Below are 57,475 nucleotides of genomic sequence, written 5' to 3'. Positions count from 1 at the left end.
ACAGCACCAGCGGCTTCGCCGAGGAAAAATCGATCTGGACGCTCTCGCCGCGCCATATGCCGGTCGCCGTGAGCGTGGCGTCGCTGTTCATCGCCGCCCAGTTCACCTGGCCGCTGAGGCTGCTCAGGATCTCGGTATCCTTGCCGCCAACCGAGGTTACGACGCGGCCGTCGCGGAACTCGACGATGCCGAACGGATCGGAAGGCAGTCTGCCGAGGTCGGGCTTCTGCGGGTTCGCGGTGACCACGCCGCGAGCGGTGTCGATCGAGCGCGTGATGCGGCCGCCGGTCGGCAGCGGCGGCAGATAGAGGCCGCTCGCCTTGCGCTCCACCCTGATCGTCGGCCGCACCAGCCGTGCCGTCGAGAATTGGACCTCGCCCTGCACGGCGGCCATGGCCGAGAGATCGACTTCGACGCGCTCGGCTTCGATCACCGGCGGCGCGTCGGTCTCCGTCCATTGCGACAGCGTCACATCGCTGAGGATGGCTCGGAACTTAGGCCACACCTCGATGCGCGGCGAGCCGTCGATCGTCACGCGAAAACCGCTCCAGGCGCTCAATTCCCAAGCGATGCGGTCGCGTACGATGCGCGTCGAGGCAATCAGCGGCAAGGCGGCGACGGCGAGCGCGATGACCAGCACCGCAACGCCGATTACCCATACCCCGCGCCGGATCAAAGATGATCTCATCTCGCCCCGTGAGTTTCCATTGCCGACAAATCGCCCGACGGGTGTAGCCGAGCGCCGACGCTTTTCAAGTCTTTATGGCCCTCCGATGGCGTTTGCGCCGTGTCCTTGCCGGCCATTTCAACAAAATCTTGCTCTGCTGCGCTGCGGTATGCATAAGCGATAAACCCGTCCGGTCCGCCAACGCCACGCCGGTTTTGGGACAACGACGCAGGCGACATCAGGCTTAATTGCCGCAATCGCGACGCGCTTTGGGAGGAACGATATGGCTGCCGACACCCCCTTGTGGACGCCGACGCAGGACCGGATCGCCTCCGCGCCGATGACTGCCTTCATGAAAGCTGCGGTTGCGAAGTCTGGCCAAGCTTTCTCCAGCTATGCCGAGCTCCACCGCTGGTCGATCGACAACCGCGAGTCGTTCTGGGACCTCGTCTGGGACTTTTGCGGACTTGTCGGCGACAAGGGCGAGCGGGCTCTGGTCGATGGCGAGAAGATGCCTGGCGGCGCCTTCTTTCCCGACGCGAAACTCAATTTCGCCGAGAACCTTATGAAAAAAACCGGCGGCAGCCTGGCTATCGTCTTCCGCGGCGAGGACAAGGTCGATCGCCGGCTGTCCTGGAACGAGCTCCATGCGCTCACTTCGCGCCTGCAGCAGCTCTTCCTGTCGATCGGCGTCAGAGAGGGCGATCGCATCGCCGCCATGATGCCGAACATGCCGGAGACGGTCGCTGCCATGCTGGCTGCCGCCTCGATTGGCGCGGTCTGGTCTTCCTGCTCACCTGATTTCGGCGAACAGGGCGTGCTCGACCGTTTCGGCCAGATCGAGCCGGTCGTCTTCATCGCGCCTGACGGCTATTGGTACAACGGCAAAGCCATCGAGGTCGCCGACAAGATCCGCGCGGTGGCCGAGAAGCTCGCGACCGTGCGCAAGGTGCTGATCGTCGACTATCTCGGCACGTCGGCCGATGTCGCCGCTACCATCGACCAGGCCGAGGCGCTGGAAGGAGCGCTCTCGCCCTTTGCCGCCAGGCCGCTCGCCTTCGAGCAACTGCCTTTTTCGCACCCGCTCTACATTCTGTTCTCCTCCGGCACCACCGGAATCCCGAAATGCATCGTGCACTCGGCCGGCGGCACGCTGATCCAGCATGTCAAGGAACAGCGGCTGCATGCCGGCCTGCTCGACGGCGATCGCTTTTTCTACTTCACCACCTGCGGCTGGATGATGTGGAACTGGCTGGTCTCGGGCCTTGCCTCGGGGGCGACGTTGCTGCTCTATGACGGTTCGCCCTTCTACCCCGACGGCAATGCGCTGTTCGATTTCGCCGATGCCGAGAAGATGACCTATTTCGGCACTTCGGCGAAATTCATCGATTCCCTACGCAAGGCAGGGCTGAAGCCGATCGACAGCCACGACCTTGCAAGCGTGCGGACCATCTCTTCCACCGGCTCGCCGCTGTCGCCGGAGGATTTCCGCTTCGTCTATGACGGCATCAAGAAGGACGTGCATCTCGCCTCGATATCCGGCGGCACCGACATCGTTTCCTGCTTCGTGCTGGGTGTCCCGACCGAGCCGGTCTGGACCGGCGAGATCCAGGGGCCGGGCCTCGGCCTGGCGGTGGACGTGTGGGACGACGACGGCAAGCCGGTCCGGCAGGAGAAGGGCGAACTCGTCTGCACCAAGGCATTCCCGTCGATGCCGATCGGCTTCTGGAACGATCCGGACGGCAAGAAGTACCACGCGGCCTATTTCGAGCGCTTCGACAACATCTGGTGCCATGGCGATTTCGCCGAATGGACCGCGCATGGCGGCATGGTCATCCATGGCCGCTCCGACGCCACGCTCAATCCAGGCGGGGTGAGAATAGGCACGGCCGAGATCTACAACCAGGTCGAGCAGATGCCGGAAATCCTGGAGGCGCTCTGCATCGGCCAGGATTTCGACAACGACGTGCGCGTCGTGCTGTTCGTGCGGCTGGCCGCCGGCGTGAGCCTCGATGAGGATCTGGAAAAGCGCATCCGCGCCAGAATCCGCTCGGGCGCCAGCCCCCGCCATGTGCCGGCGAAGATCGTTGCCGTCACCGACATCCCGCGCACCAAGTCGGGCAAGATCACCGAGCTTGCCGTGCGCGACGTGGTGCATGGTCGCGCCATCAAGAACAAGGAAGCGCTCGCCAATCCCGAAGCGCTGGAGCTGTTCAGGAACCTGCCGCAGCTTGCCGATTAGGTCTTCCCGGCACGGTTAAGAAATAGTGTCGGTCCAATTTACCTAGATTTCACGAGTGGTACACATTCGTAAATTTTTTTGGCTCCCGGTAAGGACTTGTTAAGGGACGGCGCCGATAGTCGCGTGTAACTTGAGGGAGAAATCCCGTTCCTCGTCCCCTGAGGTTCAGCTCAAGCCCCGTTGTGACAGCATCCCATTTTCCAAGGCGTCCTCCAGGCGCCTTTTTCTTTGGCCGAAGCTCGGTCTTGCGGATCGTTATTCGGCCAGCACGCGCGTCGATGGGAAGACGACCTCGACCAGCGTGCCTTCGCCAGGTGTCGATGTGATGGTGAAGCGGGCACGGTTGGCCTCCACCATCGCCTTGGTCAGAGGCAGCCCGAGGCCGGTGCCGTCGCCGCGGCCGCGTTTGAGCGCATTGATCTGCTTGAAGGGCTTCAATGCCTGCTCGATCTCGGCCGGCGTCATGCCGATGCCGGTATCGCGCACGCGCATGACGACGTCGCCGGAGGTCTCGTAGGCGGTGGACACGATAACCTGGCCGCCGGCCTGGGTATAGCGGATGGCGTTCGACAGTATGTTTAACGCAATCTGGCGCACACTCCTCAAATCCGCCACCACTTCCGGCAGCCGCGAGGCGAAGCTCGAGCGGATGATGACGCGCTCGCGGTTGGCCTGCGGCTGCATCATCGCCACCGTTTCGGCCAGCGTGTCGTTGAGCGACACCGCCTCATAGGCCATCTCCTGCTGGCCGGCCTCGATCTTGGAGATGTCGAGCAGGTCGTTGACGAGGTCGAGCACATGGTTGCCCGAACGGTTTATGTCGCGCAGATAGTCTCGGTAGCGGTCGTTGGCCACCGGTCCGAACTTCTCGTCCACCATCAGTTCGGAAAAGCCGATGATGGCGTTGAGCGGCGTGCGGATCTCATGGCTGATGCGGGCCAGGAAATCCGTCTTCTGCGAGGAGGCGCGCTCGGCCACGGCGCGCGCCTGGGTGAGGTCTTCCTCGGCCCGCTTCCACTGCGTGATATCGCGTACGACGGCGCAGAAGCCGCTGTCGTTGGGCAGTCTGCCGATGGTCATGAACAGCGGGATGAAGCGCCCTTGCGCCTCGCGGCCGATCACCTCGCGCCCGTCGTTCAGCAAGCTCGCCACGCCAGGTTCGGAGAGGCCGACGAGATAGTCGCGCGCCGCGCGCTGGCTCTCGATGGCGAACAGCGAGGCAAAGGGCTTGCCGGCGATCTCGTCGCTGTCGAAGCCGAACAGGGCTTCAGCCGGGCGGCTGATCGAGCGGATGTTGCCGTCGCGGCCGATCAGCACCACGCCGTCGGTGGCGGTGTCGATGATGGTGCGCATTTCGGCGATTCGCGACTTCAGCTCGGACACGTCCGGCTGCTGGTTCGGCTCGTCATTGGCCGCGCTGAGATGGGCGGAGGGCGCCTCGTCCTCGCCCGAGCGACGAACCACCAGCATCAGCGCCTTGCCGCCGCGCCACGGCACCGAGCGCAGGAGCGCATCGATCGGGAATTCCTGGCCCTGGCGGGTTGTGAGCTTCAGTGAACGATCGCTTTCGTCGGTCTCGCCATCATCGGCGTAATGGTCGGCGAACAGCGCGCCGAGCCCGCCGGCATCGGCAAGGTCTTCCAGCGCGTCGTAGCCGGTGAGCTCGAGAAACGCCTCATTGGCATAGTGCAGCACGTCGCCGGAATGGATGAGCAGCGGCACAGGCAGCCTGGCGAGGATGGACGTGTCGGGAGCCCTGCCTCCTTCCCCGGTTGAGAAAGCCGAGGGCACGAAGCCCTCGAGCTTGAGCGGCCGCACCCTGAGGCGCGGCCTTTCCGGCCGCGCTTTCGCTTCGCCAGGCTGTTCAGCCGCGGGCAGGGCGCCATCCCGGTCGGAACCCGCCCAGTCCTCGCTGTCTTCCGCGTCGCGAAAATCGTCGGCGGTCATACCGTCGTCGCCAGCGCCTGCCTCAGGGGTAGGGGCTTCGGCTGCCGGCCGCTCGGCCGTCGGTTCGGCTGCCCTGTCCGCCGCTGCGGTTTGGCGCCTGTCGGAATCCGCCGCTTCCTGCGCCTCGTCGGCAGCTTTCTCGCGCCCGGCATAGTTGAGCAACGAGCCGGAGACAGCGGGCGTTTCGTCTTTTCCAGCGGCTGCCTCGGGAACATCGGGGCCGTCGAGCCGAGCCAGATCCTTTTGATCTTCCGCCTCGGTCTCCGCTTCGGCCGTATCAATGGCCTCGTTGCCTTCCGGCATGGCCGGCTCAGCCGAGGTGGCGTCAATCGCGTTCAGTTCGGAGTGGTCGGTCTTCCTCTCACCGGTCGTCGGTTGTTCGGCCGTGGGAGCAGCCTTGTCGGCGGTTGCAGCCGCATCTGGTTGCTTTTGAGCACCCGCGGTTGCGCCGCTTGGCGGCTCGGCCGGGCCGGAACTGTCCTTCCGCAGCCGCTCGCCGATTTCGCGAAAGGCGCTGCGCTCGAGGATCGACAGCCCTTTCTCACTCGTCGGCCTGTCATTTCCCGGCTGCTTGTCGTTGGCCGGCTGCCTGTGCTCGGCCAGCCGGATCACCTTGTCGGCATAGCGGCGCTCCGGCTTGGGCACGATGGTCAGCGCCGGCACTTCGCCCAGGAACGGGTCGGCAGGTTTCGCCGGCTCGGCCGCGGGTTGCCCGGCGGCAGGTTCGGGTTCTGTCGGAGCGGCGCCATTGGGCACCAGCGCCATGCCGAGCGCTTCCGGGTCGACAACGGCGTCGGCGCTGCGCGCGACGCCGAAGCCGCGGAAACCTTCGAAGGCGCGGCTGCGGCCATAGACCGGCAGCGCCGCAAGATCGACGGGGATCTTCAGGTCCGTGCCCGCCACCGGCCACAGCACCGAGCGTCCCGACCAGGTATCGCGCCGCTCGAGCAGAGTGGCGATCTCGCCCGATGCGTCGAGGCCGAAAGTCGTGGCGACATCCCTGAAGCGGCGACCGATCACATCGGCGGCGGGTTTGCCGACGATGTCGGCGAATTCCGGCGACAGCGCGCTGAACTTGCCTTCGGCGTCGGTCCGCCAGACGAAACGCAGCGGCGGCGCCGAACGGTCGATGTTGCGCGCCGCGCTCGGCTCGGCCGCCGCCGTTCCGGCGGTGTGCTGCCGGCTTCCGGCCGCGACCTCCGCCGGTCCGATCTGTGGCGGCCTCTCCGGCCCCTTCACGTCGTCGCCGCCGGCATTGAAATACCAATGGTCATGCTGCGCCGGGCCGGCACCGCCTACCAGCGCAGCATCCGGCGCGCGGTCGGCCGTGGCCGCGGTCCTTTGCGTTGGCTGGGCCTCATCCGCGGCCGCCGGCGGGACCGCGTCTGCCTTTTCGCCCGTTGCCGCGGCCGGAGACTGGGTATTGTTCTCTCGGCTCGGCTCGGCGCTGACTGTGGTGTTTTTGTCTTCGGAGACGGCGGGCGCGCTTTCCGGCACTGCCGACTTACCGGCGTCGGGCTGGTCGTTCCGCTCGCCGTCGAGCTGGTCTTCGTCGATCACCACCAGGAGATGGCGCGTGTCGGTCAAGCGCGCAAAGCCGGCCGGGTAGGAGGTGCTTGCGCCGGGAACAAGCCGCTTGACGATGCGGTCTCCAACGCTTGCCACGTCCGCGACCAGGGCAGCGAGCGTCTCCGGCCTGATGCCGAGCGCGGCAAATCCCTCCGAAGCCGCCTCGACATGGCCTTGGGCATCGACGAAGGCGATGAAATGTCCGGCCTCGGTGAAGCCGCCAATGGCGCGGCTGGCGATTTCGGCGGCGCCGCGCGAGCCGGTCTGCGCCGCGGGCATCGCCAGCATGATCGCCTTTTCGCCGTCCGGCATCGTTACCGCGCTGGCGAGCAAGCCGACGGCGCGGCTGACCATGCCGGTCGCCAGCCGCACGGTGACGGCGCGGTCGCTGCCGATATCCGGAAAGCCGCTGGTCGCCATGATCTGCCGCCTGGCAATTAGCGGCAGCCGCGCGGAAGCGCCGATGATCGCTTCGATTTCCGGATAGCCGAAAACCGCGGCACCTGGCCCGTTGGCCCAGATCACCTGCTCAAGATCGGCCGACAGTATGGCCAGCGCGTCGCCGGCGGCGAAGCGCTGGCGCACCGCGTCGAGCACGGCGACGTCGAGGAAGGAGTAGTTTTCAGGCGGCATGCGCTGGCAGACCTTCCAGGCGGGCTTTTTGAGTTAACGCTTTGTTAATAAAAGCGTACGGGACCAAGGTCCACAAGCCATGCCGTGTATCGGCCGAAATCTCTGGGCTCTTGGTTAATGGCGGGGCGATTTTTTTTATGGTGCAGTGCAACAAAGATATTGCAATGCACAAAACTTGCCTTTATATTGCCATCATACATGAACGAGACGGCTTTCCGTCAAAGCCGCTGCCCTTGAAAGGTTGGAAAATGTCCAAGACTGCCAAGACCGAGACCATCGAGAACGTTGAATTCCCGAGCTTTGACGCTTCCAAGGCCACCGACCAGATCCGCGCCTTCGCCGAGAAGGGCGTCGAGCAGTCGAAAGAGGCCTACACCAAACTGAAGAACGGCGCCGAGGAGACCCAGAAGGTTCTGGAGTCGACCTACGAGACCGCCAAGACCGTTTCCGGCGATGTCTCGCTGAAGACCATCGCCATCCTTCGCGCCAATGCCGAGGCCAGCTTCTCGCACCTTGAAGCCCTGGTCGGCGCCAAGACGCTGTCGGAAGTCGTCGAGCTGCAGACTGCCTTCCTGCGCAAGCGCGCCGAGATGGCCGTCGAGCAGGCCAAGGACTTTCAGGCCGTCGCCTCCAAGGCTGTCGAGGACGTCTCGAAGCCGGTGAAGACCGCTTTCGAGAAGGCGTTCAAGGACATCAAGGCGGCCTGATTTCAGGCGCAACTCAACGATGCATCAAAACGTCGCATTTCGTCAGACAAATAGATGTGCGATGAATTGATGAGATGAATACCCGGAGTGTGAAACCTCCTCCCTTTGCTCTCCGGGGTGACCAGCCAGCTCCTCCTCCCGCTGGCTCGTAACAGGAAAAGGCCGGCACCTCCTCCCGCCGGCCTTTTCTTTTGCCCAATCAGGACTGTGCGGGTTCGTTCATCGGATCTTTGCCTCATCAAAGGCCTTGAATTAGACTCCGATAATCCGTATTGGACGCATCGCCGACGACGGAGCGGACGCGGGGAATGATTTCTCCTCGGATTGCGCTCAGGCGGATGTGCCGTTGTAGCTCAGTTGGTTAGAGCACCAGATTGTGGATCTGGGGGTCGCTGGTTCGAGCCCAGCCAACGGTACCATCGATTTCCTGGCGTTCACGTCGTTTTGCCGGCCGCCGCGTCCCATTCCTCTATTGGGTGACGAAGCATCGCCGGGCGACGAAGGGCAGCTCAGGCTGAGCAGCCCGCGCACCTCGCAGAAGGCCCAGGCGCAGCTCATAGCCGGTCTGATGGCCGATGGCCTCGTTCTGCCCCATCGTGAAAAGACCGCGCAGGACGCTGACGACCAGCAGTGTCAGGGCCGTGGTCTACAGCGCCTGCTCGGCAGCCGTCCCGCCGCCCGCAACCATCACGCCCTGCGCCTGGTCGATGGCGCGCCGCAACGAATGTGGAATGAGAAGCTGCAGCGTCGCGGCAACGAACGGCGAGACGATGGTGATCGCCACCTCCCAAGTATGGCGCAGCGTCATGCCAAGATGCGCAGCAGGGTGCCGAGACCTTCCCCGAAAGGCTGTCCGCCGCCCGCCTGACGCGGCGGAAAGAAGCAGGCACGACGATCAGAGTCGACATTGTATGGGGATATCACTATATAGCGGCGGCTTTCGGTTTCTCGCCCCTTGGCTGCGCCTGCGAGATCGCCGTAAATGCGTGGTGTTGTGACGGAAATCGGTCTGAAAAACCGGAAGAAAACAAGCAAAAACAACAGAGCGGATCTTTGACGATCCTGGCCAAAGCATCATCCTCAACAATCTGAACGTGTCCCTCGAACCTTTCCAGTCCTTCGGCTCCGCGGACCCTGAGCAAGACATCTTGTCCCATTGGCAAGGCATCTTGTCCCATTGGCAAGAAGTCTTGCCGGCAGAGGCCGACTCGGCTCGAATGGGCCTGCGTCCCGTGGCGGGACGCGAGCGTTCATGACTACCAACCGGCATTGCCGCTAGGGAAAAGCAGTATGAGTGAACATGCGATCGAGTTCTTGCGCGGATGGATCGGCGAAAAGGTCCAATGCCAGCATTCGCCGGTGAAGATCGACGAGCAGGCCGAAACTCTCGCCAAGGAGTGCTGCGCCAAGGCCGCCGAGGAAGGCATTCTCCTTGAGGATATCCAGGAAGAGGTCGGCGACATCCAGGAACTGATCGCTTCGCGCCTCGAGGAAGTCGCCGAAGAGAGCGAGCAACAGACGACGTCGGACAAGCCGTCCTATTAAGATACCGTGCGCGCGGTTTGTCTGACCTCAGCCGAGCGACCGGCTTAGCTGAAATTGTCCTTCAGCCACACCTTTGGCAGCGCCGGCACGAAGTTGCCGTCGCGCCCGGTCATGTCCTCATTGGCGACGAGCGCGTTGAGGATCGCCTCCTCCACCCCTTGCACCACAGCATCGAAGAACGGGTCGATATCGACATCGGGAATGAACTCCGCGCGGGCGACGCGGCCTGAAGCCGCCAGCGCGGCCTCGGGATTGGCGGTCGAGAAGGCAAGAAAGATATCGCCCGAGCTGTGGTAGCCGTAGCCGCCGGTCAGGGCGATGCCGAGCGGCACGCGCCTGGCGAGGCGCTTCATCTGGTGCGGCAGGAATGGCGCATCGGTGGCGACGACGGCGATGATCGAGCCCTTTTCGGCGCGCGGCGTGCCTTCGCGGATCGCCGGCTCGGCGAGTTCCGGCCCGACATGCCGGCCGCGAATGGTGAAGTTGCGCCGCTTGCCGAAATTCGCCTGCACGAACACGCCGAGCGTGTAGCTTCTGTCCTGCCATTCGACGATGCGCGAGGCGGTGCCTGACCCGGCCTTGAAGCCGAACGAGATCATGCCGGTGCCGCCGCCGACGCTGCCTTCCTCAATCGCGCCGTCCGTCGCGCCGTCGAGCGCCGAGGCGACATGCTCGAAGCTCACATGGTGGCCGTTGATGTCGTTGAGGAAGCCGTCATAGGTCTCCGCCGCCACCGGCAGGCCCCAGGCGCTGTCGAGCGCCGCCGGCAGCCCCCGGCTCATCCAGCGCAGCGTTCCGTCGCGGGTAAGGCCGCAGGAATGGGTGTTGGTGATGGTAACCGGCAGGTCGAAGGCGCCGGTCTCCTCGATGATATGCGTGCCGGTCAGCTCGCCATTGCCGTTCTGGCTGAACACGCCGGCAAACACCGGCGTCGCCAGTTGGCCGACAGGTCTCGGCAGGATCGCAGTCACGCCGGTGCGCACCGGTCCTATCCCGACTTGCAGCGGGCCCCCGCCGGCAATCAGCGTCGTATAGCCGACCGCGACGCCCGGCACGTCGGTGATGGCGTTGAAGCGGCCGGGCGTGCCGTCCAGTGCGACGTTGAACGAGCGCAGGCGCGGCTTGCCCGACGGCGTGCGCAGATGCGGGTCGCTCCTGCTCATTTCAGAACAACGAGCCCTGGTTGCCCGGCTCCTTGGCCTTGCCCGAGGGCTTGGCGGCCAACTTCGGCCGCGCGCCGCCGCTGGTGGCGATGGCCTCTGCATTGCCGTCGGCGAACTCCAGCTGCAGCGCCGCACCCGGCGCCAGCTCCGCGACGCGCTTGACGACGGTCCCATCGGCGTCCTTGACCAGCGCGAAGCCGCGCGCCAGCACGGCCTTGTGCGACAGCGTGGTGAGCAGCCGGTCGGCCTGGGTAAGAGCGGCACGCAGGCGGTCAAGCCGCCGCGCCGTCGCCTGCTCCTGGCGGCGGGTCAGTCCGGCCAGCGTGTCGGCCTGCAGCTTCTGGCGCCTGACGACCGGCGCCGGCGACAGCCTTGCCGAGTTGCGCTGAAAGCGCGCCCGGCTTTGCCGCACGATTGCGAAGAACGCGGCCCGCGCGCGGGCGATGTCGCGGCCTGTCAGCCTGCGCGTCTCATTGAGGCGACGCGACAAGGTGGCCGGCGTCAGCCGCTGCCGCTCCAGCCTTGCGCGCTTGCGTTCGATGCTCACCGTCAGCCCGCGGCCGAGCCGGCTCGTTGCCTCGTCGAAGCGCCTGCGCGGCAACGCCAGCAGCTGGTCGGGTGAGGGGAGCGCCCGCGCCGCGGCGCGCACCGCCTGGCGCTTGCGATCCAGGTGCCGCGAGGTGCAGGCACTAAGCCGCGCGCCGAGATTTGCCAGTGTCGCTTCGAGCTCCGCCTTGACCGGCACTGCCATCTCGGCGGCGCCCGTCGGCGTCGGCGCCCGCATGTCGGCGACGAAATCGACCAACGTCCAATCGGTCTCGTGTCCGACGGCCGAGATGATCGGAATGCGCGAGGCGGCGACGGCGCGCGCCAGCCCTTCGTCGTTGAAACCCCAAAGGTCCTCGAGGCTGCCGCCGCCGCGCGCCACGATCAGGAGATCGGGCTGGCGGATTGCGCCGTCCCAGGTCAGTGCGTTGAAGCCGTTGACGGCTGCGGTCACTTCCTTTGCGGTCGTGTCGCCCTGGACCCGGACCGGCCACACCAGCACAGTGAGCGGAAAACGGTCCTTGATGCGATGGATGATGTCGCGGATCACCGAGCCCGTGGGCGAGGTGATGACGCCGATGGCGCGCGGCATGAATGGCAGCCGCCGCTTGCGGCCGGCATCGAACAGGCCTTCGGCCTGCAAGCGCCGCTTGCGCTCTTCCAGCAGCGCCATCAGCGCGCCTGCGCCGGCCGGCTCCAGATTGTCGATGACGATCTGGTAGTTGGATTTTCCGGGATAGGTCGTCAGCCTGCCGCTGGCGATCACTTCCATCCCTTCCTCGGGGCGGAATTTCAGCCGCGCCATCGTGGTCTTCCAGACCACGGCCTCGATCCGCGCACGGTCGTCCTTCAGCGCGAAATAGGCGTGTCCGGAGGAATGCGGGCCGCGGTAGCCGGAAATCTCGCCGCGCACCCGCACATTGCCGAAAGCATCCTCGACCGTGCGCTTCAACGCGCCGGAAATCTCGCTCACCGTATATTCGGTGGCATTGCTGCGTGATTCGGTTGCTGCTTCGCTCATGCTCTGATTGGGGAACGCTTATCGGGCGGCGTCAAGGCAGAGCTGAAATCTCGCTAACATTATAACGCGATCTTAAGCCCGATTTGCTTTGACTGGCGGTAGCAAGAGCCAGCCGGAAACACATGAGCGCAACCGCCAACACCAGACCTTTGACGCATCAGGTGACGCTGGCCGTGCTGACGTTGGCCGTCTTCGCGCTGGCCACGGTCGTCGGTTTCGGCTTCTACGCGGCGGCCCAGGCTGACAACGCCTCGCTCGAACGGCAGAAGATATTCATCGACGAGGGTTTGAAGGACCAGATTGCGTCTGTTCAGCGTGAGCAGGAAAGCGTTGCGGTCTGGGATGACGCGGTCGCCAATGTCAGGGCCGGCAATTGGACCTGGATCGAGGAGAACCTCAGCGTCTGGATGTATACCTATTACGGTCACAACCGGGTCTACATTCTCGATGCCGTTGATCGTCCCGTCCATGCCATGCAGGAAGGTAAGGTGGTCGACGCATCCGCCTATGGCGATGACGAGCCTGCCTTGCAACCATCCATCGAGAAGCTGCGCCGCATGCTGGCTGAGCCACAGAAGGCGGGCGCTTCCGGCCAGCCGGCCAAAATGGTCGCGGAGGACCTTGTGTCGCTCCAGGGAAAACCGGCGATCCTGAGCGTCATGGCGCTGGTGCCGAGTACGGACCGGGTCACGCAGGCGCCCGGCACCGAATATCTGCATGTTTCGGTGGAGTTCATCAACGAGGCGGTCATCGGCAAGATCGCCAAAAAATATCTGCTCGACGGCGCGCGTCTCGTGCCGCTGTCGCAATCGGTCGGAGCCGCTGCGGTGCCTCTGGTCGATTCCCGCGGTATCATCCTCGGTTATGTCGGCTGGGACCAGGAACGGCCGGGTCTCACGCTGGTGCGCAAGATGGCCCCGGCGCTGGCCTTGGCGCTGCTTGTGGCGGCCGGCGTTCTGGCGTTTCTGCTGCGCAGGCTCCGCCGCGCCTCGTCCGCGCTGCAGACAAGCCAGGACGAGGCGCAATATCTCGCTTTCCACGACACGCTCACCGGCCTGCCCAACCGGGCTTTGTTCGAGGACCGCTTGCGTCGGGCCCTGCTCAGGGCCAGCCAGGATATGGCGGTTCACGAGATGGGAAGGGTGGCGTTGCTTTATCTCGATCTCGACCGTTTCAAGCACATCAATGACACGCTCGGCCATCCGGCGGGCGATGAGCTTGTGCGTCAGACGGCGGCCAGGCTCCAGCACACCGTTCGCGAGGTGGACACCGTGGCGCGGCTGGGCGGCGACGAGTTCGCGCTGATCCTCGTCGACATCCGCGATATCCGTGCCGCCGAGGATATCGCCGAGCGGCTGCTGCAGAAGTTGCAGGAACCGTTCAAGCTCATGGAAGATCAGGTCTTCGTCAGCGCCTCGATCGGCATCGCGCTATCGGACGGCGGCGAAACGGATGCCGACGATCTGCTGCGCAAGGCCGACATCGCGCTTTACGAAGCCAAGAAGAACGGCCGGGGCCGGCACCAGGTCTTCGCCGGCGACATGGACGACCTGCTCTTGCGCAAGCGCACAGTCGAGACCGAGCTTCGCAAGGCTCTCGACGGCGGCTCCGGCATCAGGCTCGCCTACCAGCCGGTGTTCGCGGCGAACGGCAAGACGATCCTCGGCGCGGAGGCGCTGATCCGCTGGGGGCATGACGTGCATGGCGCATTGCCGGCGGCGCAATTCATCGCCATCGCCGAAGAGCGCGGCATGATCGGCCAACTCGGCGCGTGGGTGCTGCAGGAGGCCTGCCGTTTCGCCGTGCGAACCGACCTGCCGTGGCTCGCCGTCAACGTATCACCGCTGCAGTTGCGCGACGCCGGCTTTCCCGAACAGGTCGCGTCGATCCTTGCCGACACCGGGCTGGCGCCGCAGCGCCTGCAGTTCGAGATCACCGAAAGCGTGCTTCTGGACAACAGCGATGCTTCGAGGGCGGCTCTGACCACCTTGCGGCAGTTGGGCGTCGGCATCGTTCTGGACGATTTCGGGACCGGCTATTCATCGCTCAGCTACTTGCGTCGCCACGCCATCGATAAGCTCAAGATAGACCGCTCCTTCGTGCGGCTTCTCGATGGCGACGGCAACTCGGCCGCGATCGTCAAGGCCCTGATCGATCTTGCCATGGCGCTCGGGGTCGACGTCACCGCCGAGGGCGTGGAGACCGAGGCGCAGAAGATGCTGCTGGTCGCAATGGGCTGCCGGCAACTCCAGGGCTATTTCTTGTCGCCGCCGCTTGAGCCGGTCCAACTGCTCGGCCTTTCTGGTCTAGCTTCGCCGGACGAGATTCAGCCCGCCGCCGCTCGCGCCTGAACCCCTACCATCCAGGCAGGATCTGGTTTGCCTTGGTCCGCTTCATCTTGGCGAAGGCGAGTGCCGCGAAGTCGAAGCTTCCCGTCTCTTCGCTGACCGGCACGGAAATATTGTCCAGGCTTTCCGCGATATGGCGGGCCAGAGCATCGACGATCTCCGGCTGCGAGGTCTGGCCGCGCATGATGCCGATGCGGCAATCCGGCAGCGCGTCGAACCCGTCGGCCTCGCCGAGCACGCGCATGCCGGGCCTGAGGGCGCATTCCGGCAGCACCGAGATGGCGAGGCCGGAAAGCACCGCGGCGGTGATCACGGTCGCCGAGAAGCTGGAGAAGAGGACGCGGTATTCCCGGTTCTGCCGGTCGAGCACGTCGACCGCCGCGCGCCGCCAGATGCAGTTCGGCCGGCCGAACGCCATCGGCAGGATTTCCTGCTCATGCGTGGCGTGGTTGGCCGAGGTGACCCACAGAAGCGGCTCGCGCCGCACCACCTCCGACTGGCCGCGCGTGTCGTTGTGCGTCACCAGCGCGAGGTCGAGATTGCCGCGCTTGATGTGCTCGACCAGGCCCGGCGTCGGCTCGCAGATGACGGTGAGCTCCACACGCGGGTTGGAGCGCGAGAAGCGCGCCATGATCTCGGGCAGGAAGCGGTCGGCATAGTCATCCGGCGTGCCGATGCGTATCGTGCCTTCGAGCCGCTGGTCGTCGAAGGCCGCCAAAGTCTCGCGGTTGAGGTAGATCAGCCGCCTTGCATATGAAAGCAGCCTGTCGCCCTCCTCAGTCAGTTTGTTGGTGCGACCATCCTTTTCGAACAGCGGCTTGCCGATCCGCTCCTCAAGACGGCGCATCTGCATCGACACCGCAGACTGTGTCCGGTGCACCTCCTCGGCAGCCCGCGTGAAGCTGCCGGTGTCGGCAATCGAGATGAAGGTCTGCAACTGATCGAGATCGAGCGGCGCTTTCATCGGTCCAATCCATCATTCGTGTTGATGCTAAAGATTAGAAACATTCGTTGGATTAATCAATCGCGGCGTGGCAAATTGCCATTGTCCACATGAAGGCACAGCATGTCGCCCAAAAGTGGCCTCCGGTGTTGGGGGGCAACGACATGCGTCACGTTAACTGTATCGAGACCGCAACGGCGCTCCTCCCAGGCGCCGATTGCATGGTTTCGTCCGCTCGACTCCGAAGGAGAGACTGACATGACCACGATCGAATTCGCCTCCGAGACCCCGCGCATCACCACGCGTCCGGCCGTTGCGACCCGCGTGCTCAATGCGGTCGCCGATGCGTTTCGCGCCTGGAAAAACCGCCGCGCCTTTTATCGCCTTGGCGAGATGTCCGATGCCGAGCTTGCCGATATCGGACTGACCCGCGCCGACCTCCACGTCGCCGTCAGCGTGCCTTTCGGCCGCGATCCGACGGTGAAGCTGCGCGCAATCGCAGAAGAGCGCGCCGATATGATCGAGGATCTTGCCCGCAAGGTCGCCTGAGCGGCTTCGCCGGCTGCGTTTGCGCTCGCGCTTAACCTTTCGAGGGCTCGGCGCGACCAAGTTTCATGCAGGCTCCCACACTCCCTGCCGGTTCCCGCCGGCCTGCCTGCACATTGCCCGGTTCCCCTCCAGGACCGGGCATTTTTCTTTTGAGTGGAGCGCCCTACCGTCGGTCCATCCCGCGCTTGAACTGGTCGAAGATCGTCTCCATGCCCTTCTGATATTCCTCGCGCTGCTGCGCGCCGGTCTCGAACATCCTGCCGAAGATGTCGTCGAATGGATTTCTCGGCCGGCCGCTCGGATTGGTTTGCGGCTGCGGCTGGGATTGCTGCGGCGCCTGCTGTCCGTCTGGCGTGCCGAAACCGCCGCCTTGCCGCAGCATTTCTTCGAACATCTTGCCCAGCGGATTGTCGCCGTAAGGGTTCGGCGCCTGCTGCGGTTGGCTTTGCGGCTGTTGGGCGCCGCCACCGAACATGTCTTGCAGCACCTTGCCGAGCGGATTGTCGCCATAGGGATTTGGCGCTGGCTGCGGGGCCTGTGCGCCGCCTCCCGCCTGCCGCATCATCTCCTCGATGATCTCGCCGAAAGGATTGCCGCCGCCACCGAAGCCGCCGGCGGCCTGCATCTGGCTGTTGGTCTGCTTGAACAATCCGCCCATCATCATCGACGCCATCGCCGGCAGCATCTGCTGCAGCACCTGCTGGCTAAGGCCGGTCGCCTGAGCGGCCTGGGCTGCAACAGCGCGTGACAGGTCCTTCGAGCCGAACAGATGGCCGAGAATGCCGTTGCCTTCATCGATGCCTTGCGGCGTGAAGGCCCGGGTTGCGTCCTCGAAATACTTGGCGTGCTGGCCGCTCGCCATCGCCGTCATGAAAGCACCCATTCCATAGGGATCGGCGGTGTTGCGCTGAAGCCCCTGTGAGAAGGCCGGCAGCAGCGCCTGCACCGCGGCCTGCGCCTGCTGCATCGAAAGGCCAAACTGCTGGGCCAGCGCCTGCATGCCGGCGCCGTTCTGGGCTTGCAAAAAAATATCGAACAGGGAAGGCATCAGATCTCCTCCGCAATATCCTCACGGGGGAGCCTAGTTCGTTTCCATCACCGAATGAAGCAGCTTTTGCCGAGCCACGGCTCAGGTGGCCGGCGAACGGTCAGTAGGCATATTCCATGAACACCGGCTCGATCGAGCCGCCCCAGCGCGTGTGATATGCCGAAAGCATCTCCTCGGCGCTGGTGGTGCCGCGCGCCACGACCTCGTCGAGCGTGTTGAGGAACGAGGTCTCGTCATAGCCGTCGCGGTTCTTCTTGGCGCGGTTCTTCAGACCCGTGCGGGCGATGGCCAGCACGTCGCGGGCAACCTCGCGCAAGGTGGCGTTGCGGAATGGCGCCGAAATGCCGTGCTCCGGCACGGCGTTGCGCATCGCCAGCGCTTCTTCGTAGGTCCAGCTCGAGGTCAGCGTCTCCGCGGCGTCGAGTGCCTGCTCGTCATAGAGCAGGCCGACCCAGAAAGCCGGCAGCGCGCAGATGCGCCGCCACGGTCCGCCGTCGGCGCCCCGCATCTCGAGGAAGCGCTTCAGCCGCACATCGGGGAAGAGGGTGGAGAGGTGGTTCGCCCAGTCGCCCATCGTCGGCAGGCCGTCGGGCACTTGCGTGCGCGCGGCACCCGCCATGAACTGGCGGAAGGTGTAGCGCGTCATGTCGTGATACTGCCCGTCGCGGATGACGAAATACATCGGCACGTCGAGCGCCCATTCGACATAGTCGGCAAAGCCGAAATCCGGCGCGAAGCAGAATTCGAGCATGCCGGAGCGCTGGTTGTCGGTGTCGCGCCAAATGTCGCCGCGCCAGCTCTGCAGCCCGTTCGGCCGGCTCTCGGTGAAGGGCGAATTGGCGAACAGCGCCGTCGACAGCGGCTGCAGCTTCAGCGACACCTGCATCTTGCGGCGCATGTCAAATTCGCTTTCGAAGTCGAGATTCACCTGGATCGTGCAGGTGCGATACATCATGTCGAGGCCCTTGGAGCCGACCTTCGGCATGTAGCGAGTCATGATCTCGTAGCGCGACTTCGGCATTTTCGGCGTTTCGGCAAGCGACCATTTTGGGCTGCCGCCGAGGCCGAGGAAGCGGATGCCGAGCGGCTCGGCGATCTCGCGCACCTGCGCCAAATGCGCGTTGCCCTCGCGGCAGGTCTGGTGGATCGTCTCCAGCGGCGCGCCGGAGAGCTCGAACTGCCCGCCCGGCTCCAGCGAGATCGCGCCCTGGCCGGTCGGCTCGACCAGGCCGATGATGCGGCCGGCATCCATGATCGGATCCCAGCCGAGCTTTTCCTGCATGCCTTCCAGGATGGCGCGGATGCCGCGCTCGCCGCCATAGGGCACCGGCGCGTTGCCATCGACATAGAAGGGGAACTTCTCGTGCTCGGTGCCGATCCGCCATTTGTCGCGCGGCTTGTTGCCGGCCGCCAGATAGCCGACGAGTTCGTCGATGCCTTCGATGGGCTGGATATCGGTTGTGTCGCGCGCCATAAGAAAGCCCTCCGCAGCCGTCAGCTAGCCGCCGGGCGCTAGATGGACGAAATGTCAGTAGCCGATCAAGCGAAAAATCCTGAGCCACGCCTCAACTGGATTTGATCACCAGTCGCCGATCGTCGCCTGCATCACCGCGAGCGCCGCGACCGCCGCGGTGTCGGCGCGCAGGATGCGCGGCCCGAGCGGAATGGCGCTGACGAAGGGCAGCGCCCGCAGCATCCTGCGCTCGTCATCGGAAAAGCCGCCCTCCGGCCCCACCAGCAGCGCGAGTTTTTTCTCGCTCACCTTCTGCAAGGCTGGCAGTGGATTGTTGGTCGAGGCATCCTCGTCGCAGAAGATCAGCCGCCGTTCCTTGTCCCAGCCGCCGAGCAGCCGCTCCAGCTTCTCTGCTTCGCACACCTTTGGCACCGCCAGGATGCCGCATTGCTCGGCCGCTTCGACGACATTGGCGCGCAGCCGATCGATGCCAGGCTTGGCCACTTGTGTGTGCTGGGTGATGACCGGTTGCAGGATGCCGGCGCCCATTTCGACCGCTTTCTGCACCAGATAGTCGAGGCGGCCCTGCTTCAGCGGGGCGAAGCAATAGACGAGATCGGGCAGCGGCGGCTGCGGCCGCTGCAGGGTAAGCACCTTGAGCCGCACGGCTTTCTTGGTCTTGGCGGCGATCGAAGCCGACCACTCGCCGTCGCGGCCGTTGAAGAGCAGGACCTCCGCGCCTTCGCTGAGCCGCATCACGTGCGCGAGATAGTGGCTCTGCTGCTGTCCAGCATCTAACTCGAAGCCCGGTCCGAGATCGTCCGGCACGAACAGCCGCTGCATTTTGTAGTTGGCGCGCATGGCCGAGCAATGGGCGAGGCGCAGGTTGTCGTCAAGTATCGGCAGACGGATGCCAGACCGGCGCGTAGCCATGTCTCAGCACCGAAACGCTTGTGGCAGGCGTGAGCAGTCGCAGCGATCGCCCGGCGAGGCGGTTGGACGGAAGAGGCGCGGCATACCCTGCGAAGGACCATTCGAGCGCCTTGCCGGCGCGGAGCGCGTATGCGGTCTCCCCCTCGGCCACGACTGCTCCATCCGGCAAACCGGCGAGTTCATCGGATGAGACGGCCGGCGGCCGCCCGCCGGAGGCCAGCCGCTCCCTGTGCAGCCGCTCGTCGACCATCGGCGCGCGCGGTTCGGCAATGCCGAAGACCTCGCCGAAGCGCCGCACGAAATCGGCTGCCCGCGCGCGCCGGCAGAAGAAGCAGGGCCGGTGCCCGGCCGCGAGCGCCGTCACCTCGTCGAGAAAGAAGAGCTCGGTCCAGCCGGCCTTTCCTCCAGGCCCATTGCGGCCCATCGGCTCGCGTCGCACGCCACGGAATTGGCAGACGCAGATGATCCAGGCCGGCAACGCCCAGCGCTTCCGCAGAAGCGTCTTTGTCTCGGGGTCATGGATGATGCCGCGATTGCCGGTGAAGAGGCCGCGCTCGGGCACGGCATGGATGGCGCCGAACGGATCGACCCGGTTCTGCAGTGGCATAGCTTTCTCTCCGACGCGCGGCTTGGCTGAAACCGAGGCGGCATGATATCGCTCCCACCGTCATTTTCATGTCAGCAGGGATTCGCGGATGCGGGTGCTGGTGGTCCAGAACTACGACAATACCGGCCTCGGCCAAGTCGGCGCCGCTCTCGCGGAGGCTGGTGCCGAGCTTGACTTGCGCCGCCCCTACCAAGGCGATCCGCTGCCCCGGGACGCGAACGGTCACGATGCCATGGTGGTTCTGGGCGGGGGGCAGAATGCGCTGGCCGACGACGACTATCCCTATTTTCCCGCGTTGCTCGAATTGACGCGCGATTTCGCCGGCAAGGACCGATCGGTGCTTGGCATCTGCCTCGGCGGCCAGCTCGTCGCCCGCGCCTTTGGCGCCGACAACCACATCGGCGGTGCGGTTGAATTCGGCTGGTGCGGGGTGTCGCTGACGGCCGAAGCCAAGCACGACCCTGTTCTCGGCGCCTTGCCGGAAAGATTCCCGATTTTCCAATGGCACGACGATACGTTCGACCTGCCCGAGAAGGCCGTGCGGCTTGCGGGCAATGATGTCGCGGCGAACCAGGCTTTTCGTATTGGCCGCGCCGTCTATGGCTTCCAGTTCCATTTCGAGGCGGATCGCCCGCTGGTGCGCGACTGGAGCACCTCATTCGCGGCGCTGATCGCCGAGCGCCATCCCGACTGGACCGGCAAGCTCGACTACGAGATGGCTAGCAACGGACCGCACGCCGACGCCGCAGGGCTCGCGATCGCGCGTGCCTGGGTGGCGACGATCTGACCGTCGCACCGCCGCGGAGCGTGACATAATTGGCACGCGGCGGCAGTTCCGCCTGGGGAAAACGCACTTCATTCTTGGTTTGTGTCCGGCCGCCCGCCTAAGAGGGCGCCCTCTGTATCGTCCGTGCAACCGCGATGAACCTGTTGTGTGATCCAAGCGACACACCGGAGATACAGAATCTGCTTAGAAGCGCGAAATCGTCGAAACATTGAGACGCATTTTATCGTTTCAACGCATTGGTAACCGCCTCGTGCACAGATGCAGAAAGCTCAACCAGAGATGACTTCCGTGAAAGCAGCGCTTTTGTCCTTTGTAATGCTGTCTGCCATCGTCGTGTGCGGCCTCGGCATTTATTCTGCCGACGCTGCAAACAATCACCAGGCCGTCGACGGCTACGGCGTCACCGCCGCGCTTCGCTAACAGGCTGTTGAAGAAGTGCATTTGCGGGCAATGAAATTAGCATCGTCGCCGTTGTGGAAGCAGATTTGGCCCATGATCGAGCCGTCAGGTTGGATTTCGGCCCAGCCGTCGCCCTGAGCTTCGTCCATCTCGTCGTTGCCTTGCCAGGAGAATGCGACATGATTGCCGTCGGCCCCATCGAATATCTGCCCGGTGACGCAGCCGAAGGCGAATTCGCCGGAGCCATCTGCCGCGAACTCGATGTAGGCGGGCTCCATCATGTCGGCATAGTCCTCGACATAATCGGGCATTTCAACAATCCGCCAGCGGCCTGCGATGCTCATGCCGGCGCTGCCAGAAGCTTTGGCAAGCGGACCAGATTGTAGGCCGCAAGGTTCAGGGTGAAGGCCGCGCCCACACGGGCGCATCCTCGCAGCTTGACCTTGGCCATGCCAGCAGAGGCTTTGATCCAACCGAACACTTCCTCGATCCGCTTTCGGCGGCGCTGGCTGACGGCATAGCCGGCGTGACAGCGCGTGCGGCCGTCGATAGCCGTTACGCGCGGCTTGCCGGTCTTGCTCAAATGGCCGTCGACGGCGATGTGCGGCGTGACCTTGCGCTCGCGCAGGTCCTTGACGAACTGGATTACATCATAGGCCTTGTCGGCCCCGAGCGTGATGCGCCGCCGCGATGGTCTGCGGTCCAACATGGCGAGCGCGGCCTCGCGCTCGGCTGTACCCGTGGCCTGGGTAATGCTGCCATCGACCGCCAGCCCGTGACGGTTCTCCATCAGCGCATGTCCCAGATAGCAGAGCTTCGCCGGCTGCCCGTCGCCCTTCTTGTAGAGCCGCGCCTGCGGATCGCTCGTGCTCTGGTGCGTGTCGTTGGAGCGCTTCTCCTTATGAAAGCCACGCTCGGCGTTACGGCCCGTTCCATCCGGATCGTTGTCGCTGCCGTCCTTGCGGCGAAAGCTCTTGATCGAAGCCCAGGCCTCGATCAGCGTCCCGTCCACCGAGAAGTGATCCGACGACAACAGCCGCTTCACCCTTGGTTGCGCCAGCACCGCGCGCAGAAACTTCGCCGCGATCTCTCCTTCCAGCAGCCGATCACGGTTCTTGGTGAAGCTCGAATGATCCCAGGCGGGCTCGTCAACGCCCAGCCCAACAAACCAGCGGAACAGAAGATCAAACTCCATCCGCTCCATCAGCTGACGCTCCGAGCGAATGCCATAAAAGGCCTGCAACAGCATCGCACGCATCAATCGTTCCGGCGCGATCGAGGGCCAGCCGAGCCCAGGCGGATAAAGCACCGCAAAATCGCTGTCCATCTGTGAACCTGTCCGTTCGTCCAATCCCCGCATCCACGGTCCCCAAATCATCAGGGCAACCAGTGAATCACGCTCCAAACAACCGCGCCAAAACTTCTTCAACAGCCTGCTAGAGCCTGATCCTTCCCGACAAACGGAAAGCTGATCCCACACTTGGGGTCATGGCCAGAACGCCATTCCCTCGACCGTCAGAATGCGCTTTTCAGCGCCGTCGACGGCAAGTGCGCTGAGCGTTCCCGCCTGCCAGGCGAGCGTGTCGAGATTGACGCGGTTGGCCATCACCTCGACGTCCGGCACAGGCGTATGCCCGTGCACGATCACTTTGGGATACAGCCCCGGGTAATCGTGGAAGACGTCGCGGATCCAGATCAGGTCCAGCTCGTTCTGGCTTTCCAGCGGCACCCCCGGCCGGATGCCGGCATGGCAGAAGAAGAAGTCGCCGAAGGACGCTGAAAAAGACAGCGAGCGCAGGAAGTCGACGTGGGCTTGCGGCACTGCTTCGACCAAGGCCGCGTGTCCGTGCGCCAGCGCCTCGTCCGACCTGCCGAACCAGCTGCTGCCGGTCGAGAGCTTCACCCCGTATGACGCCGCCGTCTGGACGCCGCCATAGCGCATGAACAGACCCTCCGGATCGGGTTTGGCAAGGAAATCGAGCATGCCGATGTCATGGTTGCCGGCAAGCATGATGTTGCGGCGATCACGGCTCCGCGCCTCGATGAGGAATTCGATGACGTTCCTCGAGTCCGGTCCGCGGTCGACATAATCGCCGAGATGGATGATGCGCCAATCGGACTTTGGTCCGTACTCCAGATCGCTTGCTATCCGGCTGTGCATGGCGGCGAGCAGGTCATGACGGCCATGCACGTCGCCGATGGCATAGATGCGTATGCCTTTCGGCCCGCGCGCGTCGAGATAGTGGATGCCGGCGTCAGTCAAGGCGCGTCTTCCCGTGTCTGTCATCACGGGAAACTAGGGCGGATCGGTGAATAAGCCCCTAGCGCCGCAGCTGGTCCTTGCCCATGTCGGTTACCAGACGCTTACCGCACAGCGCCAGCGTGATGTCCATCTCCTTGCGGATGATCTCCAGCGCCTTGGTGACGCCCGCCTTGCCCATCGCGCCGAGTCCGTAAAGGAACGGCCGGCCGATATAGGTGCCCCTGGCGCCGAGGCAGAGCGCCTTGAGCACGTCCTGACCCGAGCGAATGCCGCCATCCATATGCACCTCGATCCGGTCGCCGACAGCGTCGGCGATCTCTTCCAGCACCGAGATCGAGGAGGCGGCGCCGTCGAGCTGCCGCCCGCCATGGTTGGACACGATGATCGCGTCGGCTCCCGTCTCGGCCGCCATCAACGCATCCTCCTTGTCGAGGATGCCCTTCAGGATCAGCTTGCCGCCCCAGCGCTCCTTGATCCAGGCGACATCCTTCCAGGACAGCTGCGGGTCGAACTGCTCCGTCGTCCAGGACGACAGCGAAGAAACGTCGCCGACACCCTTGGCGTGGCCGACGATGTTGCGGAAGGTGCGGCGCGGCGTGCCGGCGATCCCCAGGCACCATCGCGGCTTGAGGGCCAGATCGATGATGTTGGCGAGCGTCATCTTGGGCGGCGCCGACAGCCCGTTGCGCACGTCCTTGTGGCGCTGGCCGAGGATCTGCAGGTCGAGCGTCAGCACCAGCGCCGAGCACTTCGCCGCCTTCGCGCGGTCGATGAGGTTGAGCACGAAATCCTTGTCGCGCAGCACGTAGAGCTGGAACCAGAACGGCGTCTTGGTCGCCGAGGCGACATCCTCGATCGAGCAGATGCTCATGGTCGACAGCGTGAACGGCACGCCGAATTCTTCAGCCGCCTGCGCCGCGAGCATCTCGCCGTCGGCATGCTGCATGCCGGTCAGCCCGGTCGGTGCCAGCGCCACCGGCATCGCCACTTTTTCGCCGATCATCGTCGATTCCAGCGAGCGGTTGCTCATGTCGACCAGCACGCGCTGGCGGAATTTTATCTTGCCGAAGTCCTCTTCGTTGGCCCGATAGGTGCTCTCCGTCCAGGCGCCGGAATCGGCATAGTCGAAGAACATCTTCGGCACCTTGCGGCGCGCCATGTCCTTGAGGTCGGCGATGGTGAGGATGTCGCTCATGGTAGTCCCCGCGTGATCAGTGCTTAGGAGCGTTTGCGTGTCGGTTCGATGTCGCCGGCTTCCGAGCGCTGCCTGAGCCTCAGCCGTGACACGCGCTGCCAGTCGCCGCTGCGCTCGGCCTCAGCCATGGAGCGCTCGACATAGGTAATGTGGTCCATCGCCGCCTTGCGGGCGGCGGCAGGATCCGCCGCCTTGATCGCGGCGTGGATTGCCCGGTGCTGCTCAAGCAACGCCTCGCGCGCGCCGGGCACGGTGAAGACCAGCAACCGGTTCTGGAACACGCCCTCGGAGAGCAGCCGGTAGCAGGAGCGCAGCGTGTGCAGGAGGATGATGTTGTGAGCGCATTCGCAGACCGCGTGGTGGAATTCGACGTCGATTTCCGCCTCGTCGTCGAAGTCGCCGGTACGGTGCGCCTCGTCCATGCGCGCCATGATGCGGTCGAGCAGCGCCAGATCCTCGGGCGTCGCTCGCCGCGCCGCGTATTCGGCCGCGATTGCCTCGACCTCGCGCCGGTATTCGAGATAGTCGGTCACCGCCTTGCGGTGCATCGAGATCAGATCGGTCACCGGCTTGGTGAAAAGCTGGCCGATGACGTCGGCGACATGCGTGCCGCCGCCCGGTCTGGTGGTCAGCAGCCCGCGTCCTTCCAGCGCCTTCAGCGCGTCGCGCAGGATCGGCCGCGACACGTCGAACTGACGCGCCAGCTCGCGCTCGCCCGGCAGCCGGTCGCCGGTGCGCAGCACGCCCTCGAGTATCAGGCTCTCGATCTGCTGCACCACCTCGTCGGCGGTGCGCGAATGCTCGATCCTGGAGAAGATATCGCTCAATGGAAGCGCGCCTGGAAACGGAATGGATGTCGCGCAGATCTAAGCCTCCGTCGCCAACTGGTCAAATTATTTATCCAATTCGCCGAATCAGGTCGACTCCCCGGCGGCTCTGTGAATCGGCTGCAGCTGAAATTTGCTGTTTACGGCCCCTGCCGATTGCCGCAAGACAACGCGATTGCACGAAGGGTCGAAACCAGGGGGACCAGCCGTGTCGGACGCCAATCTCGAATTCCAGCCGCGCGCCCAGGGCAGCGTCATGGGCTTTCCGGCCCATGAGGGTCGCCCCGGCGCGCTAGGCGAGGTCCATGCTCGTCCGCACCCGCTGGTCGAGAAGCCGCGCGTGCTCATCCAACTCTCCTTCATGACCGAAGGCGGCTCGGCCGTCGACCTTGCCGTGCTGTCGGACCTGTCGCGGCGCTTGGGCATCGCAGCGCCCGAACGCCATGCCCGCCACCATGCCATGAAATGGGGCAAGGGCACCTTGCGCTGGGAACGGCATACGGAGTTCTCGACCTATCTCTGGGAAGGGCCGCTGGCCGAAAGCAGCCGGGGCCAGGAGGATTCGCCCTTCGGCAACGGCTTCTCGCCGCCGGGAACGGTGATTTCCGGCATCCGGCTCGAAATCCGCAAATGGACGCAGGCGAGCGAGAAGCTGATCGCCGGCTTCGATCCGACCAGCCTCTGCTATTCGCTGGTCGAGCGCGGTGCGGCGGCCATCGTCACGGACTTTCGCCAGGATGGCGACGGGCTGACCCGCATGCTGGTGCTCGACCGCGGCCTGACGCCGGCGAGCACCGGCGCCTTGTCGCAACGGCTGATCGACATCGAGACCTACCGGACGCTTGCCATGCTTGGCCTGCCGCTGGCGCTGACGCTGTCTGGCCGCGCCCGCCGCATCGAGGACCGGCTGGCGCAGACGACGCTTGAAATGAAGGCGGCCGAGACCCGCGACAGCCAGACCTTGCTCGCCGACCTCACCGAACTTGCCGCCGAATTGGAGGCCGATGCGGCATCCAGCCTCTACCGTTTCGGCGCCAGCCGCGCCTATGACGGCATCGTCAGCGAGCGGTTGGAGGCGCTGGATGAGGAGTCGGTACAGGGCTACGACACCTGGGCAGGCTTCCTGCAACGGCGCATGGCGCCGGCGATGCGAACCTGCCGCTCGGTGGAGGAGCGCCAGGCGAACCTCTCGCGAAAACTCACCCGCGCCACCACGTTGCTGCGCACCTGGGTCGATGTCGACGTCGAGAAGCAGAACCGCGACCTGCTGGCCTCGATGAACAATCGCGCCAGGCTGCAGTTGCGCCTGCAGCAGACGGTCGAAGGCCTCTCCGTCGCTGCCGTCTCTTATTATGTCGTCGGCCTCATCGGCTATGTCGCCAAAGGCGCGTCGAGCTTCGGCCATGCCTTCCCGCCGGAAGTCGTCACCGCGGCTTCGGTGCCGGTCGCCATCCTGCTCGTCTGGTGGGGCGTGCGCCGCGTGCGCAAGATGCACTCCGAGCCGGCCAAGCATCCGGGCGAGTAAACTTCCCCTCGACCGGGAGATTTCCCGAAGACAACAGAGGGCCGCGGCGCGAGAAGCTCCAGGATCTTCCTCGACGCCAGACGAGCCGGCGATTACGTGAGGCGAACCCCTGACCGCTTCGCGGCCATCTCCCCTCGAGGGTCCCTCAAGCGGGCAGAAGCCAGCGGCAGATTGCCGCTGCGAAAGCTCGGCCGTCGTTCGCCATCCGATTTCGACCAAAGCAGCGTTTGCAAGGAATGCTCCCGGCTGGTAAAAGATTTTGACCAGTCGAGTGGAGGAGGCTTCGATGTCCGGCCTTGCCATGCCCAAGCCAGATGCCGGGACGCTGCGCAAGCGCGCCGAGATCGTCGCCGACATGCGCATCATCGTGCCGGGCGAGGGCGTTGTCGATACGGCCACCGAGATGCGCGCCTTCGAGAGCGACGGCCTGACCGCCTACCGCCAACTGCCGCTCGTCGTCGTGCTGCCCGAGACGGTGGCGCAGGTCTCCCGCGTGCTGAAATATTGCAACGAGCGCAACATCCGCGTCGTGCCGCGCGGTTCCGGCACGTCGCTGTCGGGCGGCGCGCTGCCGCTCGAGGATGCCGTGCTTCTGGTGATGAGCCGCTTCAACCGCATCCTCGCGATCGACTATCCGAACCGTGTCGTCGTCGCCCAGCCGGGCGTCACCAATCTCGGCATCACCACCGCCGTCGAGCACGAGGGCTTTTACTACGCCCCCGATCCATCCTCCCAGATCGCCTGCTCGATCGGCGGCAATGTCGCGGAGAATTCCGGCGGCGTGCATTGCCTGAAATACGGGCTTACCGCCAACAATGTGCTGGGCATCCAGATGGTGCTGATGAATGGCGAGGTGGTGCGGCTCGGCGGCAGCCATCTCGATCAGGAAGGCTATGACCTGCTCGGCGTCATGACCGGTTCGGAAGGCCTGCTCGGCGTCGTCACCGAGGTGACGGTGCGCATCCTGAAGAAGCCGGAGACGGCACGCGCGCTGTTGATCGGCTTTCCGACCAGCGAGCAGGGCGGCCAATGCGTCGCCGACATCATCGGCGCCGGCATCATCCCGGGCGGCATGGAGATGATGGATCGCCCGGCGATCCACGCGGCCGAGGATTTCGTCCATGCCGGCTATCCGCTCGATGTCGAGGCGCTGCTGATCGTCGAGCTCGACGGGCCGAGCGTCGAGGTCGATCATCTGATCGGTCTTGTCGAGGCGATCGCCTACCGCAACGGCTCGACCACCTGCCGCATCTCGCAGTCGGAGCAGGAGCGGCTGAGCTTCTGGGCCGGACGCAAGGCGGCCTTCCCGGCCGTCGGCCGCATCTCGCCCGACTATTACTGCATGGACGGCACCATCCCGCGCAAGGAGTTGCCAAGGGTGCTCGCCGGCATGCGCGATCTCTCCGAAAAATACGGGCTGGGCGTCGCCAACGTCTTCCATGCCGGCGACGGCAATTTGCACCCGCTGATCCTCTACGATGCGAACGTGCCGGGAGAGCTCGACAAGGCCGAGCGTTTCGGCGCCGACATTTTGCGGCTGTGTGTCGAGGTCGGCGGCGTGCTCACGGGCGAGCATGGCGTCGGCGTCGAGAAGCGCGACCTGATGCCCGAAATGTTCAACCAGGTCGATCTCGACCAGCAAATGCGCGTCAAATGCGCCTTCGACCCCAGCCATCTGCTCAACCCCGGCAAGGTCTTCCCGCAGCTCCGCCGCTGCGCCGAGCTCGGACGCATGCACGTGCATCGGGGCCAGGTGGCGTTTCCGGACATTCCGAGGTTTTGATGGGAACGTCCCAGAACTTGGGTTTCTCTCCCCGCTTCGCGGGGGCGAGGAACCGGAGATTACAATGACCACCTTCACCCCATGCACCCCCGCCGAAGTCCTCTCCACCATCCAATGGGCCGCCGCGGAGGAAAGCCCGCTCGAAATCCTCGGCCATGGCTCCAAGCGCGGCATTGGCCGGCCGCTGCAGACCGAGCATACGCTCGACCTGTCGACGCTCACCGGGGTCACGCTCTACGAGCCGGCCGAGCTGGTGCTTTCGGCACGCGCCGGCACGCCACTCACCGAAGTCGAAAAACTGCTTGCCGAGAACGGCCAGCAATTCGCCTTCGAGCCGATGGATTACGGGCCGCTGCTCGGCGGCGAGCCGGGTAAGGGAACGCTGGGCGGCGTGCTGGCTTCGAACCTATCCGGTCCGCGCCGGCTCAAGGCGGGTGCGGCACGCGACCACATTCTCGGCATATCGGCGGTTTCCGGCCGCGGCGAAGCCTTCAAGTCGGGTGGCCGCGTCGTCAAGAACGTCACCGGCTACGACCTTTCCAAGCTGATGGCGGGGAGCTGGGGCACGCTTGCCGTGCTGACCGACGTCACCTTCAAGGTGCTGCCGGCGGCGGAAACCGAGGTGACTTTGGCCATTCGAGGCCTGCTCGACGATGCTGCCGTTGCGGCCATGGCGCTGGCGCTGGGCTCCAGCGCCGAGGTCTCGAGCGCCGCGCACCTGCCCGAGCGGATCGCCGCGCGCGTCGCCGCCGGCCATCTCGGCAGCGATGCCGCGACGCTGCTGCGCGTCGAAGGCTTTGGCCCCTCGGTCGTCTACCGTGCCGAGGCATTGCGAAACCTGCTCAGCAAGGCCGGCCCGCTGCAGGAAATTGCCGGCGAAGCGTCGAAGGCGATCTGGCGCGACATCCGCGACTGCGCGCCCTTCGCCGATGGTGCCGCAGGGCCGGTCTGGCGCGTCTCGATGCCGCCGTCTGAGGCCCATCACATGGTGATGGCGCTGCGCATGCAGGCGGCGGTCGATGCCTTCTATGATTGGCAGGGCGGGCTGGTGTGGCTTTCGATGCGCGAGGACGACCCGGAGGCGGAACTGCTGCGCGGTCTTATTCGCAAATATGGCGGCGGCCACGCGACGCTGGCGCGCGCGTCTGCCTCGCATCGCGCGGCGCTCCCCGTTTTTGAACCGCAACCGCCGCATCTGGCGGCGCTTTCCGCGCGGGTCAAGGCCGAGTTTGACCCGAAGCACATTCTCAACCCCGGCCGCATGGCGCCTACTTCCAGCTCTGCTACTCTTCCTCAGTCAACGGAGGGAGCAGCACCATGAGCAATGCCAATCCAGGCCCGGGCAGCGGCTCGCGCCAGACCGATCGCTGGCTTGAGCCGGGCCAGACCAACGCGCTGGTCATCTACATTCTCTATCTCGCCAGCCTTGTCGTTGGCGTCACCGGCATTATCGGAATCGTCCTCGCCTACATCAATCGCGGCAAGGCGGGCGGCTATGTCGAAAGCCACTACACATTCCTGATCAGGACGTTCTGGATCGGCCTTCTCTACGCGCTGATCTCGGTGGTCCTGATGATGCTCGCGATCGGCTTCCTGCTGATGTTTGCGGTTGCCGTCTGGTTCATCGTCCGCTGCATTCTCGGCCTGCAGGCGCTGCAGCGTGGCGAGCCGATCAGGGACCCGCAAAGCTGGCTTCTCGGTCAATGAGAGCATGATCCAGCAAAGTGGAAACCGGTTTGCGGAAAAGATCATGCTTAGACGATAAGGACATTTTTCGTGCAGACCAATTTTTCAGCCGCGCAGCTCGCTGACCCGCATGTCGCGGAATCGGAGAAGATCTTGCGCAAATGCGTGCATTGCGGCTTCTGCACCGCTACCTGCCCGACCTATGTAACGCTCGGCAACGAGCTGGATTCGCCGCGCGGCCGCATCTATCTCATCAAGGATATGCTGGAGAACGGCCGGCCGGCGGACAAGGAGATCGTCACCCATATCGACCGCTGCCTCTCCTGCCTTGCCTGCATGACGACATGCCCGTCAGGCGTGAATTACATGCATCTGGTCGATCATGCCCGCGCCCACATCGAGCAGACCTACAGACGGCCGCTGCTCGACCGGCTGACCCGCGCCATGCTGGCTTTCGTGCTGCCCTATCCGGGCCGCTTCCGCGCCGCGCTGAAGCTCGCCGGACTCGGCCGGCCATTGATCGGCCTGTTGGAAAAGCTGCCGACCCTGAAGCCGGTCGCCGCCATGCTGAAGCTTGCGCCGTCGTCGATCCCGCCGGCATCGCCGATCGCCTCGCCCGCCGTGCATGCCGGGCAGGGCACGAAACGTGGCCGCGTCGCCATCCTCACCGGTTGCGCCCAGTCGGTGCTCGATCCCGCCATCAACGAGGCGACCGTCTCTTTGCTGACGCGGCTCGGCGTTGAGGTCGTGGTGCCGGAAGGCGAGGGCTGCTGCGGCGCGCTTGTGCATCACATGGGCCGTGAGGATCAGGCATTGGCTTCGGCCAGGCAAAATGTCGACGCCTGGATGCGCGCAGTCGACCAGGGCGGGCTCGACGCCATCATCATCACCGCGTCCGGTTGCGGCACCACGATCAAGGATTACGGCTTCATGCTGCGTGTCGATCCGGCCTATGCGGAAAAGGCGGCTCGTGTCTCGGCGCTGGCTAAGGACATCACCGAATATCTCGCTGCCCTCGACCTGCCCGAGCCGGTGCGCAAGCCGGGCACGATCGTCGCCTATCATTCCGCCTGCTCGATGCAGCACGGCCAGAAGATCACCCGTCAGCCGAAGGAGCTTTTGGCCAAGGCGGGCTTCATGGTGCGCGAGCCGCGCGAGGGGCATCTCTGCTGCGGCTCGGCCGGCACCTACAACATCCTGCAGCCCGACATTTCGGCCAAGCTGCGCAACCGCAAGGTGAAAAATATCGAGGCGACCGGCGCCGAAATCGTTGCCACCGGCAATATAGGCTGCATCACACAGATCGCGTCCGCGGCCAAGCTGCCGGTGGTGCACACGATAAAATTGCTCGACTGGGCCTATGGGGGCCCGAAGCCCGATGGCGTTTCCGAGAGCAGCCTGGGTGGCGCGGAATAGCTACTCAGCCGCCAGCTGGTCCGCCACACCGTAGGTCGCGCGGTAGAGCGCGCGCTGACGGCTGAGCGCCACCATGGTGTTGCGCAGCAGGATCGCCACCGTCAGCGGGCCGACGCCGCCCGGCACCGGCGTGATCCAGGAGGCGACTTCCTTGACGCTCTCGGTGTCGACATCGCCGACGATGCGGCTCTCGCCGTCCGGGCCGATTTCCGAATTGATGCCGATGTCGATGACGCAGGCGCCGGGCTTCACCATCTCGGCCTTGATCAGCCGCGGCCTGCCGACGGCGACGAACAGCGCATCCGCGCGCCGCGCATGCGCCGCCACCGAGCGCGTCATGTGATGGCACACCGTCACCGTCGCCCCCTCGCTCATCAGCAGAAAGGCGATCGGCTTGCCGACGATCTCGGAATGGCCGACCACCACCACCTCGAGCCCCTTGAGGTCCAGGCCGGTCTCCTTGAGAAGCTCGACCGATGCGGCCGCCGTGCAGGGCGCGAGATCGAGCTGGTTGTAGACGATGTTGCCGATCGAGGCCGGATGCATACCCTCGACGTCCTTCAGCGGGTGCACCGCCGCCTGCAGCGTCTTGATCGGGATATGCGCCGGCACCGGCCGCTGGATGATGATACCGGTGACGCGCGGATCGGCGTTGAGGCCGTGAATGGCGGCTTCCAGCTCGCCCGCGGTGATGTCGGCGGCAAAGCGCCGTTCCTCGAAGCCGATGCCGGCAAGCCCGGCCTTGGCGCGCTGGTTGCGCACATAAACGTCGACCGCGTCGGTGTCGCCGACGGTGATCGAGACCAGCTTCGGCGGGAAGCCTTCCGCTGTGGCGATGGCCGCTTCCTCGCGTACCGAAGCGATGATGCGCTGGGCGACCGGACCGCCCCTGAGATAGCGGCTGTCGTCGGACCGGGTCATAGGTGGAACCTCTGCCTTCTGGAGCAACTCCAGAAGGGCGGTTTTCCGTCCGGAATTGCGTAAAACCAAGATTGTGCGCTGCAATAGCAGAGGTGCGCCGGGAAATCAGCCCCGAATGCGAAACATGCTGCTTCCGGGGCGACCCGTTGACGGGCTTGAAACGAAAAGGGCAGCGCGGTCTCCCGTGCTGCCCTTTCGTGACTGACCGTATCCCCACACGGCCCGTCCCCCGTTAACTCGATGCCAGTCTATTAACTCGATGCCAGTCTAAGCATGTCTATCAAAGGCGCGCTATGGCTTGAGGGCAACAGCAAGCGCCAAAACTGCTCAGCGCCGCCTAACCGGCTGATTCGCAGTTACTATATCACCTCGACGGTTGTTCCGACATTGACGCGCTCGTAAAGGTCGACCACATCCTCGTTGCGCATGCGGATGCAGCCGGAGGACACCGCGCCCCCGATCGTCCAGGGCTGGTTGGTGCCGTGGATACGGTATTCCGTGGTGCCGAGATAGAGTGCGCGCGCGCCGAGCGGGTTCTCGATGCCGCCGGCCAGATAGGTCGGCAGGTAGCGGCCCTTGGCCGCCTCGCGGGCGATCATTGCCGCCGGCGGGCGCCAGTCCGGCCACACTTTTTTGTCGGTGATCTTGTGCGTGCCCGACCATTCGAAACCGGGCTTGCCGGTACCGACGCCGTAACGGCGCGCCTTGCCGTCCTTCTCGACCAGATAAAGGAAGTTCTGGTGGGTATCGATGACGATCGTGCCCGGCTTCTGCGGCCCGTCATAGGCGACTTCCTGAGGCAGGTAGATCGGGTTGATCTGTGGCCGCATCACCATGCGCTTGGCCGGCTGCCGCACGGCTGCGGTGCGCCGCTGGTCGGGCTGCGCCTGGAAAAGCCGCCGCAGCGGCTGCTGGGTCGCCTGGCGGCTCGGGCGCACGATCCCTGGCGCATGGCCGAGCTGCAGCACCCAAGGCGCTGAAAGGTCGGGGCTCACCATCACGGGCGGCCTGTCGGCATAACGGTCATTGGCGAAAGAGGTCGTCGCGCCGGCGGCAAGCACCGCGGCTGCGCCGAGCACGAAAGTGAACGCTGTCTTCATCGGAACGCACCTTGATCGTCGAACTCGTCCGAGGGCAGGGAAGAGCTCTCGGCGTGGCGATCCTTGGCGCTGAGCGGCAAGCAAAACATGAATCGGAATGCGTAAAATGCCGACTTGTCAGTAAACTTTGTGGTGTGGTTACCGGCCGGTTCAGGAATCTGGTAAAGCCACCGTAAAACCGACGCTTTGGCGCATTAACGGACGGATTTCCGACAATGGAACAAGAACATGCCGGCCTGCTCGACGGCCCCGACGGTATCACGCGCTGCTTCTGGCACGGCAATCTGCCGGACTATCTGCACTATCACGACCATGAATGGGGCCGGCCCGTGGCGGACGATCGCCGGCTCTTCGAAAAGATCTGCCTCGAAGGCTTCCAGTCCGGTCTCTCCTGGCTGACCATCCTGCGCAAGCGCGAGAATTTCCGCGAGGCTTTCGCCAATTTCGACTTCGACAGGGTGGCGGCGTTCATCGACAAGGATGTCGAGCGTCTGCTCGGCAATGTCGGCATCATCCGCCATCGCGGCAAGATCGTCTCGACCATCAACAACGCTAGGCGCGCCCGTGAAATGGCAGATGAATTCGGCTCGCTGGCCGCCTGGTTCTGGAAGTTCGAGCCGGGGCCTGACGAGCGGCCGACGGTTGTCGACCTTGCGCATCTGCGCGCCAATCCGACGACGGCGGTCTCGGTCCGGATCTCGAAGGAACTGAAGAAGCGCGGCTGGAGCTTCGTCGGCCCGACGACCGTCTACGCCTTTATGCAAGCGATGGGCTTGGTCAACGACCATCTCGAAGGCTGTGTCTGCCGGGCAGAGGTGGAGGCCGAGCGGCAGAGGTTCAGGAGACCGAAATAGCGTCACCTCTACCCGCCCCTTATGGCCCCTTGTGGGCAGGTCGCGCCGAAGGCGCGGGTCGGGTCGCAAAACCGAGCTCATCGCCTCCGACGCTACGCGTCCGCACATTGTGAGGTGGGGGAAGATCAGAGGCTGCCGGCGCTTGTCAGAAACAGCCCGGCGATGATGGCCGCCACGGCCGCAAAGGCCGGGTAGATCACCAGCAGTCCGGTCACCAGCGCGTCGCGCACCGTCGGCTTGTGGGCTTCCGCCACGACCTCGAACGGCCCTGCAGGCTGCTGCGCCGGCTTGGGGGTGGCGCTGCCGGCCGGCCGGAGCTTGGCAACCGGCTTGCTCTCGATGATGTCTTCCGTGGTCGTCATGGCCCGAACCCTTATTTCGGCGCGCTTATATGGTCCTCGATTGTGTCGGCAGCATGCCGCGCCGGTGACGCGATTGTTTCGTTCTTGGCGCCGTTTTGTTTCGAAGGCGCGGCCTTTCCTTCTCGCACAAGGAGAAGGGAAGGCGCCAACCCTTGCCGCCCAAGGCGGTATCGTCTAGGACACGCCCGCTCGAAATAAGTCAGCGTTCACATAGCGAAAAGACCCATCCATGGCCGACAAATCGGAAAAGACGAAAGCGCGCCTGCCGCGCGGTTTTGCCGACCGCAGCGCAGAAGACATTCGCGCCGTCGAGAAGATGATGGCGACTATACGCTCGGTCTATGAGCTTTACGGTTTCGAGCCGGTCGACCAGCCGATGATCGAATACACCGACGCGCTGGGCAAATTCCTGCCCGACCAGGACCGGCCGAACGAAGGCGTCTTCTCGTTCCAAGACGATGACGACCAGTGGCTGTCGCTGCGCTACGACCTGACGGCGCCGACGGCGCGCTTCGTCGCCGAGAATTACGACCGCCTGCCGAAACCCTATCGCAGCTACCGGTCCGGCTGGGTGTTCCGCAACGAGAAGCCGGGCCCTGGCCGCTTCCGCCAGTTCATGCAGTTCGACGCCGATACGATCGGCACGCCGGGCGTCGCCGCCGACGCCGAGATGGCGATGATGATGGCCGACGTGATGGAGGCGCTTGGCATCAAGCGCGGCGACTACGTCATCCGCGTCAACAACCGCAAGGTGCTGGACGGGGTGCTGGAGGCGATTGGGCTTGGCGGTGAGGAGAATGCCGGGCGCAGGCTGACGGTGCTGCGCGCCATCGACAAGCTGGACAAGCTCGGGCCGGAAGGCGTGAGGCTGCTGCTTGGCCCGGGACGATGGGATGGCGGCAAGGAAGGCGAAGGCGATTTCGCAAAGGGCGCGGGGCTGAGTGACGCGCAGGCCGAAGCGGTTCTTCTCGCAACGGCAAGGAACGGACAGGCCGGCCAGGATTCCACCGTCGGTGCCAACGCCGTGTATCAGGAAGGCGTCGGCGAACTTGCAACGATTGAAGCTCTGGTCAGGGCTGCAGGATATGGGGAGGACCGCGTTGCGATGGACCGCTCCGTCGTGCGCGGCCTCGAATATTACACCGGCCCGGTCTTCGAGGCCGAGCTGCTGGCCGAGATCCCCAACGACGAAGGTCAGATCGTGCGCTTCGGCTCGGTCGGCGGCGGCGGCCGCTATGACGGGCTGGTCTCGCGTTTCCGCGGCGAGCCGGTACCGGCGACCGGCTTCTCCATCGGCGTCTCGCGGCTGATGACGGCGCTGAAGAACCTCGGCAAGCTCGACACTTCCGACGTCGTTGCGCCGGTCGTGGTTCTGGTCATGGACAAGGATACGGAAAGCCTCGGCCGCTACCAGAAGATGGTCGCCGATCTGCGCGCCGCCGGCATTCGCTCGGAGATGTATCTCGGCGGCGCCGGCATGAAGGCGCAGCTGAAATATGCCGACCGCCGCGGCAGCCCGATCGCCGTCATCCAGGGCGGCGACGAGCGCGTCAAGGGAGAGGTGCAGATCAAGGACCTCATAGAAGGCGCGCGCCTGTCGGCCGAGATCACCGACAACGCCGAATGGCGCGCCGCGCGCCCGGCGCAGGTGACGGTGGCGGAGAGCGAGCTGGTCGCCGAGGTGAAGAAGATCCTGGCAGCGCAGGCCGAGGAGCGGGCACGTGGCAAGTAGGGCGCCAACCTCTCCTTCTCCCCTTATGGGAGAAAGTGGCCGAGCGAAGCTCGGTCGGATGAGGGGTGTTCCAGGGAGCGCCAGCGTCTCATTCCGCCCAGCACCCCTCATCCGTCTCGGCGCTGCGCGCCAATCCACCTTCTCCCACAACGGGAGAAGGGAAGGTGGCGCTTTATGACTTCCCGCTATCCCGCCATCGCCGCCGACATCGCAAAGCTGTTTGCCGAACGCGACACCCACGCCGTGGAAGTGGCCGTGCTGCAGCCGGCCGATCCGTTCCTCGATATGGCGGGCGAGGATCTGCGCCGCCGCATCTTTCTGACCGAGAGCGAGACCGGCAAGACGCTGTGCCTCAGGCCCGAATTCACCATCCCGGTCTGCCTCGACCACATCGCCAGCCAGGCGGGCACGCCGCGGCGCTATTCCTATCTCGGCGAAGTGTTCCGACAGCGCCGCGAGGGCGGCAACGAGTTCTTCCAGGCCGGTATCGAGGATCTCGGCGATCGCGATACCGCCGCCGCCGATGCGCGCTCGCTGGCCGACGCGCACGCGCTGCTTTCGCTGGTGCTGCCCAGCGTGCCGCTCGCCATCACGCTCGGCGACCAGACCTTGTTCGAGGCGGTGCTGGCCGCGCTCGGCCTGCCGCGTGGCTGGCGCATGCGCCTCGCCCGCGCCTTCGGCTCGGCGTCGATGCTGGAGGCGGCCCTTGCCGATCTCGCCAATCCGCCGCGCAACAGCCAGCTGTCGGGTCCGGTGGCCTTGCTGGTGCTCGACAGCGATACCGACGGCCTCGCCGCTTATATCGCCGCCGGCATGGAAGAGGCCGGGCTGTCGGCCTCCTCGGGCCGCGCCCCGGCCGACATCGCGCGGCGGCTGATCGAGAAGGCGCAACTGCGCAGCGTGCGGCTGTCCGACGAGGCGTTCTCGGCGTTGAAAGGATTTCTCGAGATCGACCTCGCGCTGGGCGGAGCAACTGAGGCGCTGGAAAAATTCGCCGCCGCTGCCGGCCTGTCCCTTGGCGCGGCGCTCGAAAATTTCGCCGCCCGCGCCGAGGCGATCGCGGCGCATGGCCTGCCGGTCGAAAAGATCCGCTATGACGCCGCCTTCGGCCGTCCGCTCGATTACTATACCGGTCTCGTCTTCGAGATTGCTGCCCAAGGTGGCGACCGTCCGCTGGTGGGCGGCGGTCGTTACGATCGGCTGCTGACGCTGCTCGGCGCGCAGAAGCCCATCCCCGGCGTCGGCTTCTCGGTCTGGCTCGACCGCATCGAAGCATTACGGGAGCCCACGCGATGATCACGCTGGCGATCCCATCCAAGGGCCGTCTCAAGGAGCAGTCGCTTGAAGTCCTGGCCAAGGCCGAACTGGCGGTCACTCTGCCCGAGGACGACCGCAAATACCGCGCCCGGATCGAGGGCCTCGACAATGTCGAGGTGGCCTTCCTCTCCGCGTCCGAGATCGCTGGCGAGATCGGCCAGGGCGCGGTCGATCTCGGCATCACCGGCGAGGATCTGCTGCGCGAGAACCTCGCCGCCTGGGAAGCACGCGCCGAGATCGTTGCCCGTCTCGGCTTCGGTCATGCCGATGTCGTCGTGGCGGTGCCGGATATCTGGCTCGACGTCGATACCATGGCCGATCTCGATGATGTCGCCGCCGATTTCCGCCAGCGTCATGGCCGGCGGCTCAGGATCGCCACCAAGTACTGGCGGCTGACCCAGCAGTTCTTTTCGCTGAAGCACGGCATCCAGGTCTACCGCATCGTCGAAAGCCTCGGCGCCACCGAAGGCGCACCGGCGGCCGGCCTTGCCGACGTCATCGTCGACATCACCACCACCGGCTCGACGCTGCGCGCCAACCATCTCAAGGTGCTGGGCGATGGGATAATCCTGAAGTCGCAGGCCTGTCTCGTTGCTTCCAGGAAGGTGCGCGACGCGGCCGATGAGGCACAGTTGCGTGGCATCGCAGCGAAGATGGCTGCGCTGGTCGCTTAACCGGTACCTTCGGCGGGTTTCCACCGTCCCGGCAGGCTGATAGGCTGGCTCATCCCGGGAGGAGACGGCGATGGCGATCAAACTCGACGAGCTCATGAACGCCACCAATCTGCGCGGGCGCGGAACGCATGGCACCTTCATTGCTCCGATGGACGGCAGGGCGCATGTCTCGGGCGACCGTTCGGCGCCGTTGCTCGACAAAACCATTCCGGAACTCTTCTCCGATACGGTGAGCAGATACGCCACGCTCGATGCCGCGGTCTTCGTCTGCCAAGACAAGCGCTTCACCTGGAGCGAGCTGTCGGATGCGGTCGACGCGCTGGCCGCCGGCTTCCTGGCGCTCGGCCTGGAGAAGGGCGATCGCGTCGGCATCTGGTCGCCCAACCGCTGGGAATGGCTGGTGACGCAATTCGCCACCGCGCGCATCGGCCTGATCCTGGTCAACATCAACCCCGCCTACCGGCTGAGCGAGCTGGAATATGCGCTCAACAAGGTCGGCTGCAAGGCGCTGGTCACGGCGGCCAGCTTCAAGACCTCCGACTATCTCGGCATGATCGAGACGCTGGCGCCGGAGATCGCCAAGGCCGAGCCCGGCAAGCTCGAGGCAAAGAAGCTGCCATCGCTGAAGATCGTCATCCGCATGGGCGAGGACAACTCGCCCGGCATGTTCAATTTCGGAGATGTGCTGGCAATGGCCGGACGCGACGAGCATGACAGCCTCGATCGCATCTCCGAAAGCCTGAAGCCCGGCGACGCCATCAACATTCAGTTCACCAGCGGAACGACGGGCGCGCCGAAGGGCGCGACACTCACCCATTCGAACATCGTCAACAACGGCAGCTTCGTCACCTCGGCGATCAAGCTCACCGTCGACGACCGGCTCTGCATCCCTGTGCCGCTCTATCATTGTTTCGGCATGTCGATGGGCACGATGGGCTGCGTCACCAAGGGCGCCACGATGGTCTTCCCGGGCGAAGGTTTTGACGCGGGCGCGACGCTCAGAGCCGTCGCGCAGGAACGTTGCACCGGCCTTTATGGCGTGCCGACCATGTTCGTCGCCATGCTCGATCATGCCGATTTCTCTAGCTTCGACCTCTCCAGCCTGCGCACCGGCATCATGGCCGGCTCGCCATGCCCGATAGAGGTGATGAAGAAGGTGGTGTCGCTGATGCATTTGGCGCAAGTGACCATTGCCTATGGCATGACCGAGACCAGTCCGGTTTCTTTCCAGAGCAGCGTCGACGACCCGCTGGAAAAACGCGTCTCCACGGTCGGCCGCATCCATCCGCATGTCGAGGTCAAGGCGATCGGCGCCGATGGCGCCACCGTCCCGGTCGGCGAGCCGGGCGAGCTCTGCACACGCGGCTATTCGGTGATGAAGGGCTATTGGGACGACGCGGAAAAGACCCGCGAGGCGATCGACGCGGACGGCTGGATGCACACCGGCGACCTCGCGACGATCGACGCCGAGGGCTATTGCAACATTGTCGGCCGGGTGAAGGACATGGTCATCCGCGGCGGCGAGAACGTCTATCCGCGCGAGGTCGAGGAATTCCTCTACCGCCACCCCAAGATCAAGGAAGTGCAGGTCTTCGGCATTCCCGATGACAAATATGGCGAGGAGATCTGCGCCTGGATCGTGCTGAAGCCCGGCCAGATCGCCACCGCTGAGGAGATCAAGGCCTTCTGCGACGGCCAGATCGCGCATTACAAGGTGCCGCGCTACATCCGTTTCCGCACCGAACTGCCGATGACGGTGACCGGCAAGCCGCAGAAATTCCTGATGCGCGAGGCGATGGTCGAGGAACTGGGGCTGGTGGCGCAGAAGACGGCGTGAGGCAGGATTGATCCGGAGATATTCAGCCCTCGCAAAACGCGCTCGAAGCACGAACTGCCGACCACGCGTTTGGATGGGATTATGGACAACGAGTTCCCAAATTTCGCGGCGCTGAAGGCCGCCAAAATCGAAAACGTGGACTATCGCATCGTCGTGCGGCGTGGCGCTCGAACCGGCAATGCGATCGTCCTCGCCCCGCACGGTGGGAAAATCGAGCCCCGCACTTCCCTGATTGCCGAGACGATAGCAGGGAGCGATCTGGATCTGTATTGCTTTGAAGGACTGATGCCGCAAAACAATCGCGAGTTGCACATAACGTCAAATAACTTTGACGAGGTATCCGCGCTCGACTTGGTGCGGGCGAAGTCGATTGTCGTTGCTATCCATGGTCGCCAGGATCGGGACGATCCCTCGACAATCTATATGGGCGGCAAGGACGCCGCGCTGATTACAGAGATAGTTCGGCGCCTCCAGGAAGCCTGCTTCAACACCAAAAGGGACAACCATATTTTTCCAGGCATCGGCGATTTGAACATCGTCAATCGTGGATTGACCGGCAAAGGAGCGCAGCTGGAGATACCCTTCTCCCTGCGCCAGCGGCTGGGGAACGAGCCGGAACTTTTGCGAAAATTCTGCACGGCGGTTCGCAAGGCGATTGACACCGTCGATGCCAGAAGCCGTTCGATCGTGTCCTAAAGCCGCCTCACCCTAGACCGGCAAGGGGAGCACGTCACGCACGCGTGAATTCCTGGCGCGGATGCTTTGAGGTCGGTCATTGCCGGGGCGGGAAACGGCGTAGACCACGGCATCTCGAGGTTTCGGTGCGCTGGAACAGCCGGCGCCGCAACTCCTCGAGCATCCTCGGCAGCAGCGGATCGGCTTCCCGGAAGAAGTCGAACGCCGGGTGATCGGTCCGTCCGCTTCGCAATGATGTCGGCTGGGGTGCTTCCCACAGGCTTTTCCGCTAAATTCGCGGAAACGCAGGGGCTTCAATGACTGTTTTCGCGCGGTCGGTGACTTCCTACACAATGCCATTGGCCGCCCTGGTGATGGCTGTCGCGGTCAGAGCCAGCGGCCTTTCGGTGGACGAAGGTTCGCTGAGCATCAGGATTGTCGTTGGAGCGCTTTCGAGTGCGATCATGTTCATCACCATTTTCGTGGTGCTCGACCACGCCGAGGCCGTGGCCCGGCGCGTGGGGGAGCCGTACGGGACGTTGGTGCTGACCTTTGCCGTGACGGCAATCGAAGTGTCGATCATCGTTTCCATGATGCTGCATGGAGAGAACAACCCGACATTGGCGCGCGAGTCCGTTTTCTCGACGGTGATGATTATCTCCACCGGCGTCGTCGGTACGTGTCTCACGCTTGGCGGCTGGCGACATCGCAAGCAGGCAATCGTTCGGCAAGGGACCAGCGCGTATCTCGCGGTTCTGATCGCGCTGACTGTCATGACGCTTGTCCTGCCGACCTACACCCAGACGACGGATCCTGGCACGTTTTCGGCAGGCCAGCTTGGTTTTGTGAGCGTCCTTTCAGTGCTGCTCTATGCAAGCTTCGTGTTCGCCCAGACCGTTCGGCACCGGGACGACTTCGTCCAGGAACAGGCGCACGAGGTTTCGATGCGAACTGCCCTTCACGAAAGCCTTTCTGTCGGCGTTCTGCTGCTGGTGAGCGGGCTGATCGGCATCGTCATGCTGGCCGAGCAGGTCGCCGCCGGTGTCGAGGATACGCTCGTTGCCTACCAGGTGACGCAGGCCGACAGCATCGTGGGAGCGATGATCGCCGGGCTGGTTTTGATGCCGGAGGCCATTTCGGCGGTTCGCGCCTCGCTCAACAATGAGCTGCAGCGCGGCCTCAACGTTGCGATGGGTTCGGCCTGCGCCACCATCGGTCTGACGATACCGGCGGTCGCGGCCGCCAGCCTGCTGACAGGCCGAGGGTTGACGCTCGGGCTTCCGGCGGCTGATGCGGTACTTTTGGCGCTGGCGCTTTTCATTTGCAGCGTAAGCTTTAGCACCGAAAGAACGACATTCCTGACCGGAATGGTTCATATTGTGGTGTTCTTTACCTACGTATTTCTCATATTTGTGCCGTAAAGGCTGGTAATCGAACGCAGGATAGAGAACACGAGGTTGGAACCGCACTATCGCATTTCAGAAGCGGGCAGCGTTAGCTCGGGTAAGCAGCAGAAGCTTCCGATACCAGGCGTTGGCTGAGAACTGAGATTGGGAAAGTTCAGAATCCAGGGTCAGCTCGCCAGCACCGCCTGATCCAATCCCCGTATGATCTTTGCCAGTTCCACGCATTCGTCCTGGCGCGCTTTGTTGCGCCGCCATGCGAGGCAGATCATGCGCTGCGGCATCGGCTCCTGGAACGGCACGATCTTCAGGTCCGGCATGACGCCCGCGGCGTTTGCCGCCATTTCCGGAACCAGCGTCACGCCCAGCCCATGCGCCACCATCTGCAAGAGGGTGGTGAGACTGGTGGCGCCATAGCTTGCCATCGCCACCGGTCGAACATTGCCACAGACGGCCAGAGCCTGTTCGCGCAGGCAATGGCCTTCCTCGAGCAGCATCAGCCGTTCCAGCGCCGGGCTTTCCGGCGGCACGGGCGGCGAGGCGAAAGCCGGATCGCCGGCGGGCACCGCAAGGAAGAAGCGGTCCGGGAAGAGCTCTTCCGTGACGAGCCCCGGATGGTCGAGCGGCAGCGCGGCGATGAAAGCGTCGAGCTTGCCCGAGACATTGTCCTCGACCAACGATGCCGTCACCGCCTCGCGCAGTTCGAGCTGCAGGCCCGGGAAATGCTTCTTCAATTCCGGCAGGACCCTCGGCAGGAGATAGGGCGCTACGGTCGGGATGATGCCCAGCCGGAAGCGGCCTTCCATCGCGGGGCGGCCGCGCCGGGCGGTCGTCTCGACGTCACGTATATCGGCAAGAATGCGCTCGATGCGCGGCTGCAGCACAAGCGCTTCGTCCGTCATCCGCACCGTCTTGCCGCCGCGCTCGAACAGAAGACAGTTCAGCCGCTCTTCCATTTCGGCGATCTGGCCGGAGAGCGCCGGCTGGCTGACGCCGGCAAGCTTCGCGGCGCGGCCGAAATGCAGCGTCTGCGCCAGCGCGTCGAAATAAAGCATCTGTCGCACGGTGAGGCCGATCATAAGGAAAGCTTATCAAAACGAACGGGAAAGGCAATTTGTCTTTATCGCCAAGCCGGCCTAGGCTGGAATCATTCCAGATTGGCGCGGCCGCTGGTCGGCCCCGAAATCTGCGCAGAATCAATCTCGGAAAATCAAAACCCTGGAGAGTAAGATGGACGCGAAAACCGACGACAACAGCGCTGGCAAATGCCCCGTGGCGCATGGATCCGCCGGCAGGACCAATCGGGATTGGTGGCCGAATCTGCTCGACCTCGGCGTTCTTCATCAGCAGTCGAGCCTTTCGGACCCGATGGGCGAGGATTTCGACTATGCCACGGAATTCCGGAGCCTTGATCTCGATGCCGTGATCAAGGACCTGCACCATGTGATGACCGACTCGCAGGACTGGTGGCCGGCCGATTTCGGCCATTACGGACCGCTCTTCATCCGCATGGCCTGGCACAGTGCCGGCACCTATCGCATCGGCGACGGGCGTGGCGGCGCCGGTGCCGGCCAGCAGCGGTTCGCGCCGCTGAACAGCTGGCCGGACAATGCCAATCTCGACAAGGCACGCCGGCTGCTGTGGCCGGTCAAACAGAAATACGGCCGCAAGATCTCCTGGGCTGACCTGATGATCCTGGCCGGCAACGTCGCGCTGGAATCGATGGGTTTCAAGACCTTCGGCTTCGCCGGCGGCCGTGCCGACGTGTGGGAGCCGGAGCAGGACGTGGATTGGGGCTCCGAAACGAAGTGGCTGGACGACCAGCGCTATTCCGGCGACCGTGAACTGCAGGGCCATCTCGGCGCCGTTCAGATGGGCCTGATCTACGTCAACCCGGAAGGCCCGAACGGCAAGCCGGATCCGGTCGCCGCGGCCCGCGACATCCGCGAGACCTTCCGCCGTATGGCCATGAACGACGAAGAGACCGTGGCGCTGATCGCCGGCGGCCACACCTTCGGCAAGACCCATGGCGCCGGCGATGCCTCGCTGGTGGGCGTGGAGCCGGAAGGTGCCGGCATCGAAGCGCAGGGCCTCGGCTGGTCGAGCAAACATGCCACCGGCATTGCCGGCGACGCCATCACCTCGGGCCTGGAAGTCACCTGGACCACGACGCCGACCAGATGGAGCAACAATTTCTTCGACAACCTGTTCAACTTCGAATGGGAGCTGACGAAGAGCCCGGCCGGTGCCAATCAGTGGACGCCGAAGGGCGGCGCCGGCGCCGGCACGGTTCCGGACGCGCACAATCCCTCCAGGCGTCATGCTCCGGCCATGCTCACCACCGATCTCGCGCTGCGCTTCGATCCGGCCTATGAGAAGATCTCGCGTCGCTTCCAGCAGTACCCGGACCAGTTCGCCGACGCTTTCGCCCGCGCCTGGTTCAAGCTCACCCATCGCGACATGGGCCCGGTGGTTCGTTATCTCGGCCCGCTCGTGCCGAAGGAAGAGCTGATCTGGCAGGATCCGATTCCGGCGATCGACCACGAACTGGTCAGCGAAGAGGATATCGCCGCGCTGAAGGCGAAGATCCTGGCCTCCGGCCTTGCGGTTCCTGAACTGGTCTCAACCGCCTGGGCCTCGGCCTCGACCTTCCGCGGCTCGGACAAGCGCGGCGGCGCCAATGGCGGCCGCATTCGTCTCAGCCCGCAGAAGGACTGGGAAGTCAACCAGCCGGCCCAGCTTTCGAAGGTGCTGGCGAAGCTCGAAACCATCCAGCAGGAGTTCAACGCGGCGCAGGCGGGCGAGAAGAAGATCTCGCTCGCCGACCTGATCGTGCTCGGCGGCGCCGCCGCGATCGAGAAGGCCGCGAAGGACGGCGGCAATGAGGTGAACGTGCCCTTCACGCCAGGCCGCATGGACGCTTCGCAGGAGCAGACCGATGTCGAATCCTTCGCGGCACTCGAGCCGAGGGCCGACGGCTTCCGCAACTACGTCCGCGGCAGGCTGCCCATGTCGGTCGAAGCGATGCTGGTCGACCGTGCGCAGCTCCTCACGCTGACGGCGCCGGAAATGACGGTGCTGGTCGGCGGCCTGCGCGTGCTCGGTGCCAATCAGGGCGGCTCGAAGCACGGCGCGTTTACCGACAGGCCGGGCACGCTGACCAACGACTTCTTCATCAACCTGCTCAGCATGGCGACCATCTGGGATCCGGCGGCCGGCTCCGAGCCAGACTCGGATGAGGTCTATGAGGCGCGCGACCGCAAGACCAAGCAAGTCAAGTGGACCGGCACCCGCGCCGACCTGATCTTCGGCTCGCACTCGCAATTGCGTGCGCTGGCCGAGGTCTACGGCTCGGCGGATGCCAAGCAGAAGTTCGTCAAAGACTTCGTGAAGGCGTGGACGAAGGTGATGAATCTCGACCGGTTCGAACTGGTCGCGAAGTAAAGCAGGTCTCCCGAGAGTGGGAACCGGTTTCGGGACAAAGACATGCGCAAATTAAAAAAACTAAAGCGCACTGAGCGAAACTGAAAGATCGCGATACGCTTTAGATCTCATGCCCCCAAAAAAAGGCGCGGGTTCATGCCCGCGCCTTTTGCATTGGGTAAAGTAGGTATCAGTCTTTTTCGAAGATGCCAGTCTTGGCAACGATGCCGGCGATCGCCCCGCCGATCAGTGGCGCGACGATGAACAGCCAGAGCTGGCCGAGCGCCGCGCCGCCCGAAAACAGCGCCGGGCCGATCGAGCGCGCCGGATTGACCGAAGTGCCCGTCACCGGGATCATGGCAAAGTGGAGCCCTGCCAGCGTTAGGCCTATCACCAGGCCGGCAAAGGCCGTCATGTGCTTGGCGTTGGTGACGCCGAGAATGACGGTGACGAAGGTGAAGGTGCCGATCAGCTCCCACAGGAAGGCCGAGCTGATGCCCCATTTCGCCTCGTCCCAGCCATTGGCGCCGAAGCCCCCGGTGTGGCCGCCGGCCTGACCGGTGACGATGATCCACAGCGCCAGCGAAGCGATGATGGCGCCGATGATCTGCGCGATCCAGTAAGGCACGACTTCCCTCGCCGGCATCCGCCCCGCAAGGAACACGCCGAGCGTCACCGCCGGATTGAGATGCGCGCCCGAGATCGGGCCGATCGCATAGGCCGCGGCGATCAGGCCGATGCCGAACGCCAGGCCGATCCCTTCCTGTCCGAGCGGCAGCGCGCCGCCGAAGCCGCCCGTGACCACGGAGGCCGTGCCGATGAACACCAACAGAAACGTGCCTAGAACTTCTGCCAGATAAGTCTTCATTGCCCTCTCCTCATAGGGATCCGCCAGACCGCGTTTTCCGCGTCGCGAATCACAGACGAAAGAGTATTCCTGCCGGCAAAACTTGGAAAGCTGAGTGTTAAGCCAGCGGTATTGCTTTGCATCCGCCAGTCAAGACATTAGAGAAGTTTCATGTGCGAGGCGTTTTTCTTGTTATCCGCTGACCGCCGACTGCCGCGAGAGAACCTTCCGCCTGTTGCATGGACGCGATGGTATGGGACAGGTCGTTTTGGCTTCACCGCAAGAGAAGTGTTTCAATCGGAGCCGGAAAGGCTCTAAGAGCAGGGCGGAAAGCAACGATAGACGGAAGCAGGAATGAGACTGGGCGGAAGGCTGGCGGCGGCCATCGAAGTGCTTGAAGACATCGGCCGGAGGCATCGGCCGGTGGCCGACGCCTTGCGCGACTGGGGCTTGTCGCACCGCTTTGCCGGTGGCGGCGACCGCGCGGCGATCGGCAACATCGTCTACGACGCGCTACGCCGCAAGCGCTCGGCCGGCTGGCTCTTCGGCCAGGAGACGCCGCGCGCCATCGGCTTCGGCGCGTTGCTTCTGGAATGGGGCCAGACGGCGCGGTCACTGAATGACGCTCTCGACGGCGACAAATTCGCGCCGCCGCTGCTCAGCGCCGCCGAACTGAAAGCGGCAGCCTCCGGCAGGCTCGCCGATGCGCCGGATGCCGTGCGGGCCGATGTTCCGGACTGGTGCGCGCCGCTCCTCCAACACGCCTTTGGCGATGCCTGGGTCGAAGAGGGCGCGGCTCTCGCGATGCGCCCGCCGCTGGACCTCAGGGTCAATGCGCTGCAGGCAGACCGTGGTAAGGTGCTGATGGAACTTCAGGGCACCGGTGCAGCACCTGCGGCAATCGCGCCGCACGGCATTCGCATCCCGCCGATCAATGGCGACGGCAGGCATCCGAACGTCCAGGCCGAGCCCGCCTTCCAGAAAGGCTGGTTCGAGGTGCAGGACGAGGGCTCGCAGCTTGCGGCAGCGCTCGCCGGCGCCGAGCCAGGCATGCAGGTGCTCGACTATTGCGCGGGCGCCGGGGGCAAGACCCTGGCGCTTTCGGCAGAGATGGACAATCGCGGCCAGGTCTTCGCCCATGATGCGGAAAAGGTGCGGCTGGCGCCGATCTTCGAGCGCATCCGCCGCGCGCACAGCCGCAACATCCAGGTCGTCAGCAAGCCCGCGGAACTCGCGCCGCTCACCGGTCATATGGACCTCGTGCTGATCGATGCGCCCTGCACCGGCAGCGGCACCTGGCGGCGGCGCCCGGACGCCAAGTGGCGGCTGACGGACAGACAGCTCGATGCCCGCAAAGGTGAGCAGCAGGCGATCCTCGACATGGCGCAGGCTTTCGTGAAGCCCGGCGGGCTGCTGGTCTATATCACTTGCTCGGTGTTCGATGCCGAAAACGGCGAGCAGGTCGCCGCCTTCCGCGAGCGCCACGGCGACTTTGCGCCGGTCGACCACCGCCAACTCTGGGACGGCCGTTTCCCCGGCCACGAGGGCGCTGCGCGTATTGGCGAAGCCGGTGGCATCTCGCTGTCGCCGGCGCTCAGTGGCACTGACGGGTTCTATTTCCACGCCCTGCGCAGGGCCGCATGAGGGCAGCCGGCATTTGCTGCGCTGCAACATAAGCGATTGCCTGTCCTGCCTGCCTCTGCAATAAGCTTCGCCAGCAAAAATGAGGCGAAGGCCATGGCAGCCAAGATCGTACCCGCTCCCGACTATGAGGATCGCGTCAGGACTTCCTTTGCCCGCCAGAAGGCCATGGCCACCATCGGCGCGGAGCTGACGCTGGTCACGCCCGGCATCATCGAGATCGAGATGCCCTACGCCCCTTCGCTCACCCAGCAGCATGGCTTCCTGCATGCCGGCGTCATCTCGACCGCGCTGGACTCGGCCTGCGGCTATGCCGCCTTCTCGTTGATGCCGCAGAATTCCAGCGTGCTGACCATCGAATTCAAGGTCAACCTGCTCGCACCGGGGAAGGGCGAGCGCTTCCTGTTCCGCGGCTCGGTGACCAAGCCGGGCCGCACCATCATTGTTGCCGACGGCCAGGCCTATGCTTTCGCCGCCGATGGCGAGGCCAAGCTGATCGCCACCATGACCGGCACAATGATGACGGTGGTCGGCCGCGACGGCATCGAGGGGTGATCCATGGCGAGCGTTGCGCGGATAGGGGAAAAATCCGTCCTCTTCGTCATGGCGGCCGAGGCCGAATACGGTCCGCATCTCAAAAAGCTGTTCACGCCGCTGATGACCGGCGTCGGCCCGGTCGAGGCCGGTGTGCGCCTCGGCGCCGAGCTCGCCACGTTGAAGGCCGAGGATGCGCTGCCGGATCTCGTCGTATCGCTGGGCTCCGCGGGAAGCCGAACGCTCGAACAGACCGAAATCTACCAGGCCGTGTCGGTGAGCTACCGCGACATCGACGCTTCGCCGCTCGGCTTCGCGAAGGGCGCGACGCCGTTCCTCGACCTGCCGGTGACGGTGCCGCTGCCCTTCGTCATTCCCGGCATCAGGACCGCGACGCTGTCGACCGGAGGCGCCATCGTCACCGGGGCCGCCTATGACGCGATCGACGCCGACATGGTCGACATGGAGACCTTCGCCTGCCTGCGCGCCTGCCAGCTGTTCGGCGTGCCGCTGATCGGCCTGCGCGGTATTTCCGACGGCGCGGTCGATCTCAGGCATGTCGGCGACTGGACCGAGTATCTGCACGTCATCGACGAGAAGCTGGCGGCGGCGATAGGTCTGCTAGAGCAGGCGATTGCGTCCGGCGCGATCGGCCTTACTTAATGCATGTCGCCCAAAAGTGCGCAGCGGTTTTGGGAGAACGACATGCATCAGATGAAACTTGAAGCTCGTCGCCTGGGCCCGTTCGACGCGACGCGCTTTAGGCGTTTTGGCAAGGACCGAACGCCGCAACGCGCCACCATTGCGCCGAATCGGTTCTTTCTTTAAAGGCTCGCCATGACGACACATCCCGACACCGTTCTCATCATCGACTTCGGCAGCCAGGTCACGCAGCTGATCGCGCGGCGCGTGCGCGAGGCCGGGGTCTACTGCGAGATCGTTCCGTTCCAGTCAGCCGCGGAGGGCTTCCGCCGCATCCGGCCGAAGGCCGTCATCCTATCGGGCAGTCCGCACTCGACCGTCGACATCGGCTCGCCCCGCGCGCCCGACGAGGTCTTTTCGTCCGGCATTCCGGTGCTCGGCATCTGCTATGGCGAGCAGACGATGTGCGCTCAGCTCGGCGGCAAGGTCGAAGCCGGCCATCACCGCGAGTTCGGCCGGGCCTTCCTGGAGATCGAGGATGACTGCGCGCTGTTCGACGGTGTCTGGGCCAGGGGCACGCGTCATCAGGTCTGGATGAGCCACGGCGACCGCGTCACCGCCATTCCGGAAGGATTCAAGATCGTCGGCACCTCAACCGGCGCGCCCTTCGCAGCGATTGCCGACGAGGCACGGAAGTTTTACGCGGTGCAGTTCCATCCCGAGGTCGTCCATACCCCGGACGGCGCGAGGCTGCTGAGCAACTTCGTCCACCATATCGCCGGCCTCAGCACGGGCTGGACCATGGCTGCCTATCGCGAGCAGGCGGTCGAGGCGATCCGCAAGCAGGTCGGCAAGGGCAAGGTGATCTGCGCGCTGTCGGGCGGCGTCGATTCCTCGGTCGCTGCGCTCCTGATCCACGAGGCGGTCGGCGATCAGTTGACCTGCATCCTCGTCGACCACGGCCTGATGCGGAAGGACGAGGCGAAAAGCGTGGTGGAGATGTTCCGCCAGCATTACAACCTGCCGCTGATCCTGGTCGACGCTTCCGACCGCTTCATTTCGGCGCTGGAAGGCGAGAGCGATCCGGAAAAGAAGCGCAAGACCATCGGCCGCCTGTTCATCGAGGTGTTCGAGGAAGAGGCGAAGAAACTTGGCGGCGCCGACTTCCTGGCGCAGGGCACGCTCTATCCCGACGTCATCGAAAGCGTCTCCTTCTCCGGCGGCCCGTCGGTGACGATCAAGTCGCATCACAATGTCGGCGGCCTGCCCGAGCGCATGAACATGAAGCTGGTCGAGCCGCTGCGCGAGTTGTTCAAGGACGAGGTGAGGGCGCTGGGCCGAGAGCTCGGCCTGCCCGAAAGCTTCATCGGCCGCCATCCGTTCCCGGGTCCTGGCCTCGCCATACGCTGCCCGGGCGGCATCACCCGCGAGAAGCTGGAGATCCTGCGCGAGGCCGACGCCATCTACCTCGACGAGATCCGCAAGGCCGGCCTCTACGATGCCATCTGGCAGGCCTTCGCCGTGCTCTTGCCGGTGCAGACCGTCGGCGTAATGGGCGACGGCCGCACCTACGAATTCGTCTGCGCGCTGCGCGCTGTCTCATCGGTCGACGGCATGACGGCCGATTTCTACCACTACGACATGAACTTCCTGGGCGCCGCCGCCACCCGCATCATCAACGAGGTGAAAGGCATCAATCGCGTCGTTTACGACGTTACGTCGAAGCCCCCGGGCACCATCGAGTGGGAATGATTCAGGCCTATCCGAACATCGCTGAAATTGCGCTAGAGTTCGATCTAAGTCACTGAGATAAAAGATAGTTTTGGCCGGCAATTTTCGCCGGTTATCGGTGTGCGTCGTTTGGAGCTGCCGTACCGGTTGCCGGACCTCACCCACATTGCCACGATGATTTTTGACAGTACCGTCACGTCACAGAGGGCTTCTGACCGTACCTTTTTCCACGCCCAGCAGCTGAAAACTAAAGGTAAATTCTGCAAATCAGCCCTCAAAACCTGATGACGGTACTTTAAGCTTCCGCGAAGTTCGGCCATCAGGCGATTACGTTCAATGGCTCGCCATAGCTACCATTTGCAAGGTCCACGAGCCCTGGACGGGAGCAAGGCGGAACAATCCGATTGCCGGTGAGTTTTCAAGATGAAGGGCGCATCTGTTTCGGAGGAAGACTGGGATGAAACGCGTCCTTGCCCAAAATGCGGTACGGCTGATGCTGGGCGGCGTAACCGCCTGTCTGCTTACGGTCGTTGATATCCCCAACCAGATTCCACCATTCTCGCTAGTGTCGCAGGCAAGGGCCGCCACCGAGGTTTCGATCAGCACATTCTACGAAGACCTGTCGTCCCATGGCGATTGGGTCTCGTATCATGGAGCGACCGTTTTCGTGCCAACTGATGTACCTGACGATTGGCGCCCGTATACCCTGGGCCATTGGGTCTATACAGAGGAGTATGGCTGGCTCTGGGTATCCGACGAGCCATTCGGCTGGGCGACGTACCATTACGGCCGGTGGGGCTATGCCGACGATATCGGCTGGTACTGGGTTCCGGGCACTCGCTGGGCGCCAGCATGGGTGACTTGGCGTCGTGACAGGGAGCACATCATTTGGGCTCCGCTGCCGCCGCGCCGTGATCCGGACTTGATTTCAATCGAGGTAACCTTCGACACGACGCCGGATTATTACTGGGTGGTAGTCCCTAGCCGCGAATTCCTTGCTGCCGACGTTTCTGTCGCTGTTATCCGTGATAGGTCCGAGTTTGTGCGGATTGTCGAGGCGGCCCAGCCGGCCGGCGACGTGACCATCCAGAACAACGTGGTGGTCAACAAAGTCATTGATGTTGATGTGATCGAAAAGGAGACGGACCAGAATGTGACTGCCGTCAAGGTCAGCAAGACCGACGCGCCCGAGCAGTCCGGCAAATTGGAAAATGACACGGTCGCGGTCTTCGAAGGTGAGGTGAAAGCCGACCCCAAGGCAAAACCAGCTAAGCTAAAGGACATCGAGCAGGTGAAGCAGGTTCAGGCTGGCCGTAAATCGAAGCCGACCGAAGGCGCAAGGGCCGATGGGGCGGAGCCGGAAGAGACCGCCAAGCCTGAGCAGCCCGCCGCCGAGCAGCAGCAGGCCGAGCCGGAACAGGCCGCCAAGCCTGAGAAGCCGAAGGGCAAGAAGCAGCCCGCCGCCGAACAGGAGGCGGAGCCGGAACAGGCGGCCAAGCCCGAGAAGCCGAAGGCCAAGACGCAGCCCGCCGCCGAGCAGCAGCAGACCGAGCCGGAACAGGCTACCAAGCCTGAGAAACCGAAGGCCAAGAAGCAGCCCGCCGCCGAGCAGCAGGCCGAGCCGGAACAGGCTGCCAAGCCTGAGAAACGGAAGGCCAAGAAGCAGCCCGCCGCCGAGCAGCAGGCCGAGCCGGAACAGACTGCCAAGCCTGAGAAACGGAAGGCGAAGGAGCAGCCCGCCGCCGAGCAGCAGCAGGCCGAGCCCGAGCAGGCGGCCAAGCCCAAGCCACGGGGCCAGAAAAACAAGGCGTGCGATCCGCAGACTGACGCGAACTGCTAGGCGGCCGCGAAGGAAAGTCGATTGCACAGCCGCCGGAGTTACCCGGGGCGAGTCAGCGACACTCGTCTTTGCAGTCCGAGTCCCTGCGATTCTCCCCGACGTTCCTCGGCTCCGATAGCGTCGGATCCTTGGCGGCGGATGGGCCCAGTGCCGGGACGTTGTTCTGGACCGTCATGACCAATGTTCGGCGGCCGGCGCGCGCATGTCGGTGGGCGGGCCACTGAACGCAGCAAGGGCGAAGCAGTCGTGGCGCTCGAGGAGAAATTCACGCTCTATCGCCAACACGCTGACGGCTGGTCTGCGCTGCCGAAGCGAAGGGCATGTGAAATCGGGCAGGGCGATGTTGGAACCATTGCCATTTGCCACAGAAGCCGGGCTAGGCCGCGCGTGAGCCTTCGCAGGTACTGGGGTGCAGAAAACGCGTCAGGGGGGCCTATTTCGTTCACCTGTCGCGCGCCTGTCGAGCGGCGGCACTCGACAAAAGCCGCCGGTGAACAACTCCTGGGACCTTCGCCCCTTGTCGAAGTTCGGTCGCTGGGCGGCGCTGTTGCGTCGGGATGGCATATCGGCCCCATTGGAAAGGGCTGACTGATCAGAGGAGACCCGACAAAAGAGCCCGTCCCTTACCGTTGAAACGATGTCGGGGACGGATGCGGTATTGCCTACGCGAGGACCGCCTCAGCTAAAGAAGCCGCTGAATGGGTGACCGGCCGCCACGTACAGGACCGGCGAGTCGAGACCCAATGGGTTCGCGTCACCGACGACACCAATCGAGCGGTCTACAAATTTGCTCCAGATAGGAAAAGCCCGCCGCCGAGAGGGACCGGGCCCCTCACTTCTTAGCCGCCCGCGGCGCAAAGATTTCAATTCCCAACATCTCTCGCCGTGCGACTACGGGGGCCGGCAGAAGGCAAACGGCGATGTAAAAACACGCAATAGAAAGTTGCGATGAAAATAGAGGCAGAAGCCCAAAATTTGACAACGCGTTGAAGCGGAAGCGGCCGTTGAAAACTTGAGTTGAAATTATAACCAACTGTAACTGATCGATTTTTTGCCCGGCACTTTGGACTGTCAGGTTTGGCACGTCGCTTGCACCGCAATGTTGCAATGCAAAACAACCAGCTTGGGAGTGTGCAATATGAGGGGAAGTTTCTCGACAATAACAAAAATGTTCTCGGCTGGCGTGCTCGCGGCCAGCCTGCTGACGGCGCCCGCCAGGGCGGCCGACGACACGATCAAGGTCGGCATCCTGCATTCGCTGTCGGGGACGATGGCGATCTCGGAGACGACGCTGAAGGACGTCATGCTGATGCTGATCGAAGAGCAGAACGCCAAGGGCGGCCTGCTCGGCAAGAAGCTCGAGGCCGTGGTGGTCGATCCGGCGTCCAACTGGCCGCTGTTTGCCGAAAAGGCGCGCGAGCTGATCTCCAAGGACAAGGTCGCGGCGGTGTTCGGCTGCTGGACTTCGGTCTCGCGCAAATCGGTGCTGCCGGTGTTCTCGGAGCTCGACAACATCCTGTTCTATCCGGTCCAGTATGAGGGCGAGGAGAGCGAGCGCAACGTCTTCTACACCGGTGCTGCCCCGAACCAGCAGGCCATTCCGGCCGTCGACTACCTGATGAGCGCCGATGGCGGCTCGGTGAAGCGCTGGGTGCTCGAAGGCACCGACTATGTCTATCCGCGCACGACCAACAAGATCCTCGAAGCCTACCTCAAGTCGAAGGGCGTGCCGGCCGAGGATATCATGGTCAACTACACGCCGTTCGGCTTCTCCGACTGGCAGACCGAGGTCTCGGCGATCAAGAAGTTCGGCTCGGCCGGCAAGAAGACCGCCGTCGTGTCGACGGTCAACGGCGACGCCAATGTGCCGTTCTACAAGGAGCTCGGCAACCAGGGCATCAAGGCCGAGGATATCCCTGTCATGGCCTTCTCGGTCGGCGAGGAGGAACTGGCCGGTCTCGACACCGCGCCGCTGGTCGGCCATCTCGCCGCCTGGAACTATTTCGAGAGCGTCGACACGCCCGAGAACAAGAAGTTCATCGACGACTGGCATAAGTTCATCAAGAACGACAAGCGCACCACCAACGATCCGATGGAAGCCCACTATATCGGCTTCAACATGTGGGTGAAGGCGGTCGAGAAAGCCGGCACAACCGATCCTGACAAGGTCATCGACGCCATGGTCGGCGTCTCGGTGCCGAACCTCACCGGCGGCTATTCGACGATGATGCCCAATCACCACATCACCAAGCCGGTGCTGATCGGCGAGATCCAGGCCGACGGCCAGTTCGAAACCGTCTCGCAGACCCCGGGTCTGGTGATGGGCGACGAGTGGTCCGACTATCTGCCCGATTCCAAGAACCTGATCTCCGATTGGCGCGCGCCCCTGTCGTGCGGCAACTTCAATGTCGCCACCGGCAAGTGCGGCGGCAAGGGCACCAACTGACCCTCCCAGGGGGTGGGCCGGGTCGCGGCGTGGTTCCGCGACCCGGCGACCGCAGCCCGGGCGGGCCTCGGCCCGTCCGGGCGAAAACCTCGAACCTTGAGAACCGCTGGAAGACGATGATCCTGTTGCGCGCGATTTGGCTGACGCTGCTGCTGACGATGGCAAGCCTGCTGCCGTCGAGCGCGGCCGAAGCCGATCTTCGCCCGATCATTGCCAAGTTCGCGGCAGCCTCCAATTTCTCTGGCACCGAGGCCGTCGTCCGCGAGCTTGCGGCGAGCGGCGATCCTTTGGTCGAACGTCCGCTTTCTGCGCTCGCCGACGGCAACCTCTACATCCGAAAGGCGGATTCCCAGGTCTTCGTCGGCAAGGAAGGGGGCGACGGCATCGAACTGCTCGATCCGCTGAGCGGCGAGAAAGCAGCCGACGCCGCCAAGGCCGATCTCACCAAGATCAAGGTCAACAACGGCCTACGGCGCACGATCCGCGATGCGCTGGGCACACTGACCTTGCGCGCCAAGGACGCAAGCGTGCGGCTTGCCGCCGCTGCGACCATGTTCAAGACGCCCGATGCCGCCAATGTCGGGCCGCTCGATGCTGCGATCGCCGCTGAAACCGACCCCGCCGTCAAGACGATGTTCGAGCAGGCTCGGGCCGCGTCGGTTCTCGTTTCCGACAAGCCGGAAACCGACAAGCTGGCCGCGATCTCGGTCATCGAAGCGCGCGGCGATCGCGATGCGCTTTCCCTGCTGACCTCCGTTGAGGCTGGCGCGCAGGGAGCGGTCAAGAACTTGGCAACCGCCGCGATCGGCCATATCAATTCGACGCTGGCATTGTGGGATGCCGGCCAGAACATCTGGTACGGCATATCACTCGGATCGGTGCTGCTGCTCGGCGCTATCGGTCTCGCCATCACCTTTGGCGTCATGGGCGTCATCAACATGGCGCATGGCGAGATGGTGATGCTCGGCGCCTACACCACCTTCGTCGTCCAGCAGGTGATCCGCACGTCGTTTCCGAGCCTCTTCGACTGGTCGCTGGTCATCGCGCTGCCGCTCGCCTTCCTGGTCTCGGCGCTGGTCGGCCTCGTCATCGAGCGCGGCGTCATCCGCTTCCTCTACGGCCGGCCGCTGGAGACGCTTCTTGCCACATGGGGCGTCTCGCTGATCCTGCAGCAGGCGGTGCGCACCGTCTTCGGCCCGACGAACCAGGAGGTCGGCAATCCGTCCTGGATGTCGGGATCGTTCGACATCGGTCAATTGGCCATCACCTGGAACCGGCTGTGGATACTGGTGTTCGCGCTGCTGGTGTTCGGTGTGCTGCTCTACGTCATGAAGCGAACGCCCTGGGGCCTGCAGATGCGTGCCGTCACCGCCAATCGGCGCATGGCCGCATCCATGGGCATCAGGACGCCTTGGGTCGACGCGCTGACTTTCGCGCTCGGCTCCGGTATCGCCGGGATCGCCGGCGTGGCGCTCAGCCAGATCGACAACGTCTCGCCCAATCTCGGCCGCGGCTACATTATCGACAGTTTCATGGTCGTGGTCTTCGGTGGCGTCGGCAATCTCTGGGGCACGCTGGTCGGCGCCTTCTCGCTCGGCATCGTCAACAAGTTCCTCGAGCCGTACGCCGGCGCGGTGCTTGGCAAGATCGTCGTGCTGGTACTGATCATCCTGTTCATCCAGAAGCGGCCGCGC

The 57,475-nt window shown here is 64.2% G+C and carries 46 protein-coding genes, 1 tRNA gene and 2 pseudogenes (2 of these 49 cut by a window edge); 29 read left to right on the top strand and 20 right to left on the bottom strand.

Features of this window, described 5'->3' with window-relative positions:
- A protein-coding gene (locus CK224_RS12140) for an AsmA family protein (RefSeq protein WP_095781917.1) crosses the window boundary here: on the bottom strand, window positions 1-688 show its start. 1,205 nt of this gene lie to the left of the window's left edge; 688 of the gene's 1,893 nt are visible here — the first part of the coding sequence; its start codon is at window positions 686-688; the stop codon falls past the left edge of the window.
- A gap of 262 nt (window positions 689-950) precedes the next feature.
- Between CK224_RS12140 and CK224_RS12135 the strand changes: the two genes are divergently transcribed.
- Window positions 951-2,909, top strand: a complete 1,959-nt coding sequence (locus CK224_RS12135; RefSeq protein WP_095781916.1) for an acetoacetate--CoA ligase — start codon at window positions 951-953, stop codon at window positions 2,907-2,909.
- Window positions 2,910-3,164: 255 nt separating this feature from the next.
- On the opposite strand, the gene CK224_RS12130 is transcribed toward CK224_RS12135, so the two are convergent.
- Complete coding sequence (locus CK224_RS12130) at window positions 3,165-7,058, bottom strand: PAS domain S-box protein (protein WP_095781915.1); 3,894 nt, start codon at window positions 7,056-7,058, stop codon at window positions 3,165-3,167.
- A 248-nt stretch (window positions 7,059-7,306) separates the two neighbouring features.
- Between CK224_RS12130 and CK224_RS12125 the strand changes: the two genes are divergently transcribed.
- Together CK224_RS12125 and CK224_RS12120 are read left to right on the top strand one after the other, a co-directional pair.
- Window positions 7,307-7,765 (top strand): phasin, encoded by a 459-nt coding sequence (locus CK224_RS12125; RefSeq protein ID WP_066989279.1) that lies wholly within the window; start codon window positions 7,307-7,309, stop codon window positions 7,763-7,765.
- Window positions 7,766-8,107: 342 nt separating this feature from the next.
- A tRNA-His gene (locus CK224_RS12120) sits at window positions 8,108-8,184 on the top strand.
- Window positions 8,185-8,309: 125 nt separating this feature from the next.
- Here CK224_RS12120 and CK224_RS12115 read toward each other — a convergent pair.
- A pseudogene (locus CK224_RS12115) lies at window positions 8,310-8,581 on the bottom strand (ABC transporter ATP-binding protein); the annotation flags it as partial.
- A 474-nt stretch (window positions 8,582-9,055) separates the two neighbouring features.
- Here CK224_RS12115 and CK224_RS12110 point away from each other — a divergent pair.
- Complete coding sequence (locus CK224_RS12110; RefSeq protein ID WP_066989275.1) at window positions 9,056-9,310, top strand: DUF768 domain-containing protein; 255 nt, start codon at window positions 9,056-9,058, stop codon at window positions 9,308-9,310.
- Between the two features lie 44 nt (window positions 9,311-9,354).
- Here CK224_RS12110 and CK224_RS12105 read toward each other — a convergent pair whose 3' ends face one another.
- The gene (locus CK224_RS12105) at window positions 9,355-10,473 is read right to left on the bottom strand and encodes a P1 family peptidase (RefSeq protein WP_095781914.1); all 1,119 of its coding nucleotides are present in this window, start codon (window positions 10,471-10,473) and stop codon (window positions 9,355-9,357) included.
- Between the two features lies 1 nt (window position 10,474).
- Window positions 10,475-12,040, bottom strand: a complete 1,566-nt coding sequence (xseA, locus tag CK224_RS12100; RefSeq protein ID WP_095781913.1) for an exodeoxyribonuclease VII large subunit — start codon at window positions 12,038-12,040, stop codon at window positions 10,475-10,477.
- 122 nt (window positions 12,041-12,162) lie between these two features.
- On the opposite strand from xseA, the gene CK224_RS12095 reads away from it, so the two are divergent.
- The gene (locus tag CK224_RS12095) at window positions 12,163-14,391 is read left to right on the top strand and encodes an EAL domain-containing protein (RefSeq protein ID WP_095781912.1); all 2,229 of its coding nucleotides are present in this window, start codon (window positions 12,163-12,165) and stop codon (window positions 14,389-14,391) included.
- A 4-nt stretch (window positions 14,392-14,395) separates the two neighbouring features.
- Here the strand turns inward: CK224_RS12095 and CK224_RS12090 are convergent, their stop codons facing one another.
- The gene (locus tag CK224_RS12090) at window positions 14,396-15,352 is read right to left on the bottom strand and encodes a LysR substrate-binding domain-containing protein (protein WP_066989268.1); all 957 of its coding nucleotides are present in this window, start codon (window positions 15,350-15,352) and stop codon (window positions 14,396-14,398) included.
- 237 nt (window positions 15,353-15,589) lie between these two features.
- Between CK224_RS12090 and CK224_RS12085 the strand changes: the two genes are divergently transcribed.
- Window positions 15,590-15,880 (top strand): DUF1127 domain-containing protein, encoded by a 291-nt coding sequence (locus CK224_RS12085; protein ID WP_067327317.1) that lies wholly within the window; start codon window positions 15,590-15,592, stop codon window positions 15,878-15,880.
- Window positions 15,881-16,043: 163 nt separating this feature from the next.
- Here the strand turns inward: CK224_RS12085 and CK224_RS12080 are convergent, their stop codons facing one another.
- The 4 genes from CK224_RS12080 to CK224_RS12065 all read right to left on the bottom strand — a co-directional run bounded on the left by CK224_RS12080 (window position 16,044) and on the right by CK224_RS12065 (window position 19,921).
- Window positions 16,044-16,928 carry a DUF937 domain-containing protein gene (locus CK224_RS12080; protein WP_095781911.1) on the bottom strand — a complete coding sequence of 295 codons (885 nt, stop codon included), beginning with the start codon at window positions 16,926-16,928 and terminating at the stop codon, window positions 16,044-16,046.
- A gap of 100 nt (window positions 16,929-17,028) precedes the next feature.
- Window positions 17,029-18,402 carry a glutamate--cysteine ligase gene (locus CK224_RS12075; protein ID WP_095776387.1) on the bottom strand — a complete coding sequence of 458 codons (1,374 nt, stop codon included), beginning with the start codon at window positions 18,400-18,402 and terminating at the stop codon, window positions 17,029-17,031.
- A gap of 105 nt (window positions 18,403-18,507) precedes the next feature.
- A complete protein-coding gene (locus tag CK224_RS12070; RefSeq protein ID WP_095781984.1) occupies window positions 18,508-19,242 on the bottom strand; it encodes a 16S rRNA (uracil(1498)-N(3))-methyltransferase in 735 nt (244 codons plus the stop codon).
- A 31-nt stretch (window positions 19,243-19,273) separates the two neighbouring features.
- Window positions 19,274-19,921, bottom strand: a complete 648-nt coding sequence (locus CK224_RS12065) for a hypothetical protein (protein WP_095781910.1) — start codon at window positions 19,919-19,921, stop codon at window positions 19,274-19,276.
- 88 nt (window positions 19,922-20,009) lie between these two features.
- On the opposite strand from CK224_RS12065, the gene CK224_RS12060 reads away from it, so the two are divergent.
- Complete coding sequence (locus CK224_RS12060) at window positions 20,010-20,708, top strand: type 1 glutamine amidotransferase (protein WP_095781909.1); 699 nt, start codon at window positions 20,010-20,012, stop codon at window positions 20,706-20,708.
- 288 nt (window positions 20,709-20,996) lie between these two features.
- On the top strand, window positions 20,997-21,128 hold the full coding sequence (locus CK224_RS32350) for a hypothetical protein (protein ID WP_275955501.1): 132 nt from the start codon (window positions 20,997-20,999) through the stop codon (window positions 21,126-21,128).
- On the opposite strand, the gene CK224_RS12050 is transcribed toward CK224_RS32350, so the two are convergent.
- The 5 genes and pseudogenes from CK224_RS12050 to CK224_RS12030 all read right to left on the bottom strand — a co-directional run bounded on the left by CK224_RS12050 (window position 21,125) and on the right by CK224_RS12030 (window position 25,392).
- Window positions 21,125-21,451, bottom strand: coding sequence for a hypothetical protein (locus CK224_RS12050; RefSeq protein WP_095781908.1), 327 nt, complete (start codon window positions 21,449-21,451; stop codon window positions 21,125-21,127). The two genes, CK224_RS32350 and CK224_RS12050, sit on opposite strands and share 4 nt — an antisense overlap.
- A pseudogene (locus CK224_RS12045) lies at window positions 21,448-22,431 on the bottom strand (IS5 family transposase); the annotation flags it as partial. The gene CK224_RS12050 and the pseudogene CK224_RS12045, both read right to left, overlap by 4 nt.
- Window positions 22,432-22,593: 162 nt before the next feature.
- Window positions 22,594-23,370, bottom strand: a complete 777-nt coding sequence (locus CK224_RS12040; RefSeq protein WP_095781907.1) for a metallophosphoesterase family protein — start codon at window positions 23,368-23,370, stop codon at window positions 22,594-22,596.
- 58 nt (window positions 23,371-23,428) lie between these two features.
- Entirely contained in the window at window positions 23,429-24,565 is a 1,137-nt protein-coding gene (locus CK224_RS12035; RefSeq protein WP_095781906.1) for an alpha-hydroxy acid oxidase, read from the bottom strand.
- A 23-nt stretch (window positions 24,566-24,588) separates the two neighbouring features.
- Entirely contained in the window at window positions 24,589-25,392 is an 804-nt protein-coding gene (locus CK224_RS12030) for an FCD domain-containing protein (protein WP_067327345.1), read from the bottom strand.
- A 208-nt stretch (window positions 25,393-25,600) separates the two neighbouring features.
- Here CK224_RS12030 and CK224_RS12025 point away from each other — a divergent pair, with 208 nt between their 5' ends.
- The 5 genes from CK224_RS12025 to glcF all read left to right on the top strand — a co-directional run bounded on the left by CK224_RS12025 (window position 25,601) and on the right by glcF (window position 31,802).
- Window positions 25,601-26,917, top strand: a complete 1,317-nt coding sequence (locus CK224_RS12025; RefSeq protein ID WP_095781905.1) for a DUF3422 family protein — start codon at window positions 25,601-25,603, stop codon at window positions 26,915-26,917.
- A gap of 286 nt (window positions 26,918-27,203) precedes the next feature.
- Window positions 27,204-28,700 (top strand): FAD-linked oxidase C-terminal domain-containing protein, encoded by a 1,497-nt coding sequence (locus tag CK224_RS12020; protein WP_095781904.1) that lies wholly within the window; start codon window positions 27,204-27,206, stop codon window positions 28,698-28,700.
- 64 nt (window positions 28,701-28,764) lie between these two features.
- On the top strand, window positions 28,765-30,021 hold the full coding sequence (glcE, locus tag CK224_RS12015; protein WP_095781903.1) for a glycolate oxidase subunit GlcE: 1,257 nt from the start codon (window positions 28,765-28,767) through the stop codon (window positions 30,019-30,021).
- On the top strand, window positions 30,018-30,407 hold the full coding sequence (locus CK224_RS12010; protein WP_067327357.1) for a DUF4870 domain-containing protein: 390 nt from the start codon (window positions 30,018-30,020) through the stop codon (window positions 30,405-30,407). The genes glcE and CK224_RS12010 overlap by 4 nt, the downstream gene beginning before the upstream one ends.
- Before the next feature lie 69 nt (window positions 30,408-30,476).
- Window positions 30,477-31,802: a glycolate oxidase subunit GlcF gene (gene glcF, locus CK224_RS12005; RefSeq protein WP_095781902.1), complete on the top strand. Its 1,326-nt coding sequence runs from the start codon at window positions 30,477-30,479 to the stop codon at window positions 31,800-31,802.
- Here the strand turns inward: glcF and CK224_RS12000 are convergent, their stop codons facing one another.
- Both CK224_RS12000 and CK224_RS11995 read right to left on the bottom strand, forming a co-directional pair.
- Window positions 31,803-32,723 (bottom strand): bifunctional 5,10-methylenetetrahydrofolate dehydrogenase/5,10-methenyltetrahydrofolate cyclohydrolase, encoded by a 921-nt coding sequence (locus CK224_RS12000; protein WP_095781901.1) that lies wholly within the window; start codon window positions 32,721-32,723, stop codon window positions 31,803-31,805. It abuts the gene before it with no gap.
- Between the two features lie 359 nt (window positions 32,724-33,082).
- Complete coding sequence (locus tag CK224_RS11995) at window positions 33,083-33,823, bottom strand: L,D-transpeptidase (RefSeq protein ID WP_095781900.1); 741 nt, start codon at window positions 33,821-33,823, stop codon at window positions 33,083-33,085.
- 215 nt (window positions 33,824-34,038) lie between these two features.
- On the opposite strand from CK224_RS11995, the gene CK224_RS11990 reads away from it, so the two are divergent.
- Window positions 34,039-34,677, top strand: a complete 639-nt coding sequence (locus CK224_RS11990) for a DNA-3-methyladenine glycosylase I (RefSeq protein ID WP_095781899.1) — start codon at window positions 34,039-34,041, stop codon at window positions 34,675-34,677.
- Between the two features lie 125 nt (window positions 34,678-34,802).
- On the opposite strand, the gene CK224_RS11985 is transcribed toward CK224_RS11990, so the two are convergent.
- Complete coding sequence (locus CK224_RS11985) at window positions 34,803-35,039, bottom strand: hypothetical protein (RefSeq protein ID WP_066989234.1); 237 nt, start codon at window positions 35,037-35,039, stop codon at window positions 34,803-34,805.
- 229 nt (window positions 35,040-35,268) lie between these two features.
- On the opposite strand from CK224_RS11985, the gene hisS reads away from it, so the two are divergent.
- From hisS to CK224_RS11955, 6 genes are all read left to right on the top strand, one after another.
- On the top strand, window positions 35,269-36,771 hold the full coding sequence (gene hisS, locus CK224_RS11980) for a histidine--tRNA ligase (protein ID WP_095781898.1): 1,503 nt from the start codon (window positions 35,269-35,271) through the stop codon (window positions 36,769-36,771).
- A 174-nt stretch (window positions 36,772-36,945) separates the two neighbouring features.
- A complete protein-coding gene (locus CK224_RS11975) occupies window positions 36,946-38,067 on the top strand; it encodes an ATP phosphoribosyltransferase regulatory subunit (protein ID WP_095781897.1) in 1,122 nt (373 codons plus the stop codon).
- Window positions 38,064-38,762 (top strand): ATP phosphoribosyltransferase, encoded by a 699-nt coding sequence (gene hisG / locus CK224_RS11970; protein ID WP_095781896.1) that lies wholly within the window; start codon window positions 38,064-38,066, stop codon window positions 38,760-38,762. The genes CK224_RS11975 and hisG overlap by 4 nt, the downstream gene beginning before the upstream one ends.
- Window positions 38,763-38,832: 70 nt before the next feature.
- Entirely contained in the window at window positions 38,833-40,599 is a 1,767-nt protein-coding gene (locus CK224_RS11965) for an AMP-binding protein (protein ID WP_095781895.1), read from the top strand.
- 81 nt (window positions 40,600-40,680) lie between these two features.
- Window positions 40,681-41,295: a poly-gamma-glutamate hydrolase family protein gene (locus tag CK224_RS11960; protein ID WP_095781894.1), complete on the top strand. Its 615-nt coding sequence runs from the start codon at window positions 40,681-40,683 to the stop codon at window positions 41,293-41,295.
- A 296-nt stretch (window positions 41,296-41,591) separates the two neighbouring features.
- On the top strand, window positions 41,592-42,695 hold the full coding sequence (locus tag CK224_RS11955; RefSeq protein ID WP_095781893.1) for a calcium:proton antiporter: 1,104 nt from the start codon (window positions 41,592-41,594) through the stop codon (window positions 42,693-42,695).
- Window positions 42,696-42,847: 152 nt separating this feature from the next.
- Here CK224_RS11955 and CK224_RS11950 read toward each other — a convergent pair whose 3' ends face one another.
- The gene (locus tag CK224_RS11950; RefSeq protein WP_095781892.1) at window positions 42,848-43,756 is read right to left on the bottom strand and encodes a hydrogen peroxide-inducible genes activator; all 909 of its coding nucleotides are present in this window, start codon (window positions 43,754-43,756) and stop codon (window positions 42,848-42,850) included.
- 151 nt (window positions 43,757-43,907) lie between these two features.
- Here CK224_RS11950 and katG point away from each other — a divergent pair, with 151 nt between their 5' ends.
- The gene (katG, locus tag CK224_RS11945; protein ID WP_095781891.1) at window positions 43,908-46,121 is read left to right on the top strand and encodes a catalase/peroxidase HPI; all 2,214 of its coding nucleotides are present in this window, start codon (window positions 43,908-43,910) and stop codon (window positions 46,119-46,121) included.
- A gap of 169 nt (window positions 46,122-46,290) precedes the next feature.
- Here katG and CK224_RS11940 read toward each other — a convergent pair whose 3' ends face one another.
- Window positions 46,291-46,968, bottom strand: a complete 678-nt coding sequence (locus CK224_RS11940; RefSeq protein ID WP_095781890.1) for an MIP family channel protein — start codon at window positions 46,966-46,968, stop codon at window positions 46,291-46,293.
- A gap of 333 nt (window positions 46,969-47,301) precedes the next feature.
- On the opposite strand from CK224_RS11940, the gene CK224_RS11935 reads away from it, so the two are divergent.
- From CK224_RS11935 to urtB, 8 genes are all read left to right on the top strand, one after another.
- Entirely contained in the window at window positions 47,302-48,591 is a 1,290-nt protein-coding gene (locus CK224_RS11935; protein WP_095781889.1) for an RsmB/NOP family class I SAM-dependent RNA methyltransferase, read from the top strand.
- Between the two features lie 93 nt (window positions 48,592-48,684).
- Window positions 48,685-49,143, top strand: coding sequence for a PaaI family thioesterase (locus CK224_RS11930; RefSeq protein WP_066989431.1), 459 nt, complete (start codon window positions 48,685-48,687; stop codon window positions 49,141-49,143).
- 3 nt (window positions 49,144-49,146) lie between these two features.
- Window positions 49,147-49,785: a 5'-methylthioadenosine/S-adenosylhomocysteine nucleosidase gene (locus CK224_RS11925; protein WP_095781888.1), complete on the top strand. Its 639-nt coding sequence runs from the start codon at window positions 49,147-49,149 to the stop codon at window positions 49,783-49,785.
- 42 nt (window positions 49,786-49,827) lie between these two features.
- A complete protein-coding gene (locus CK224_RS32345) occupies window positions 49,828-49,950 on the top strand; it encodes a hypothetical protein (RefSeq protein WP_280952260.1) in 123 nt (40 codons plus the stop codon).
- Window positions 49,951-49,959: 9 nt separating this feature from the next.
- A complete protein-coding gene (gene guaA, locus CK224_RS11920) occupies window positions 49,960-51,516 on the top strand; it encodes a glutamine-hydrolyzing GMP synthase (RefSeq protein WP_095781887.1) in 1,557 nt (518 codons plus the stop codon).
- Window positions 51,517-51,952: 436 nt separating this feature from the next.
- A complete protein-coding gene (locus CK224_RS11915) occupies window positions 51,953-53,335 on the top strand; it encodes a DUF6600 domain-containing protein (protein WP_095781886.1) in 1,383 nt (460 codons plus the stop codon).
- A 1,168-nt stretch (window positions 53,336-54,503) separates the two neighbouring features.
- Window positions 54,504-55,781, top strand: coding sequence for an urea ABC transporter substrate-binding protein (urtA, locus tag CK224_RS11910; RefSeq protein WP_245425907.1), 1,278 nt, complete (start codon window positions 54,504-54,506; stop codon window positions 55,779-55,781).
- A gap of 116 nt (window positions 55,782-55,897) precedes the next feature.
- Window positions 55,898-57,475, top strand: the 5' portion of a protein-coding gene (gene urtB, locus CK224_RS11905) for an urea ABC transporter permease subunit UrtB (protein WP_095781885.1). It continues 39 nt past the right edge of the window; only the first 1,578 of its 1,617 coding nucleotides appear in the window; its start codon is at window positions 55,898-55,900; its stop codon lies beyond the right edge, outside the window.

Origin of the sequence: Mesorhizobium sp. WSM3862 (assembly GCF_002294985.1) — a bacterium.
GTDB lineage: Bacteria > Pseudomonadota > Alphaproteobacteria > Rhizobiales > Rhizobiaceae > Mesorhizobium.
Note: the sequence above shows the minus strand (reverse complement) of the source record. Positions and strands in the feature narration are given on the sequence as shown.

What these genes read in the sequence shown, in the direction of transcription:
- CK224_RS12135 (WP_095781916.1), top strand. Translation starts at nt 951, where the DNA reads ATGGCTGCCGACACCCCCTTGTGGACGCCGACGCAGGACCGGATCGCC.
- CK224_RS12130 (WP_095781915.1), bottom strand. Translation starts at nt 7,058, where the DNA reads ATGCCGCCTGAAAACTACTCCTTCCTCGACGTCGCCGTGCTCGACGCG.
- CK224_RS12125 (WP_066989279.1), top strand. Translation starts at nt 7,307, where the DNA reads ATGTCCAAGACTGCCAAGACCGAGACCATCGAGAACGTTGAATTCCCG.
- CK224_RS12110 (WP_066989275.1), top strand. Translation starts at nt 9,056, where the DNA reads ATGAGTGAACATGCGATCGAGTTCTTGCGCGGATGGATCGGCGAAAAG.
- CK224_RS12105 (WP_095781914.1), bottom strand. Translation starts at nt 10,473, where the DNA reads ATGAGCAGGAGCGACCCGCATCTGCGCACGCCGTCGGGCAAGCCGCGC.
- xseA (WP_095781913.1), bottom strand. Translation starts at nt 12,040, where the DNA reads ATGAGCGAAGCAGCAACCGAATCACGCAGCAATGCCACCGAATATACG.
- CK224_RS12095 (WP_095781912.1), top strand. Translation starts at nt 12,163, where the DNA reads ATGAGCGCAACCGCCAACACCAGACCTTTGACGCATCAGGTGACGCTG.
- CK224_RS12090 (WP_066989268.1), bottom strand. Translation starts at nt 15,352, where the DNA reads ATGAAAGCGCCGCTCGATCTCGATCAGTTGCAGACCTTCATCTCGATT.
- CK224_RS12085 (WP_067327317.1), top strand. Translation starts at nt 15,590, where the DNA reads ATGACCACGATCGAATTCGCCTCCGAGACCCCGCGCATCACCACGCGT.
- CK224_RS12080 (WP_095781911.1), bottom strand. Translation starts at nt 16,928, where the DNA reads ATGCCTTCCCTGTTCGATATTTTTTTGCAAGCCCAGAACGGCGCCGGC.
- CK224_RS12075 (WP_095776387.1), bottom strand. Translation starts at nt 18,402, where the DNA reads ATGGCGCGCGACACAACCGATATCCAGCCCATCGAAGGCATCGACGAA.
- CK224_RS12070 (WP_095781984.1), bottom strand. Translation starts at nt 19,242, where the DNA reads ATGCGCGCCAACTACAAAATGCAGCGGCTGTTCGTGCCGGACGATCTC.
- CK224_RS12065 (WP_095781910.1), bottom strand. Translation starts at nt 19,921, where the DNA reads ATGCCACTGCAGAACCGGGTCGATCCGTTCGGCGCCATCCATGCCGTG.
- CK224_RS12060 (WP_095781909.1), top strand. Translation starts at nt 20,010, where the DNA reads ATGCGGGTGCTGGTGGTCCAGAACTACGACAATACCGGCCTCGGCCAA.
- CK224_RS12050 (WP_095781908.1), bottom strand. Translation starts at nt 21,451, where the DNA reads ATGAGCATCGCAGGCCGCTGGCGGATTGTTGAAATGCCCGATTATGTC.
- CK224_RS12035 (WP_095781906.1), bottom strand. Translation starts at nt 24,565, where the DNA reads ATGAGCGACATCCTCACCATCGCCGACCTCAAGGACATGGCGCGCCGC.
- CK224_RS12020 (WP_095781904.1), top strand. Translation starts at nt 27,204, where the DNA reads ATGTCCGGCCTTGCCATGCCCAAGCCAGATGCCGGGACGCTGCGCAAG.
- glcE (WP_095781903.1), top strand. Translation starts at nt 28,765, where the DNA reads ATGACCACCTTCACCCCATGCACCCCCGCCGAAGTCCTCTCCACCATC.
- CK224_RS12010 (WP_067327357.1), top strand. Translation starts at nt 30,018, where the DNA reads ATGAGCAATGCCAATCCAGGCCCGGGCAGCGGCTCGCGCCAGACCGAT.
- CK224_RS12000 (WP_095781901.1), bottom strand. Translation starts at nt 32,723, where the DNA reads ATGACCCGGTCCGACGACAGCCGCTATCTCAGGGGCGGTCCGGTCGCC.
- CK224_RS11995 (WP_095781900.1), bottom strand. Translation starts at nt 33,823, where the DNA reads ATGAAGACAGCGTTCACTTTCGTGCTCGGCGCAGCCGCGGTGCTTGCC.
- CK224_RS11990 (WP_095781899.1), top strand. Translation starts at nt 34,039, where the DNA reads ATGGAACAAGAACATGCCGGCCTGCTCGACGGCCCCGACGGTATCACG.
- CK224_RS11985 (WP_066989234.1), bottom strand. Translation starts at nt 35,039, where the DNA reads ATGACGACCACGGAAGACATCATCGAGAGCAAGCCGGTTGCCAAGCTC.
- hisS (WP_095781898.1), top strand. Translation starts at nt 35,269, where the DNA reads ATGGCCGACAAATCGGAAAAGACGAAAGCGCGCCTGCCGCGCGGTTTT.
- CK224_RS11975 (WP_095781897.1), top strand. Translation starts at nt 36,946, where the DNA reads ATGACTTCCCGCTATCCCGCCATCGCCGCCGACATCGCAAAGCTGTTT.
- hisG (WP_095781896.1), top strand. Translation starts at nt 38,064, where the DNA reads ATGATCACGCTGGCGATCCCATCCAAGGGCCGTCTCAAGGAGCAGTCG.
- CK224_RS11965 (WP_095781895.1), top strand. Translation starts at nt 38,833, where the DNA reads ATGGCGATCAAACTCGACGAGCTCATGAACGCCACCAATCTGCGCGGG.
- CK224_RS11960 (WP_095781894.1), top strand. Translation starts at nt 40,681, where the DNA reads ATGGACAACGAGTTCCCAAATTTCGCGGCGCTGAAGGCCGCCAAAATC.
- CK224_RS11955 (WP_095781893.1), top strand. Translation starts at nt 41,592, where the DNA reads ATGACTGTTTTCGCGCGGTCGGTGACTTCCTACACAATGCCATTGGCC.
- CK224_RS11950 (WP_095781892.1), bottom strand. Translation starts at nt 43,756, where the DNA reads ATGATCGGCCTCACCGTGCGACAGATGCTTTATTTCGACGCGCTGGCG.
- katG (WP_095781891.1), top strand. Translation starts at nt 43,908, where the DNA reads ATGGACGCGAAAACCGACGACAACAGCGCTGGCAAATGCCCCGTGGCG.
- CK224_RS11940 (WP_095781890.1), bottom strand. Translation starts at nt 46,968, where the DNA reads ATGAAGACTTATCTGGCAGAAGTTCTAGGCACGTTTCTGTTGGTGTTC.
- CK224_RS11935 (WP_095781889.1), top strand. Translation starts at nt 47,302, where the DNA reads ATGAGACTGGGCGGAAGGCTGGCGGCGGCCATCGAAGTGCTTGAAGAC.
- CK224_RS11930 (WP_066989431.1), top strand. Translation starts at nt 48,685, where the DNA reads ATGGCAGCCAAGATCGTACCCGCTCCCGACTATGAGGATCGCGTCAGG.
- CK224_RS11925 (WP_095781888.1), top strand. Translation starts at nt 49,147, where the DNA reads ATGGCGAGCGTTGCGCGGATAGGGGAAAAATCCGTCCTCTTCGTCATG.
- CK224_RS32345 (WP_280952260.1), top strand. Translation starts at nt 49,828, where the DNA reads ATGCATCAGATGAAACTTGAAGCTCGTCGCCTGGGCCCGTTCGACGCG.
- guaA (WP_095781887.1), top strand. Translation starts at nt 49,960, where the DNA reads ATGACGACACATCCCGACACCGTTCTCATCATCGACTTCGGCAGCCAG.
- CK224_RS11915 (WP_095781886.1), top strand. Translation starts at nt 51,953, where the DNA reads ATGAAACGCGTCCTTGCCCAAAATGCGGTACGGCTGATGCTGGGCGGC.
- urtA (WP_245425907.1), top strand. Translation starts at nt 54,504, where the DNA reads ATGTTCTCGGCTGGCGTGCTCGCGGCCAGCCTGCTGACGGCGCCCGCC.